Annotated in this window: 59 protein-coding genes; 50 read left to right on the plus strand and 9 right to left on the minus strand. The window is 29.3% G+C overall.

Annotated elements, in window-relative coordinates:
• Positions 1 to 181: 181 nt before the first annotated feature.
• Positions 182 to 781 (minus strand): MBL fold metallo-hydrolase, encoded by a 600-nt coding sequence (locus tag L1S49_RS17735; RefSeq protein WP_238906737.1) that lies wholly within the window; start codon positions 779 to 781, stop codon positions 182 to 184.
• Between the two features lie 182 nt (positions 782 to 963).
• Here L1S49_RS17735 and L1S49_RS17740 point away from each other — a divergent pair, with 182 nt between their 5' ends.
• The 7 genes from L1S49_RS17740 to L1S49_RS17770 all read left to right on the plus strand — a co-directional run bounded on the left by L1S49_RS17740 (position 964) and on the right by L1S49_RS17770 (position 8,795).
• The gene (locus tag L1S49_RS17740; RefSeq protein WP_238906738.1) at positions 964 to 1,893 is read left to right on the plus strand and encodes a GyrI-like domain-containing protein; all 930 of its coding nucleotides are present in this window, start codon (positions 964 to 966) and stop codon (positions 1,891 to 1,893) included.
• 30 nt (positions 1,894 to 1,923) lie between these two features.
• Entirely contained in the window at positions 1,924 to 4,212 is a 2,289-nt protein-coding gene (locus tag L1S49_RS17745; RefSeq protein WP_238906739.1) for an excinuclease ABC subunit UvrA, read from the plus strand.
• Positions 4,209 to 5,189 (plus strand): serine hydrolase, encoded by a 981-nt coding sequence (locus L1S49_RS17750; RefSeq protein ID WP_238906740.1) that lies wholly within the window; start codon positions 4,209 to 4,211, stop codon positions 5,187 to 5,189. The genes L1S49_RS17745 and L1S49_RS17750 overlap by 4 nt, the downstream gene beginning before the upstream one ends.
• A gap of 103 nt (positions 5,190 to 5,292) precedes the next feature.
• The gene (locus L1S49_RS17755) at positions 5,293 to 5,730 is read left to right on the plus strand and encodes a DUF5301 domain-containing protein (protein ID WP_238906741.1); all 438 of its coding nucleotides are present in this window, start codon (positions 5,293 to 5,295) and stop codon (positions 5,728 to 5,730) included.
• A gap of 10 nt (positions 5,731 to 5,740) precedes the next feature.
• On the plus strand, positions 5,741 to 6,598 hold the full coding sequence (locus tag L1S49_RS17760; RefSeq protein WP_238906742.1) for a DUF6544 family protein: 858 nt from the start codon (positions 5,741 to 5,743) through the stop codon (positions 6,596 to 6,598).
• Between the two features lie 45 nt (positions 6,599 to 6,643).
• Positions 6,644 to 7,549, plus strand: coding sequence for a hypothetical protein (locus L1S49_RS17765; RefSeq protein ID WP_238906743.1), 906 nt, complete (start codon positions 6,644 to 6,646; stop codon positions 7,547 to 7,549).
• A 202-nt stretch (positions 7,550 to 7,751) separates the two neighbouring features.
• The gene (locus L1S49_RS17770) at positions 7,752 to 8,795 is read left to right on the plus strand and encodes an HRDC domain-containing protein (RefSeq protein ID WP_238906744.1); all 1,044 of its coding nucleotides are present in this window, start codon (positions 7,752 to 7,754) and stop codon (positions 8,793 to 8,795) included.
• A 92-nt stretch (positions 8,796 to 8,887) separates the two neighbouring features.
• Here the strand turns inward: L1S49_RS17770 and L1S49_RS17775 are convergent, their stop codons facing one another.
• Positions 8,888 to 9,424, minus strand: coding sequence for a flavin reductase family protein (locus L1S49_RS17775; RefSeq protein WP_238906745.1), 537 nt, complete (start codon positions 9,422 to 9,424; stop codon positions 8,888 to 8,890).
• Between the two features lie 263 nt (positions 9,425 to 9,687).
• On the opposite strand from L1S49_RS17775, the gene L1S49_RS17780 reads away from it, so the two are divergent.
• From L1S49_RS17780 to L1S49_RS17870, 19 genes are all read left to right on the plus strand, one after another.
• A complete protein-coding gene (locus L1S49_RS17780) occupies positions 9,688 to 10,053 on the plus strand; it encodes a hypothetical protein (protein ID WP_238906746.1) in 366 nt (121 codons plus the stop codon).
• A 218-nt stretch (positions 10,054 to 10,271) separates the two neighbouring features.
• Positions 10,272 to 10,700: a MerR family transcriptional regulator gene (locus L1S49_RS17785; protein ID WP_238906747.1), complete on the plus strand. Its 429-nt coding sequence runs from the start codon at positions 10,272 to 10,274 to the stop codon at positions 10,698 to 10,700.
• Between the two features lie 286 nt (positions 10,701 to 10,986).
• Positions 10,987 to 11,919, plus strand: coding sequence for an oxidoreductase (locus L1S49_RS17790; protein ID WP_238906748.1), 933 nt, complete (start codon positions 10,987 to 10,989; stop codon positions 11,917 to 11,919).
• Between the two features lie 173 nt (positions 11,920 to 12,092).
• On the plus strand, positions 12,093 to 12,941 hold the full coding sequence (locus L1S49_RS17795; RefSeq protein WP_238906749.1) for a sialate O-acetylesterase: 849 nt from the start codon (positions 12,093 to 12,095) through the stop codon (positions 12,939 to 12,941).
• A gap of 32 nt (positions 12,942 to 12,973) precedes the next feature.
• On the plus strand, positions 12,974 to 13,486 hold the full coding sequence (locus L1S49_RS17800) for a helix-turn-helix transcriptional regulator (protein ID WP_238906750.1): 513 nt from the start codon (positions 12,974 to 12,976) through the stop codon (positions 13,484 to 13,486).
• Positions 13,487 to 13,793: 307 nt separating this feature from the next.
• Positions 13,794 to 14,210, plus strand: a complete 417-nt coding sequence (arr, locus tag L1S49_RS17805) for an NAD(+)--rifampin ADP-ribosyltransferase (protein ID WP_238906751.1) — start codon at positions 13,794 to 13,796, stop codon at positions 14,208 to 14,210.
• Between the two features lie 116 nt (positions 14,211 to 14,326).
• Positions 14,327 to 14,812: a hypothetical protein gene (locus L1S49_RS17810; RefSeq protein ID WP_238906752.1), complete on the plus strand. Its 486-nt coding sequence runs from the start codon at positions 14,327 to 14,329 to the stop codon at positions 14,810 to 14,812.
• A gap of 204 nt (positions 14,813 to 15,016) precedes the next feature.
• Positions 15,017 to 15,391, plus strand: coding sequence for a pyridoxamine 5'-phosphate oxidase family protein (locus tag L1S49_RS17815; protein ID WP_238906789.1), 375 nt, complete (start codon positions 15,017 to 15,019; stop codon positions 15,389 to 15,391).
• Positions 15,392 to 15,446: 55 nt separating this feature from the next.
• Positions 15,447 to 15,770, plus strand: a complete 324-nt coding sequence (locus tag L1S49_RS17820; RefSeq protein ID WP_238906753.1) for a MazG-like protein — start codon at positions 15,447 to 15,449, stop codon at positions 15,768 to 15,770.
• A 143-nt stretch (positions 15,771 to 15,913) separates the two neighbouring features.
• Positions 15,914 to 16,753, plus strand: coding sequence for a DUF4405 domain-containing protein (locus L1S49_RS17825; protein ID WP_238906754.1), 840 nt, complete (start codon positions 15,914 to 15,916; stop codon positions 16,751 to 16,753).
• A gap of 150 nt (positions 16,754 to 16,903) precedes the next feature.
• A complete protein-coding gene (locus tag L1S49_RS17830) occupies positions 16,904 to 17,470 on the plus strand; it encodes a DUF4256 domain-containing protein (protein ID WP_238906755.1) in 567 nt (188 codons plus the stop codon).
• Between the two features lie 153 nt (positions 17,471 to 17,623).
• Positions 17,624 to 19,105, plus strand: coding sequence for a YjjI family glycine radical enzyme (locus L1S49_RS17835; protein ID WP_073016397.1), 1,482 nt, complete (start codon positions 17,624 to 17,626; stop codon positions 19,103 to 19,105).
• On the plus strand, positions 19,102 to 19,938 hold the full coding sequence (locus tag L1S49_RS17840; RefSeq protein WP_238906790.1) for a YjjW family glycine radical enzyme activase: 837 nt from the start codon (positions 19,102 to 19,104) through the stop codon (positions 19,936 to 19,938). Before L1S49_RS17835 ends, L1S49_RS17840 begins: the two co-directional genes overlap by 4 nt.
• A 159-nt stretch (positions 19,939 to 20,097) precedes the next feature.
• Positions 20,098 to 20,724, plus strand: a complete 627-nt coding sequence (locus tag L1S49_RS17845; protein ID WP_238906756.1) for a TetR/AcrR family transcriptional regulator — start codon at positions 20,098 to 20,100, stop codon at positions 20,722 to 20,724.
• A gap of 51 nt (positions 20,725 to 20,775) precedes the next feature.
• The gene (locus L1S49_RS17850; protein ID WP_238906757.1) at positions 20,776 to 23,079 is read left to right on the plus strand and encodes an ABC transporter permease; all 2,304 of its coding nucleotides are present in this window, start codon (positions 20,776 to 20,778) and stop codon (positions 23,077 to 23,079) included.
• Positions 23,080 to 23,097: 18 nt separating this feature from the next.
• On the plus strand, positions 23,098 to 23,844 hold the full coding sequence (locus tag L1S49_RS17855) for an ABC transporter ATP-binding protein (RefSeq protein ID WP_238906758.1): 747 nt from the start codon (positions 23,098 to 23,100) through the stop codon (positions 23,842 to 23,844).
• A 134-nt stretch (positions 23,845 to 23,978) separates the two neighbouring features.
• Positions 23,979 to 24,902 (plus strand): YafY family protein, encoded by a 924-nt coding sequence (locus L1S49_RS17860; RefSeq protein WP_238906759.1) that lies wholly within the window; start codon positions 23,979 to 23,981, stop codon positions 24,900 to 24,902.
• A gap of 66 nt (positions 24,903 to 24,968) precedes the next feature.
• Complete coding sequence (locus L1S49_RS17865) at positions 24,969 to 25,796, plus strand: DUF2785 domain-containing protein (RefSeq protein ID WP_238906760.1); 828 nt, start codon at positions 24,969 to 24,971, stop codon at positions 25,794 to 25,796.
• Between the two features lie 19 nt (positions 25,797 to 25,815).
• Positions 25,816 to 26,376: a DJ-1/PfpI family protein gene (locus L1S49_RS17870; protein WP_238906761.1), complete on the plus strand. Its 561-nt coding sequence runs from the start codon at positions 25,816 to 25,818 to the stop codon at positions 26,374 to 26,376.
• A 178-nt stretch (positions 26,377 to 26,554) separates the two neighbouring features.
• Here L1S49_RS17870 and L1S49_RS17875 read toward each other — a convergent pair whose 3' ends face one another.
• On the minus strand, positions 26,555 to 27,499 hold the full coding sequence (locus tag L1S49_RS17875; protein ID WP_238906762.1) for an AEC family transporter: 945 nt from the start codon (positions 27,497 to 27,499) through the stop codon (positions 26,555 to 26,557).
• A gap of 140 nt (positions 27,500 to 27,639) precedes the next feature.
• Here L1S49_RS17875 and L1S49_RS17880 point away from each other — a divergent pair, with 140 nt between their 5' ends.
• Entirely contained in the window at positions 27,640 to 28,542 is a 903-nt protein-coding gene (locus tag L1S49_RS17880; RefSeq protein ID WP_238906763.1) for a LysR substrate-binding domain-containing protein, read from the plus strand.
• Between the two features lie 133 nt (positions 28,543 to 28,675).
• Here the strand turns inward: L1S49_RS17880 and L1S49_RS17885 are convergent, their stop codons facing one another.
• Positions 28,676 to 29,101, minus strand: coding sequence for a flavin reductase family protein (locus L1S49_RS17885; protein WP_238906764.1), 426 nt, complete (start codon positions 29,099 to 29,101; stop codon positions 28,676 to 28,678).
• Between the two features lie 173 nt (positions 29,102 to 29,274).
• Between L1S49_RS17885 and L1S49_RS17890 the strand changes: the two genes are divergently transcribed.
• The gene (locus tag L1S49_RS17890; protein ID WP_021801947.1) at positions 29,275 to 29,616 is read left to right on the plus strand and encodes a zinc ribbon domain-containing protein YjdM; all 342 of its coding nucleotides are present in this window, start codon (positions 29,275 to 29,277) and stop codon (positions 29,614 to 29,616) included.
• A 206-nt stretch (positions 29,617 to 29,822) separates the two neighbouring features.
• Positions 29,823 to 31,526, plus strand: coding sequence for a hydroxylamine reductase (hcp, locus tag L1S49_RS17895; protein WP_238906765.1), 1,704 nt, complete (start codon positions 29,823 to 29,825; stop codon positions 31,524 to 31,526).
• Between the two features lie 81 nt (positions 31,527 to 31,607).
• Here the strand turns inward: hcp and L1S49_RS17900 are convergent, their stop codons facing one another.
• Entirely contained in the window at positions 31,608 to 32,447 is an 840-nt protein-coding gene (locus L1S49_RS17900) for a class I SAM-dependent methyltransferase (RefSeq protein WP_238906766.1), read from the minus strand.
• A 479-nt stretch (positions 32,448 to 32,926) separates the two neighbouring features.
• Between L1S49_RS17900 and L1S49_RS17905 the strand changes: the two genes are divergently transcribed.
• The 3 genes from L1S49_RS17905 (at position 32,927) to L1S49_RS17915 (ending at position 36,581) form a co-directional block, all read left to right on the plus strand.
• The gene (locus L1S49_RS17905) at positions 32,927 to 33,835 is read left to right on the plus strand and encodes a GH25 family lysozyme (RefSeq protein WP_238906767.1); all 909 of its coding nucleotides are present in this window, start codon (positions 32,927 to 32,929) and stop codon (positions 33,833 to 33,835) included.
• A 486-nt stretch (positions 33,836 to 34,321) separates the two neighbouring features.
• The gene (locus L1S49_RS17910) at positions 34,322 to 36,256 is read left to right on the plus strand and encodes a Cache 3/Cache 2 fusion domain-containing protein (RefSeq protein WP_238906768.1); all 1,935 of its coding nucleotides are present in this window, start codon (positions 34,322 to 34,324) and stop codon (positions 36,254 to 36,256) included.
• Between the two features lie 97 nt (positions 36,257 to 36,353).
• The gene (locus tag L1S49_RS17915; protein WP_021801952.1) at positions 36,354 to 36,581 is read left to right on the plus strand and encodes a hypothetical protein; all 228 of its coding nucleotides are present in this window, start codon (positions 36,354 to 36,356) and stop codon (positions 36,579 to 36,581) included.
• A gap of 69 nt (positions 36,582 to 36,650) precedes the next feature.
• Here the strand turns inward: L1S49_RS17915 and L1S49_RS17920 are convergent, their stop codons facing one another.
• On the minus strand, positions 36,651 to 36,965 hold the full coding sequence (locus tag L1S49_RS17920) for a hypothetical protein (RefSeq protein WP_238906769.1): 315 nt from the start codon (positions 36,963 to 36,965) through the stop codon (positions 36,651 to 36,653).
• 139 nt (positions 36,966 to 37,104) lie between these two features.
• Here L1S49_RS17920 and L1S49_RS17925 point away from each other — a divergent pair, with 139 nt between their 5' ends.
• The 11 genes from L1S49_RS17925 to L1S49_RS17975 all read left to right on the plus strand — a co-directional run bounded on the left by L1S49_RS17925 (position 37,105) and on the right by L1S49_RS17975 (position 49,181).
• Positions 37,105 to 38,934, plus strand: coding sequence for a UbiD family decarboxylase (locus tag L1S49_RS17925; protein WP_238906770.1), 1,830 nt, complete (start codon positions 37,105 to 37,107; stop codon positions 38,932 to 38,934).
• A 114-nt stretch (positions 38,935 to 39,048) separates the two neighbouring features.
• The gene (locus L1S49_RS17930) at positions 39,049 to 39,930 is read left to right on the plus strand and encodes a cation diffusion facilitator family transporter (RefSeq protein ID WP_238906771.1); all 882 of its coding nucleotides are present in this window, start codon (positions 39,049 to 39,051) and stop codon (positions 39,928 to 39,930) included.
• 141 nt (positions 39,931 to 40,071) lie between these two features.
• Entirely contained in the window at positions 40,072 to 40,587 is a 516-nt protein-coding gene (locus L1S49_RS17935; protein WP_238906772.1) for an RNA polymerase sigma factor, read from the plus strand.
• Entirely contained in the window at positions 40,574 to 41,548 is a 975-nt protein-coding gene (locus tag L1S49_RS17940) for an anti sigma factor C-terminal domain-containing protein (protein WP_238906773.1), read from the plus strand. Before L1S49_RS17935 ends, L1S49_RS17940 begins: the two co-directional genes overlap by 14 nt.
• Positions 41,549 to 41,562: 14 nt before the next feature.
• Positions 41,563 to 42,348, plus strand: coding sequence for a hypothetical protein (locus tag L1S49_RS17945; protein ID WP_238906774.1), 786 nt, complete (start codon positions 41,563 to 41,565; stop codon positions 42,346 to 42,348).
• Positions 42,349 to 42,473: 125 nt separating this feature from the next.
• The gene (locus tag L1S49_RS17950) at positions 42,474 to 42,830 is read left to right on the plus strand and encodes an MmcQ/YjbR family DNA-binding protein (protein WP_238906775.1); all 357 of its coding nucleotides are present in this window, start codon (positions 42,474 to 42,476) and stop codon (positions 42,828 to 42,830) included.
• A gap of 19 nt (positions 42,831 to 42,849) precedes the next feature.
• Positions 42,850 to 43,776, plus strand: a complete 927-nt coding sequence (locus tag L1S49_RS17955) for a serine hydrolase (protein WP_238906776.1) — start codon at positions 42,850 to 42,852, stop codon at positions 43,774 to 43,776.
• A 355-nt stretch (positions 43,777 to 44,131) separates the two neighbouring features.
• Complete coding sequence (locus tag L1S49_RS17960) at positions 44,132 to 44,605, plus strand: GNAT family N-acetyltransferase (protein WP_238906777.1); 474 nt, start codon at positions 44,132 to 44,134, stop codon at positions 44,603 to 44,605.
• A gap of 26 nt (positions 44,606 to 44,631) precedes the next feature.
• Entirely contained in the window at positions 44,632 to 45,357 is a 726-nt protein-coding gene (locus L1S49_RS17965; protein ID WP_238906778.1) for an HAD-IA family hydrolase, read from the plus strand.
• Positions 45,358 to 45,464: 107 nt separating this feature from the next.
• Positions 45,465 to 46,937, plus strand: coding sequence for a YdiU family protein (locus tag L1S49_RS17970; RefSeq protein ID WP_238906779.1), 1,473 nt, complete (start codon positions 45,465 to 45,467; stop codon positions 46,935 to 46,937).
• A 234-nt stretch (positions 46,938 to 47,171) separates the two neighbouring features.
• Complete coding sequence (locus L1S49_RS17975; protein ID WP_238906780.1) at positions 47,172 to 49,181, plus strand: GGDEF domain-containing phosphodiesterase; 2,010 nt, start codon at positions 47,172 to 47,174, stop codon at positions 49,179 to 49,181.
• Positions 49,182 to 49,222: 41 nt separating this feature from the next.
• Here the strand turns inward: L1S49_RS17975 and greA are convergent, their stop codons facing one another.
• Positions 49,223 to 49,687 carry a transcription elongation factor GreA gene (greA, locus tag L1S49_RS17980; protein WP_073016361.1) on the minus strand — a complete coding sequence of 155 codons (465 nt, stop codon included), beginning with the start codon at positions 49,685 to 49,687 and terminating at the stop codon, positions 49,223 to 49,225.
• A gap of 325 nt (positions 49,688 to 50,012) precedes the next feature.
• Between greA and L1S49_RS17985 the strand changes: the two genes are divergently transcribed.
• The 4 genes from L1S49_RS17985 (at position 50,013) to L1S49_RS18000 (ending at position 52,818) form a co-directional block, all read left to right on the plus strand.
• Complete coding sequence (locus L1S49_RS17985) at positions 50,013 to 50,654, plus strand: ABC transporter permease (RefSeq protein WP_238906781.1); 642 nt, start codon at positions 50,013 to 50,015, stop codon at positions 50,652 to 50,654.
• Positions 50,654 to 51,553 (plus strand): glycine betaine ABC transporter substrate-binding protein, encoded by a 900-nt coding sequence (locus L1S49_RS17990; protein ID WP_238906782.1) that lies wholly within the window; start codon positions 50,654 to 50,656, stop codon positions 51,551 to 51,553. Before L1S49_RS17985 ends, L1S49_RS17990 begins: the two co-directional genes overlap by 1 nt.
• A 19-nt stretch (positions 51,554 to 51,572) precedes the next feature.
• Complete coding sequence (locus L1S49_RS17995; RefSeq protein ID WP_238906783.1) at positions 51,573 to 52,310, plus strand: ABC transporter ATP-binding protein; 738 nt, start codon at positions 51,573 to 51,575, stop codon at positions 52,308 to 52,310.
• Between the two features lie 142 nt (positions 52,311 to 52,452).
• Positions 52,453 to 52,818 carry a DUF1801 domain-containing protein gene (locus L1S49_RS18000; RefSeq protein WP_238906784.1) on the plus strand — a complete coding sequence of 122 codons (366 nt, stop codon included), beginning with the start codon at positions 52,453 to 52,455 and terminating at the stop codon, positions 52,816 to 52,818.
• A 52-nt stretch (positions 52,819 to 52,870) separates the two neighbouring features.
• On the opposite strand, the gene L1S49_RS23300 is transcribed toward L1S49_RS18000, so the two are convergent.
• Entirely contained in the window at positions 52,871 to 52,999 is a 129-nt protein-coding gene (locus L1S49_RS23300) for a hypothetical protein (protein ID WP_275299631.1), read from the minus strand.
• 193 nt (positions 53,000 to 53,192) lie between these two features.
• Here L1S49_RS23300 and L1S49_RS18005 point away from each other — a divergent pair, with 193 nt between their 5' ends.
• From L1S49_RS18005 to L1S49_RS18015, 3 genes are all read left to right on the plus strand, one after another.
• Entirely contained in the window at positions 53,193 to 54,476 is a 1,284-nt protein-coding gene (locus tag L1S49_RS18005) for an NlpC/P60 family protein (RefSeq protein ID WP_238906785.1), read from the plus strand.
• A gap of 151 nt (positions 54,477 to 54,627) precedes the next feature.
• Positions 54,628 to 55,116: a cupin domain-containing protein gene (locus L1S49_RS18010; RefSeq protein ID WP_238906786.1), complete on the plus strand. Its 489-nt coding sequence runs from the start codon at positions 54,628 to 54,630 to the stop codon at positions 55,114 to 55,116.
• Entirely contained in the window at positions 55,116 to 55,277 is a 162-nt protein-coding gene (locus L1S49_RS18015; RefSeq protein ID WP_238906787.1) for a hypothetical protein, read from the plus strand. The genes L1S49_RS18010 and L1S49_RS18015 overlap by 1 nt, the downstream gene beginning before the upstream one ends.
• Before the next feature lie 36 nt (positions 55,278 to 55,313).
• Here L1S49_RS18015 and L1S49_RS18020 read toward each other — a convergent pair whose 3' ends face one another.
• On the minus strand, positions 55,314 to 56,237 hold the full coding sequence (locus L1S49_RS18020) for an AEC family transporter (RefSeq protein WP_238906788.1): 924 nt from the start codon (positions 56,235 to 56,237) through the stop codon (positions 55,314 to 55,316).
• Between the last annotated feature and the right edge of the window lie 118 nt (positions 56,238 to 56,355).

Genomic DNA, 56,355 nt, shown 5'->3' on the forward strand with positions numbered 1-56,355 from the left:
CCAAATCTACCATTAGATAATGCAAAAAAGGATGTAGTAGATTTGTTTTCACACAAATCTTTCTACATCCCCTCTTATATTCTTAGGTTCTTAAGTTCTTATATTCCTATATTCTTAGAGTAATGTTCGGCTTCTACAGAATATCGCGATTTATGAATTTAATGAAGCCTCTATTAGGCTTCTACAGAATAGAGGTGTGTATTTCTTCTCCTGGTTCTATTAAAAGCTTACCTTCTGCTTTAAAGTTATTTGCTTTTTCTTTGTCATAAAGAGCCCCTGGTTTTAAGTGTACCGGAATAGAATGTCTTGCAGAAACAATCTTTGCACATTCAGCAGCTTCAACTTCATCCATGTTATAAACTCCATCGCAAGGAAAAAAAGCATAATCAATATTTAAGGATTTAAGATCATTCATCTCTACTATTTTTGAAGTATCTCCTGAAAAATAAATAAGAACTCCATCAGTTTTAACAAGATAACCAACACATTCTTCCTTAGAATGATTTTTGTTGTAGGCTGGCACAGCCTTGATGTCTATATCTTTTATCTTAAACTCTTTATATTCTCCATTTATAAGTGAATCTGAGTTCATGATTACTTGATATTCAGATTTTTTAGTGGGCTTATCTATTTGATTGTGATCTCCATGCTGATGGGTTACTAATATTATATCAGCAGGCTCTTCGTATCCTTCTCCAGCATAAGGATCAATATATACCACAGTATTTAGGGATGTTATAAGTCTAAAGCTACCATGTCCATTGTAATATAATTTTGCCATAGGTTTACCTCCTAATTATTTATATGTTTTTATTTTAATACTAATAATTTATAAATGTAAAGGGCTTATAGATATTGTAAGTGCCTCTGATATTGTTTGAGAGAAGTGTTGATTTTTATGATCATTCGGCAATAAAAAATTTTTCTGTTATACTTGGATTAATAGAAACAGGAGGTAATCATATGTCTGATCAGAGGTGTAAAGATGAATATATAAGAAGAATTCATAAAGTTCAAGATTATATTGAATTTAATTTAGGAAAGTCATTGTCTATTGAGGAGCTTTCAAATGTTGCTGGATTTTCTAAATATCATTTTAGTAGGATATTTCAAGGTGTTTTACATGAGCCACTTTCACATTACGTGAATAGACTTCGCATGGAGAGTTCACTTTTTTTACTTGCACACAGGAAAGATAAAAACATGACCGACATTGCATATGAACTTGGCTTTACTGATTCAGCTGTATTTTCAAGAGCTTTTAAAAATTATTATGGAGTAAGTCCAAGAGAATACCGCAAGGAATATAGCAAGAATTGCAAAGATTCTTTTTTATTGTCTGAGTACAATAAGAATACAGCAAAGAGTGAGTGGGCAGATAATCTATTGACTGTGCCTGTAGATGTTACAATAGTGGACTTAGAGGAAAAACAAGTAATTTATGTGAGGCATACAGGAACTTATGAGACATTAGAAAAAGAATATGCAGGGCTTATTAAAAGGCTACTTGTTCAAGCAAAGGAGCAAAATTGTGTTTTAGATGATAATAGTTTAGTACTTGCTATGTATCATGACAATCCTGAATTCGGAGACGAGAGTCAGTTTCGCACTAGTATATGCCTTACAGTTCCAGAAAGTATTAAGGTTAAGGAAGACGGTATCCTAGGGAAAATGAATTTAGAGGGTGGTCTATATGCAGTTGGGCATTTTGAAATGCAGCAGGAACAATACAGTGGTGCCTGGAATTACATGTATCAAGAATGGCTTTCAGGTAATGGTTATGTTCCAAGAAATTCTTATCCCTTTGAAGTCTATCTAAACAATCCCTATGACAATGAAAAACATATCCATAAAGTTGACATCTACGTCCCAATTGAGCCCATTCATTTCTAACATGCTTAAAATCAATTCTGAGGTGAGCATATGAAAGAAATCAAAATTAACGGTGCAAAAGTTCATAATCTAAAAAATTTCAATCTAAAAATTCCCAAGCAAAAGCTAATAATAATCACAGGCATTAGTGGTTCAGGTAAATCTAGTCTCGCATTTGATATCCTTTTTGAAGAAGGCAAAAATCAGTATTTAAACTCCATAGGCATTTTATCTGGACTTGATAATGACGACAAGTTTCAGAGCATAGAAGGTATTGGACCAACTGTTGCAGTACGTCAAAATAGTATCAGACAGAGCAATATCCGCTCTACAGTTGGTTCTAAAACTAGAATTTTGAATCAGCTAGCTTTAATTTATGCAAGTGATGGAAAAGCTTACGATAAAAATAATGAACATCTATCTCCAAGCTTATTTCTCTATACAACTGCTGATGGAATGTGTATTAGTTGCCAGGGAAGAGGTTTTTATTATGATATTAATCTAGAAGCTTTAATTCCTGATAAAAAAACATCACTTTTAAAGGTGTATGAAAACCTAAAGGTAACAAGTGGATTTTTACGAATTCTTAAGAATAAATACGGCATGTATTTTGAGACTCCTTTTTGGGAACTTCCTGAAGACATTCAAGGAGAAGTTATTTATGGAACTTATGAAAATGGTAAACAAAGTTATTGTTTAGAACGTATGCTAAGAAACTCATACGAAAAAGGGGAAGACGTGGAAGAGGTCTACAAAAGTTGTGTTTGCCAAGAATGCCTTGGAGAGAGAATTAGTAAAGAAGGCAGAAGATTTTTTATTCATGGAAAAACAATTGGGAAACTTGGACAGATGACCTTATCATCTCTTTTAAATTTCTTAAATGAAATACCTAAAGGAGAGCTATCTCAGTTTGGTAATAAGGTTTTAAAAGATGTTATCAAAAAGTTGGAGTATTTAATTAAGTTTCATTTAGGCCATCTAACGCTTTATAGAGATATCCCTTCATTAAGTGGTGGTGAATTACAGCGAATTTATCTTCACCTTCATCTCGAATCTAAGCTGGATTCACTTATCTATATATTTGATGAACCAATGGCAGGCTTACATCCATCAGAGAAAGAAAGTGTGATTGAAGCCCTAAAAAAGCTGAGAGACATTGGAAACACTGTAATAGTTGTTGAGCATGATAAAGATATTTTAAGTTATGGGGATCACATTATAGAGATTGGGCCTAAAGCAGGAATAGAAGGAGGAAGTGTGGTTTTTCAAGGGAATTATGAAGAGTACAAAACAGAAAACACCCTTCTAAGTCAATATTTCTTTAAGAAGCTCTTAATACCAAAACGAACAACAAGAAAAACTCTATTTCCTAAAGAAGATTCCATTATATTAGAACATGTTAATACCCACTATTTAAAAGACTTAACAGTAACCTTTCCACTTCATGTTATGGTTGGAATAGCAGGATTATCTGGAAGCGGTAAAAGTTCTTTAATAGAAGAAACCCTATTAAAACGTCTTATTAGTTTCAAAAAATATTCACATAAAAATAATATAAAAGGAGCAGAGAGAATTAGTGGATTTGTAAAGATATCTCAAGATCCCATAGGAAGAAATGCTAACTCAACACCTGCTTCTTATATTGGTATATGGGATAAAATACGAGAAATCTTCTCAAAACGCCCTGAGGCAAAAGTCGAAAACATGAGTTCTGGACATTTTTCTTTTAATTCTAAAGGTGCATGTGAAGATTGTGGAGGTAGCGGCTACGAAAAAATATTTCTAACCTCTGATTTTTCAGTAGATAAGATTTGTAAAACTTGTAAAGGCAAACGTTTTAATGAAGAAAGTCTTTCTATATACTATAAGGGTAAAAACATAGCAGAGGTTTTAGATATGAGTATTACAGACGCTATTTTCTTATTTGCTGAACATAAAAGTATCCTAAAGCCACTAAATATATTGAATCAGATTGGAATGGGCTATTTAACTCTTGGTCAACCTTCCTCTTCTTTAAGTGGTGGTGAGGCACAGAGAGTAAAACTTGCAAAAGAACTTGGACGTCAGTTAAAAGGTAATATTCTCTATGTGCTTGATGAACCAACCACTGGGCTTAGCTTATATGATACAGCTTTGTTATTAAAACTATTAGATAAGCTAGTTGCAGGCGGTAATTCAGTTATTGTAATTGAACACAATGTAGAAGTTTTGAAAAGCTGTGATTATATAATTGAACTTGGTCCAGAAGGAGGAGACAAGGGCGGAGAAATCATTGCAGAAGGTACCCCAAATAGTCTTATAGACAATCATAATTCCAAGACAGGGAGGTATCTTCTATGAATCAGAGAAAAAAGATAGAATTTGAAAGGATAATAAATAATAACTATAAGAATATTGCAGGCATTGTTGTACAAAAGAACGGTAAACTATTATATGAAAACTACTTTAATAAATATACTGCCTCTAATCCAGTGCATATAGCATCAGTTACAAAAAGCATTTTTTCTGCATTAATTGGTATTGCCTTAGAGAAGAAACATTTAAAAAGTTTAGATCAAAAGGTACTAGATTTTTTCCCTGAATATAAAATTCTAGAAGGAGAAAAATCTATACAGAATATCACAATTAGACATATGCTCACAATGACAGCTCCCTATAAATATAAAAAAGAGCCCTATGAGAAGTTTTTTGAAAGTAACAACTGGATAAAAGCTGCACTTGATTTATTAGGAGGTAAAGAACCCTCACAAGAATTTACCTATTCAGCTATAATAGGCACCCATATCCTATCAGGCATTTTGGTAAAAGCAACTGGACAATCAGTTTTTGATTTTGCAAAAGAAAATTTATTCACTCCACTAGAAATTAGTGTTAAACAAAATATTACATTAGCTACTAAAGAAGAGTATATTGCTTTTTTTCAAGATAAAAATATCAGTGGCTGGGCTACTGACCCACAAGGTATAAACACAGGAGCTTGGGGTCTTACACTAACCCCGACGGATATGGCCAAGATAGGTCAATTATATCTAGATAAAGGACTATGGAATGGTAGTGAAATTGTGCCTAAATGGTGGGTAGATGAAAGTACAATAGAACATAGTAGGTGGGATAAACTATCTTATGGATATCTTTGGTGGATTATAGATAATAATGAACATAGCTATGCAGCTATTGGGGATGGAGGTAACGTTATTTATATAAATGAAAAGGAAAAACTAGTTATTTCTATAGCATCTCTTCCTATGGAAAAAGCTAAAGATAGGATAAAGCTTATTAGAGAGTATATAGAACCCTTGTTTGAAAATGATGCATAAAAAAACTATATATAAATTAGACAAGATTACAAATTACAATTTATACTAAATATGATATAATTACCATAAAATAGTTGAGAAGCTTTAAGTAAAAGGAGGTATTATGAAAAATTTCAAAAGGCTAAAAATAATATCTATAAGTTCACTATTTATAATTATCCTCTATATAGTAATAAGTAGCTATGTAAACCAAGGACTTTTTAAGGACAAGGTGCTGGATAAATACTTAGATTCTGAGGTCACAAAAATAAAAATAAGCCGTTTATCTGACTTCTCGGAAGTAGTTATTAAAGATAAGGATAAAATATCCGATATATTAGATTCTCTTTCTAACTTAAAGGTCAAAAAGTATAAAGATAAGATGGAGAAAAGTGATGAAGTTTATGATTTAGCTATATATGAGGATAATGAAATAAAGATTGGATTAACTATATATGATAATGAGTATATAACTTTTATAGATTTATTTGGCGGTCGTTCTGGTACACTCAAAATAATTGATGGTAATAATGAGATAGATTTATCAGAATTTTATAAATGAGGTGAAATATATGCTTTGGATAATATTAGTTTTAATTGCAGCTGCAATCATAGTGGTGTATATGTCAATACCTGGAGGAAAACTCTGGAAACATTATCTTGAAGATGTAAATAAATCTTTGACTGAAGCATCTAAACAAAATAGCAGTGAAAGTATTTTTACAGAAAATTCTATAGCTAAACTTCCAGATCTTCTTCGTAAACACATTATTAACGGAGGGTATATTGAAAAGCCCTTTATGACTAATATGTTAATATATTTCCACAACACAAAGTTTCGTATGTCTGCTGGGAAAGAACCAATTAAGATTAAATTCATGCAGGTAAATTTTATAAATAGACCTGACCGACATGCTTTCTTGACAGGAAGAATAGCAGGAATTCCATTACAGGCTAAAGATAGTATATTAGATGGCTTTGGCTCTATGACTGGTGTACTTGCAAAACAGTTTCAGCTTTTCCAATCTACTGGAGCCGAGATGGATCAAGGTCAGTTGATTACAGCACTTGCAGATTCTGTATATATGCCATCTTTGTTTTTACAGAAATATGTGTCATGGACAGTGGTTGATGAGAATACCGTTGAAGGAGAGATTTCATGGAATGGGGTTTCAGCTAAAGGAAGATTTACTTTTAACAGTAAGGGAAATATTATACGTTTTGATACTAATGATCGATATATGGATGAAAACGGGAAAGGCAGCTCACTAGTTCCATGGTATGTAACCTACACAGATTACAAAAAACAGAATAGTTATTTCCAACCTGGAAAGGTTAGTGTAAATTGGGTGCTACCAGATGGTGATGACACGTATTTTGAGAGTGATGAGATTGAGGTTAGATATTCTGTAAATGAAGTTTATTGTTAATATTGAGACAAAAGATGATGATTACTAATTATAGGGAGGAATTATATGAGAGCTGCTAAATGGCTTACCATAATAACAATAGTTTTAACAATTATTTTTTTAGTTTTGTCGGTACTTTTTTATTTTTATAAAATTAATCTGGCTTATGACATCTCTCTTGCAATTTTTGGAGGATCTATACTAGGATTTATTATGTCACTAATTGAATACTATGCTGCTAAGCGTCAATTTATGGAGACATTCTATCAAGAGGCATTAAGAGCGATTTCTCGTTTAGGCAAAGCTAAGTTTTTCTTAATTAACGAACCTACAAATTTGGTGCTTAACTGTATATCCGAGGAATTTTCAAATAAATTCACTGTATCAGAATTAATTCCAATAAAATATGAAAGCAAAGAAAGGTTTATAGATTTTTATAAACAAGGTTTTCCAACTGAAATAACAGACAGTTTAAAGTTTATTGAATATGCTGAAGATTGGTATTCTAAAACTATGCAAGGCTATTACAGTGAATTAGAAAAATCAATGGATATCTATATTGAATTAGCAGGTATGCAACTTGGTGAATTGGATAATGCTTATGGGAATTTAGATTTCATTATTGCAAATAGGACTTTAAGGAAATTGGCGTATGAACAGATTTATAATCCAATTAAAGAGTTTAAGGAATCTGTAGTTCGAGAAGCCTATCATTTTCAACTTTATAAAGCGGGTGAGGGAAATATATCTGCTTGCACTAACTTTCTATTGAAACTAAATGAAAAATGGTTTTCAAAAAAAGAGGTGAATAGGGATGAAATTCATAGTGTTACAATATATCAAAAGTACTATGATATGTTAGAGGATTCAGTGGAGAAGTTTAGGTGCAAAATATATAATCAAAAATATAGAGAGGATGAACACAAACCTATAATTAGCAGGATATATCAAATAAAGCATGAAGATAAGTAATTTATACCTAGTCTCTATCTAAACTTCCAATCGTTAAAGTATCGTCTACTGGGCATGAAATTAAGAAAATCCTTGCTGGTAGTAAATATAATTACGGTAAATTCAATGTTGAGATTTCAAGCTTAACACTAAAAGAAAAATATGTAAAATATAAGCATAATATTGTATAATATGCTTATATTTTACGTGAGGTGGTAATGGGATGCGGTTATTTAACAGAATGAAAGAACCTGTTTTTCTTAAAGAGAGCAGTGATGCCCAAGTACAATTAGAAAAGCTACAGGCATTGGAACCTTTACTTAATGCAGAAGGGCAAAGTGTAATAAGACAAGATATAAAGTACCTTGAGTATGGAATTGCAGGAGAAAAAAATATTGAATTTGAATTAAAAAATAGTCATATGCCCATGTATATTTTACATGACATTTATCTTGAGGATGGAGAATTGAGTGCTCAGATAGATTATCTTGTATTTACAAAGAAGATTTGCTTTGTCATAGAATGTAAGAATCTTTATGGAAATATTGAAATTAATAGTTCTGGTGACTTTATTCGTACTATCGAGTTTGGTTCTAAAAAGAAAAAAGAGGGGATTTATTCGCCTATAACACAAAATCAAAGACATCTAGAATTAATGAAAAAAATTAAAACAGACAATAATAGCAATATATTAACTAAATATATGTTAGGAAGATATTTTGGAGATTTTAATAAGTCAGTAGTAGTTTTAGCCAATCCTAAGACTGTACTTAATGCAAGATATGCAAAGAAAGATGTAAAAGAGAAAGTTATCCGTGCAGATCAATTGGTTAACTATATAAAAGAAATGTATGAAAACTCTAAAGAAGTGGCTGATTCTGATGAGAGAATGTTAACTTGGGCTCAATCCTACTTAAAATTACATAAGGATATGGAAAAAGATTATACTAGAAAATATGAACAATATAGATCTACACCAAAGAAGTTAGAAGAAATATCATCTCCAATAGTGGAGAAAAGCACCCTCCAAGTAAATCAAGTTCAAATAGAAGAAACAGATATTTTCAAGGAATTAAAAGCTTATCGATTAGATAAGAGTCGTGAAGAAAAAGTTAAACCTTATTTTATTTATAATAATAATCAACTAAATGATTTAATTTCCAAGATGCCTAGAAACGAAAAAGAGCTACTTGCAATAGCAGGGTTTGGAGAAGTAAAGGTTAATAAATATGGCAATGATATATTGAGGATTATAAAGAAATATTAGCAAGCCAATGAATATATGAGTGATTAGTAATTAACCATAATGAAAACTGGATATGGAATTTAGCTTAGAAGAGGAACTTAATTCCTCTTTTTCTATTTAATAATATATGCATTAACAATTTCACCATAATAAGCAGTATGATAATCCTTGTTAGCACTATGGAAAGTACTATCCACATCTTGCGGGTAAAACTTTAAGTTATTTTCTTCAGTTATTTCTTTTGGGTCTTGTTCTTGTTTATAGATCACTTTACATTCCAATGTCAAAGGAAATTCTTTTATGGCAGGAACAGAAATCAATTCAGAATCTTCTAGACTCAAACCTAATTCCTTTACTTTATCTATAACATGACCAGACTTTGTTCCACATACTGCAATAATTTTTTTATCAAATTCTCCAATAGGAATATTAATTGTAAATTCAGGATTTTTATCTAATTGGTGTTTTGTAAATCTATTTTCTCTAACAAAAACTGTGAAGATTGGTTTTGCCCATTCTATACCAAGTGTTCCCCAGGATATTACCATAGAATTTACTTTTTCATCTGTTTTTGTAGTTAATAGCACGCCTTTTTTTGTAGCTTGTAAAATTTCTTTTGCATAATCCAATACTTCTATTTTTTCTTTCATAAAAACAGCCTCCTTTTATTTTTATTATCTTAATTATATAACAAAAAACGTAAAAAAGAGAGTACGAACAATTAAGTTAGATACTAACTAAAAGGTGAGCGTGAGATGTGGAGAATAATAAGTTAGCAAATAACAAACCATTTAATTACATACGACATCTATTAGAATAAAAATATAAATGAACACTCCACCATCGTACCAAGGTTTTAGTTATATGCTATAATCAGAATGCTAAAAAAGACAAGAATTTGAGGTGAAAATTTATGAAAAAATATACAGGTGAAGAATTAAAAGAAGCTATGCAGGTTATATCTTCAACCATCAGTAATTGTGAAAAAATGCATCCAAAATTTGCAGAGGGTACCTCTCAACACACCCTCCTTAAAAACAGAATAAAATCATTATATATATCAAAATCATTAATAATGGAAGAAAATATTATAGACAAATATACAAAAAAAGAGTTTATAGAAGCTTTACCGCCAATATCTTCAATTATAAGCAAATGTGAAAAGGCACAGTTAAAATTCACAGAAGACAGTTCTCATTACAAGCGCCTTAAGAAGATAATTCAAGCAATGCACATTTCTAAATCGTTAATTGAAGATAAAATTGGTGAAATGGATTAAAACCTAGTTGATTTTTAATATTAAGTAAGGATATAATGGCAAATGAAGTATTACCAGAATGTATCGTAACCTAGCTGTAAATGATAAGATTAAATTCTATACTGCAAAAATTTTAATTTCTGAATATAAAAAACTACAAAAGATGAATATTCAAGACTTGGAGTAGATTTTCAAAAAGATTAATAGTAAAGAATCCAAAATATAAGGAGATTTTATCTATGTATACCATTAATGAAGTTGCAAAAATTTGTGATATTTCTGTTCACACAATACGATTTTATGATAAAGAGGGACTTCTTCCTTTTGTTACACGAAATAGCACTGGAAACCGTCAATTTAATGAAGTTGATCTTGATTTAATAAAACTAATCTGTTGCCTTAAAAATACAGGAATGCAAGTTAAGGAGATCAAAGAATATATAGAATTATGTATGCAAGGAGAAGAAACAGCTCCAGCACGAAAGCAGATAATGATTAATCACCGTAAAGAAATACTTAGACAGATAGATGATATGAAAAAAAATTTGAATATTGTTGATTTAAAAATAGCTTTTTACGATTCTTATATCGCCAATCCAGAGAATGGTTATGATGCACTAAAATTTATGAATGAAAACAAGAAGACGTACGTTAGTACACATGAATAAAATAGATAAATCACTTAGATATAACTCTAAGTTATTTATCTATTTTTAGCCATTTAATATAAGTATGTTAGTTTAAAAATTTATGTATTTAAATCATATCTTTCATAGACACATTATTATGATAACTGGGTTTATAAGGTGTTTTATAATTTAAAATTCTATGGAATAAAATTAAATAAAAGATATACTTGACTTCGATAAATATCTAAGTGATACCATTTATTTAAAGGAAAACTAAGAAATATCTATATGATTATAAATTATGAACTTATAAGGAGTTGTTTCTATGGGAGAAAATATGAAAAGAAATTGGACATCAGCTGATATCACATCACAAAAAGGTCGTTCAGTTGTTGTAACAGGAACAGGTGGAATTGGATATGAAACAGCATTAGAACTAACTAAAGCAGGAGCAGAAGTGATAATGGCTGGTAGAAATAAAGATAAAGGCGAAGAATCAATCAGAAAGATAAAAAAAATAGCTCCATCAGGAAATATTCGCTTTGAGAAACTTGATCTTGCTGACCTTTCATCTATAAAATCATTTGGAAAAAAGATGAGACAAGAACGTAAAAGTTTAGATGTTTTAATAAACAATGCAGCAGTAATGACTCCACCTAAGAGATTGATTACTAAAGATAACTTTGAACTTCAGATGGGTACAAATTATCTTTCACATTTTGCATTAACGGCAGAATTACTTCCTCTTTTAAAGAATGGAAAAGATCCGAGAGTAATTACTTTAAGTAGTCTTGCTAACCGTTCAGGTAAGATAAATTTTAATGATCTTCAAGCTGAACAAAAGTACGTGCCTATGGATGTCTATGCTCAATCAAAGCTTGCATGTCTTATGTTTGCATTTGAACTACAACGTAGAAGTGATGCAGCAGGATGGGGAATTCGCAGCATGTCAGTTCATCCAGGCATTTCGAGAACTGAATTAATCCCAAATGGATCTGGAAAGAATAGTCCTGCTGGAATAGTACGTCGTTTATTTGGACCTATTTTATTTCAACCCGCAGCTCATGGTGCTTGGCCATCACTTTATGCAACAACTGCTAATGAAGCAAAAGGCGGTGCTTACTATGGTCCATCTAAGTTAAATGAGATGAGAGGGTATCCTACTTTATCAAAAGTTCCCGAACAGGCAAATGATACATTAGTAGCTTCAAAGCTTTGGGAAGTATCCGAAAAGTTGACCAATGTTAAATTCATTTAACTAAAATAAATATATTTCAGAATTTTTTTAAACACCATTACTTAATTCAAAGTAGTGGTGTTTTTTAATTGGTAAAAAGATATAATTGACATGTAGTCTAATTAGACTATAATATGTAAGTGTGGTTAGTCTAATTAGACTAATTTATTTAAAGAAAAGAAAGGATGAAAAAAATGATTAAATCATTTTTAATGATAGGACAATCGAATATGGCTGGAAGAGGGTTTATTCATGAAGTAACCCCAATTTATAATGAAAGAATACAAATGCTTCGTAATGGTAGATGGCAGATGATGGCTGAACCAATAAATTTTGATAGACCTGTTTCAGGAATATCTCTAGCAGCTTCATTTGCAGATGCATGGAGTCGTCAAAGTCAAGAAGATATTATTGGGTTAATTCCATGCGCTGAAGGTGGAAGCACATTAAATGAATGGGGTGTAGATGAAGCACTTTTTAAACATGCAATAGCTGAAGCTAAATTTGCTATGCAAAATAGTGAGCTAACAGGAATTCTATGGCATCAAGGAGAGAGCGATAGTCTAGGTGGTAACTACAAAGTTTATTATGAAAAATTGCTTGTAATTGTTAATGCCATTAGAAAAGAGTTAAATGCTCCAGATATCCCTCTTATTATTGGTGGATTAGGGGACTTTTTAGGAAAAGTAGGATTTGGAAAAGGGTGTACTGAATATAACTTAATTAATGAAGAGTTGAAAAAATTTGCTTTTGAACAAGATAATTGCTATTTTGTCACAGCATCAGGTTTAACATCAAATCCGGATGGTATTCATATAGATGCAATTTCTCAAAGAAAATTTGGTTTACGATATTTTGAAGCCTTTAATAATAAGCAACATGTATTAGAGCCATTAAGTAATGAAAATGAACTAATTGATCTTAGTTACACTAGAGAACATACAAAAACAGAAAAGATATATAAACAAAGTATGGATTTAGCACTTGGAAAAATATCATATGAGGAATTTGAATCTCAAATAATGCAAATTACTAATAGTTAAATATTGTTTGCGAACATAAAGGAGGTATTCTATTGATACCATTACTTATATTAGGATTATTAAAGCAAAACCCAGGCTCTTATGGATATGAATTATTGGCCTTAATGGAAGAGAGACACTATAAGTACATAGTAAATTTCACTAAAGGATCATTTTATTATAATCTTCAACAGTTGGAAGAAAAAAAATATATTAAACAAGTTGACCAATCAGACAACACTAGAGAAACTAATAATTATATCATCACGGAGCTTGGTGAAAAAGAATTTGAAAATTTGATGCTTAAATATGGATCAAAGACTGATTATATAAATCTCACTTTCTATGCAGCAATGCTATTTGCTAATGAGTACAATAGTGAGGATCTAAAAAAATTAATAAAAACACAAATAGACCAAACCAAAAAGAAAGTTGCTGCATTAGAACAATCTCTTAAAAATGATGAAATAAGAAATACTTATTTTGGTAAAATGTTAGAGAATTCTTTGTCTCATCATTTAGTAAATGTGAAATGGTTTGAAGGCTTGTTAAAGGACATTAATTAAAATATAGAAGAACTTAGCTTTAGATAATATCGTAGATTTTAAGGTAGGAAGATAAGAGGAGTACTGTTTTTAAATAGTCCCATTCTTTAGTGAAAAGTAGTGCAAATTTTCTTGCCCATCTTAATTATACCATATAAAAAAATTAAATTATAGGCTTATAATTTAGGTATAGTGGGTGTATCATATGAACACATAGAGAATTACTTCATTTGTTTAAATACAAAAAATGGGGAAGGATATTCACTACATTCAAGTTAATTTATTTGTCTGTAGTTATTAGAATCTTATATAAAAGGAGTGTGTCAGTATGGATGACAAAAAAGATATTTTAGATAACGGTCCTTTTTTTCATGGTACTAAAGCAGAACTAAAAATTGGAGATTTATTAGAACCACAGCACTTATCAAATTACCAGAATAAAAAATCTAACTATATTTACTTTACTGGAACATTAAATGCTGCTAAATGGGGAGCTGAATTAGCAACTTCTAAATTAAAAGAAAGAATTTATATTGTAGAACCATTAGGTGAATTTGAAAATGACCCAAATTTAACTGATAAAAGATTTCCAGGAAATCCAACACGTTCTTACAGATCTAAATCTCCGTTGAAAATAGTTGCTGAGTTAGGTTCATGGGAGAGACATTCTGATGAAGAAATAAATCATATGCTTTCATCATTAAAGAAATTAAGCGATGAAGGAAAAAACGTTATATACGATTAATTCTAACTTTTAGGTTACTCGGATAAGAAACTTGTTTATAATATAAATGACTCATTGAGTAGTTATTATACGTGATTCCTTAATATTATGAGTATAATTCAGAAAGGATATTTATCATGGATGTTATTAAAATAAACTTAGAAGAATTAAAAAAGCAAAATTCCATCTACTTAGATAATATAATGGATGGTTTTAATAAATATCCTAATACCACTATTGAAGGTACTGAAGAAGTGGTAAATGATACCATCAGAAAGCTAGTACAAGCAAATGGTCTTGAAAATTCTTATGGTGATTTTTATTATGGAAGAATAGATGAAGAAGCTAAGATTAGAGTAAAAGCTTCGTTAAGTGAAGATGAAATTGTATTAATAGATTCACTAAATTTAACTAAAGATGATCTTTTTATTCGCCTTACTCCAAGATTACTTGAAATATTGCTAAAACTCACAGCTAAAGAAATACTTTTTAGCACTTTCTATTTTACTAAATACCCTTGTCTAGTCTGGGGTAACTATGGAATGAAATATCCAGTGTTTTTTAAAGATGAGACTGTAATGAAAATTGTTGAAAAAGATATATTTAATAAAAATAAGTATTGAAATAATGAATTAAGGATAGAAGATTGAAAATTTCAGCTTCTATCCTTTTTTCGTTTAAAAAGACATATTCCTTCAAAAAAATGACTTAAATTTATTGTGTATCTAATAATGAAGTCTTTAATATGACAGGATGTTGTCATATTGATAGTGATATTATATGAATATGTCACAGGAAAGGGGCGAGATAGTATGCACACTAACAAAATGTTGTCTGAAAAATTTTATGAGGTTTTGAAAGATGAAGGAATCGTTACTATTGTAACATGGGGAAAGGGTGAACCTCATATTGTGAATGAGTGGAACTCTTATCTAGTGGTAGTAGAAGATGAAAGAATTCTTATTCCAGCTGGTTTAATGCATAAGACTGAAGAAAATATAAATATTAATAATAAAATAAAAATGGCTTTAGGCAGTAAAAATGTTGTAGGATTTGATAATTATCAAGGTACTGGTTTTGTAGTAGAAGGTACTGCAAGATTTTTTGACTCAGGATTTGAATATGAAATGATGAAAGATAAGTTTTCATTTTTAACAAGGGTTTTAGAAATTACAGTCACTTCGGCTAAACAAATGTTATAAAGATATCATTACTATAAAAACAAATTAAGTAAGCATTCAGGAGGATACAAATAAAATGCACAATAATGAGTTAAACTTAAATGAAATAATAAAACGGTCCATAAAGATAAGGGATAACTACCATGAGTTAGAGAAACAATATCACGGAAGTAAGTGGAGCGTAGAAGAAGATGCATTAGCCTTTTTAACTGATGCAGGTCTTGTTGGCAGATTAACTATGGCTAATGAAAAAAGATGGCCTGTATCTGGAGATGAAGTTGAAGAATTAAATCATAAACTAAGTGAATGTATATGGTGGATTATTGTACTTGCAGATCGTATGAATATAGATATAAGCAAGTCTCTATATGAGTTTTTGACTAGTTTTGAGATTAACTAAATTTAACATCACTACTTAATAAAAGTAGTGGTATTTTTATTTTTGTCTAAACTTTTTTCACATAAGAATCACATATTATTTTGAACTTTTAAAGAAATTTATAATTTACTATATAATTAATAAAGATTTTTAGGAGGAATAAAATGAAAAAAATAAATTATTTTAAGCTCTTTTTAGATGTAATTATGGCAATAATATTCACATTACTATTTAATGCACATATATTTGGCGGATTAACTTTCCATGAAGTTGCTGGTTTAGTCATGGGGATTGCAATATTAGTACATATTGGTTTAAATTGGAGATGGGTAAAAAATGTAACCTTATCAATTTTCAATAAAAAAATAACTTTAAAAACTAGAATTGGATATGTTATTAACCTCCTTTTATTATTAGATATGGCTATAATCATTATTAGCGGTATTTTTATATCTAAAGTTACCTTTAGTGGATTAAATATTCATAACAGCTTTTTCAATAAGTCAACACATGCTTCAGCATCATTTATAGCTTTAGCGCTTATAGGTATCCATGTTGGACTTCATTGGCAGTGGATAATGAATGTATTTAAGAAGCTAGTTAACATAAATAAAACTATTAAACCACTTAATTATATATTAAAAGCCATGGCTGTTTTAGTACTAGCTTTGGGATTATATAATATGACATCAGTTAATTATTTTTCAAAAACAATACGCATATTTAATATTAATTATTCAGTTGATAAGCAAGAAAATAGAAACATAAAATCAAATGAACACTTCCAAGTTGGAGAAGGGGATGGAGATACTTTTAATAATTCAAATAAAGATCGTAATAAAGTTGAAAGAACCGCTAATGAGAATATGCCTAATAAAATAGGAATAGGAAGCTCCAATATCTTAGATACATTATCAAAATACTTATCTATCATGGGTGTATTTACTGTGATTACCTACTTAGTTGAAAAGCTATTTTATAGAAAAAATATCTCTATGAATTAGCTTTAATAATTAATTTAGTAAAAATGCAGGTTATATTATATAATATATATAACTACTTAAGTAAAAGAAGCTACTAAAAATAGCTTCTTTATAGTAACTTTTTCAAAATAGATTTTAACTCAAAATAATATTATTTTAGGAGGTCATGTTATGCAAAATGAAATGAGAAAACTATCAGTGGAAGAGCATGAAAGTTTATTACATACATTGAAGGTGCGTTTTGAGAAAAATATGCACAGACATAAAAGTATAGAATGGGAAAATGTAAAAGTGAAGCTAGACTCTAACCCTAAAAAACTTTGGTCTCTTAATCAAATGGATTTAACAGATGGAGAACCGGATGTTGTTGGCTATGATGAAATTACAAATGAATATGTATTCTATGACTGTTCTAAGGAAACTCCTAAAGGAAGAAGAAGCGTTTGTTATGATAATGAAGCCTTGGAGTCAAGAAAGCAACATAAACCTCAAAATAGTGCCATTGGGATGGCAAATTATATTGGTATAGAAATATTATCAGAAGAAGAATATCGTTACCTTCAAACACTTGGAGAATTTGACACAAAGACTTCAAGTTGGCTAAAAACACCTGCTGAAATCAGAAAACTAGGTGGTGCCATATTTGGAGATTTTAGATATAACAATGTTTTCGTATACCACAATGGAGCAGATTCCTATTATGGTGTAAGAGGATTCCGTGGTTCACTTAGAATTTAAGTTTCTTATTTCCAATTTATAATTAAATATCACTGTTATTTGATTAACTCTTTTTATTATAAATATGTGTTATAATATTAATAGTAATGTTAGGTTTTAATATTATTTAAAACCTAACAAAAGTTAATTATTTATTGTACAAAGGAGATTATTATGAATGATATCGAAAGAATTGTAAAAGATAGTACTTTAACATATGAGCAAAAAGTTCTTGAACTTGCTAAATATGCTGAAAACAGTGTGAATGTTTTAAATATTTCTGAAGAAACTCAAAAACTTAGAGATGCAGGAATAATTTGCGATTTATTTGAAGGTAATGTACCTTATAGACCAAGATATATACTTCCTAATTACGAAAAGTTCATGAAAGAAGGTTCTAAGTTTTTAAACCTTACTCCTCCAACTAACATTTGGGAAGCTACAAGTAATTTATTAATCATGTATAAACATGTACCATCAATTACTTCTATGCCAGTATATATCGGCAGTATAGATCAACTATTAGAACCATTTATTACTGATGAAAAAGAAGCTAAACTTGCAATTAGATTGTTTTTAACTCAAATAGATAGAACAATTACAGATTCATTTTGTCATGGAAACTTAGGTCCTAAAGCCACTAAAGCTGGTAAACTAATTCTTGAAGTTGAAAGAGAACTACAAGATGCAATTCCAAATTTAACTTTAAAATATAATTCTGAAACTTCTGATGAGTTTGCAATGGATGCTATAAAAACAGCTTTATTAACAGCTAAACCAAGTTTTGCAAACGATGATATGTTTAAGTCTGAGCTTGGCGAATATGGTATAGCTAGTTGCTATAATGGATTGCATATTGGGGGAGGAGCTCATACTTTAGTTAGAATGAGATTATCTAATCTTGCAGAGACAGCAACAGACATTGAAGATTTCATAAATGATAAGTTACCAAATGCTATGAAACATATGGCAGATTTTATAAATGAAAGAATAAGATATGTAGTTGAGGAAAGCACCTTCTTTGAAACTAATTTCCTAGCTAAAGAAGGTTTTATAAGTAAAGATAGATTTACATCAATGTTTGGAGTAGTTGGACTTGCTGAGTGCGTAAATATATTACTGAAAGCTGAAAAGCTTGAAGATAAGTTTGGACACTCAAAGCTTGCTGATGACTTAGGTGTAAGAATAATGGACACAATGGATGAATTTATTAAAAACTATGAAAGTGAACATTGTGTAGTAACTGGACAAAGATTACTTCTTCACGCTCAAGTTGGTATTGGAGATGACATAAATACGAGTCCTGGTACAAGAGTTCCAATTGGAGAAGAACCTGAATTATGGAAGCATTTAAAACAAATATCTAGATTCCACAAGTATTTTCCATCAGGAACAGGAGATATTTTTCCGTTTGAAAAAAATTCAATAAATAATCCTGAGTTTATATTAAATATTATTCAAGGTGCATTTAAAGAAGGCGTAAGATATTTTTCACTTTATTCCTCAGATTCTGATGTTATAAGAATTACTGGTTACCTAGTTAAGAGGAGTGAAATTGAAAAGTTAAATAGAGGAGAAGCAACTCTTCAAGATACTGTTGTTCTTGGACAAGGACAGGTAAGAAATGGAAGAGTTTATGATAGAAAGGTGAGATAATGAAGGGAATTGTAAATAAGATAATTCCATTTAGTTCAGTTGATGGACCTGGAAATAGAACCTCAATATTTCTCCAAGGTTGTAATTTTAACTGTATTTATTGTCACAATCCTGAAACCATCAATTTGTGTTCTAATTGTGGGTTATGTTTGTTATCATGCCCTTCAAAAGCATTAACTAAACATAATGGAAGAGTACTGTGGAATAAAGCTAACTGCTGTAATTGTGATAGTTGTATAAAGACTTGTAATAGTTGCAGTAGTGCAAAAGTACAGTCTATGTCAGCAGATGAAGTAATGGAGGAGATAATGAACTATAAACCCTTCATAAGCGGAATTACTGTTTCTGGCGGGGAATGTACTCTACAAGAGGAATTTTTAGTAGACTTGTTTAAAAGAGCTAAGAAAGAAAATCTGACTTGCTTCATTGATAGCAATGGTTCAAAAGATTTTAGAAAAATGAATGAATTAACTAAGTTATGTGATAAAGTGATGTTAGATGTTAAGGTTTGGGATAAAGATACCCATAATAAATATATTCAATTTGATAATACAAATGTTTTAAACAATTTGGAGTATTTAATTTCTATTGATAAACTTTATGAAGTTAGAACTGTAGTAGTTCCTGATATTTTTAATAATGAAGAAACTGTTGAGATGGTATCTAAAATAATAGGCAAAAGTAACTTAAACATAAGATACAAACTTATTATATTTAGAGCACTTGGGGTTAGAGAAGAGATTAAAAATATGAAAAGTCCAACTCTTGATACTATGGAGCAGTTAAAGTTAATTGCTCATAAAAATGGAGTTAAGGACGTTGTTATTGTTTAGTGAATAAATAAAAAAGTTTTAAATGCCGCTACTTAAATTAAAAGTAGCGGCATTTTTATTTTTATATTCAATAAATAAAATATATTGACAGTAACTAAATGATATACTATTCTATAACTAGACCGACGGTCGGTCTAGTTATAGAATGAGGTGAAATTTATGAGAATTACTAAGGAACATGATGAAAGAAGAAATGAAATACTTGATATTGCTGAAAAGTTGTTTCACATAAAGGGTTATGATAAATGTACCATAAATGACATTCTAAAAGAGGTTGGAATTGCAAAAGGAACTTTTTATCATTACTTCAAATCCAAAGAAGAAGTTCTTGATGCTATTGTTTCTAGATATAAAGATGTTGTAATAACTAAAGTTAATGAAGTAGCTAATAATGATGTTATAACTTTAGAAGAGAAACTAATGGGAGCTTTTATGTCTATGCGAATAATAGATCAGCTAGATAGTGGAATGATAAATGAAATGCATAAAACTGAAAATGCCTTATTACATCAGAAGATTTTAAATCAAATTGTTATAGATGTAGCTCCAATCTTAGTAAAAATTATTAAAGAAGGTGTCGATAGAAAAGTTTGGAGGTGTAAATTCCCTTTAGAATATATGCAAATTTTTCTAGCCTCCTCCATTACATTAACTGATGAAGGTATTTTTGAATTTGATGGAGAATCTCAAAACAAAATAATGGAAGCACTAATTTCAGTTCTTGAAAAAATGCTTGATGTTTCTGAAAATTCGTTTATAAAACTATTTAAAGAAAGGGGTTTTTAGATGAGATAGTCAATAATAAAAAATGATTTTATAAAAAATAAAGCTATTAACATGGCATTACTTTTCTTCATAATATTTTCATCAATGCTTGCAGTTATGTCAGTTTTAATGGCAGTACAAACATTCACTTCAATTTCTGACCTATATAAGGTTGCCGCACCTCCCCATTTTCTTCAAATGCATAAAGGAGATATTGATGAAGCAAAAATAAATAAGTTTATGTCCGAAAATAAACTAGTTACTTATAGCCAGATAGTTAATATGCTTACTGTTTATGGGGAAAATATAAATATAGTAGGAAATGATTATAATTATAATCTCTCTGATTGTAGACTTGATATAAGTCTTATAAAACAGAATAGTAATAGAGATCTCCTTCTCGATACTAATCATAAAAAAGTAGTTCTTAAAGATGGGGAAGTAGGAGTTCCTATGCTTTTAAAGGAACAGTATCATATGGAAATTGGTGATCATCTTATTTTAAATATCAACAATACTAAAAAAGAGTTCGTAATTAAGGAATTTATATTAGATTCTATGATGAACTCATCTATGGCTTCTTCTACTAGAATTCTAATAAGCGATACAGATTTTGATGCTCTTTCTAATGGATTTTTAAAGAATGAATATCTTATTGAGGCCTATTTTGATAATTCAAATGATGGAGAAACCTTCAAAACACTTTATCAAGATGCAGAACTTCCACAAAATGGCCAATTAGTAACCTATTCAATAATATTTCTTATGAGTGCCTTAACTGATATTGTCACAGTGTTTATACTTTTTGTTGTAAGTATTCTTTTAATTTTAGTTGCTTTTATCTGTATAAGATTTACTATCATGACTGCTCTAGAAGAAGAAATAAATGAGATTGGAACGATGAAAGCTATAGGGCTAAATTTTAGAGACATAAGAGGAATTTATTTCAATAAATATAAAGTTCTTTCTCTCTTAGGCGTAGTTTTAGGATATGTCATTGCTTTAACAAGTAGTAGCTTATTTACAGGACATATTAGTTCAACTTTTGGGAATATGAAACTTCACCCTTTATCACTTATTTTAGGACTTGTTGCTAATTTTATAGTTTTCATTCTGATTAATCACTATTGCAAAAAAACCTTAAAGAAAATAAAAAACATAACTGTAATTGATGCACTTGTAAATAGAAATGTATTTGATAAAAAGAAAAAATCTACAAAAGATGGATTATATAAGTCAAAAAAACTTTCTGTTAATTGGTTAATGGGAATAAGAGAAGTTCTTTATGGCTTTAAAAGTTGGTTAATTGTTCTTTCAGTTGTATCTATATCAATAGTCATGATTATGGTTCCAGTGAACCTTTTAAAAACTTTTGAATCGCCAGAGTTTATAACATATATGGGAAGTTCACAAGAAGATATTCTTATTGAAATAGAAAATGGAGATAAACTTGAAGCAAAGTATTCTGATGTAAAAAAAGTTCTCACTAACGATCCTTCTATTAATAATTACTATGAATATAAAACCATAAGAGTCAAAGTTTTAAATGCAGATAATGTGTATACAAACATGGATATAGATAGTGGTGACAATGCAGGAAATGGCCTTAAGTATCTAACTGGGAACGCTCCTTCTGAGGAAAATGAAGTCGCTATTTCCTACATTAACTCAAATGAAATAAAAAAGGTTGTTGGTGACACCATAACTATTTTATATGATGGAAAAGAGCACACTTTCAATATTTCAGGAGTTTATCAAGATGTTACAAGTGGTGGAAATACATCAAAGTCTAAATATAAATTCCCTACTCTTCCTTCAACTAAATACTCCTTTTCAGTTAATCTTAAAGATAAAACTGATGTTAAAAATAAATCTAGTAAGTGGGGAGAAGTTCTAGGTGAAGGCGTAAATGTTGACTCAATGGATGAATTTATTAATCAAACCCTTGGTGGAGTTTCAAAACAGCTTAAGACTATTGTTATAGTTATAATAATTATAGGAACTTCTTTAGTAATGCTTATAACAATACTGTTTTTAAAACTTCGTCTTGCAAAAGATTCTTCAGAAATATCAATTTTGAAAGCCATTGGATTTTCTGAAGGAGATATAAAAAAGCAATACATGATTAAAGTTGGTGGAGTTTCTATACTTGGGATTATATTAGGGATACTTTTAACTAATTTAATTGGTGAAAGTTTAGTGAATGCTGCTTTATCAATATCAGGTATAGGAATTAAAAATATTAATCTTATAACAAATAGTTTAATTGAGTATATAGTTTTTCCTATAGTACTCATAATCCTTATACTTATAGTAATATCACTAGTAATGGGAAAAACAAAAAAATTCGAAATCACATCTATAGTAAAAGAATAGAGTAGTTGGAGGTATAAGTTGAGAACAATTTTGGATGTAGAAAATTTAAGTAAGAGTTTTGATAATATACAGATTTTAAATAAGATAAGTTTTAAAGTGGAAGAAGGAGCATTTATAGCAATTATGGGGCAGTCAGGCTCTGGTAAATCAACACTTCTTTATAACATAAGTGGTATGGATCGTCCAACATCAGGTAAAGTACTTCTTAATGATAGAGATATTTCAGAACTTCCTGAAGAAAAAATCAGTGAAGTAAGATTAAAAGAAATGGGATTTATTTTTCAGCATTCTCATCTTTTAAAAAATCTATCCATTAGGGATAATATAATTCTTCCTGGATTTAAATCCGGACTTTTATCAAGAGATGAAATCAATAGTCGCGGGGAACTATTAATGAAAAAAACAGGGATATTAAATATTGCTGCTCACGATATAAAAAAAGTATCTGGAGGTCAACTTCAACGTGCAGCAATATGCCGGGCTCTTATTAATAATCCTTGTATTTTATTTGGAGATGAACCTACTGGAGCTTTAAATAGCAGCACTTCTAAAGAAGTAATGAATATAATAAACAGCTTTAATGAAGAAGGTACTACAGTAATCCTAGTTACTCATGATGCTAAAGTTGCCTCAAGAGCAAGCAGAGTTATTTATCTACTAGATGGAAACATTAATGATGAACTTATGCTTACTAAATATAAAGATAGTGAAGCGTCAGCTCGTGAAAAAAAATTATCTGCATGGTTAGAAAAACATGGCTTCTAGATAAAGCATTCCTTTTCGTAAAAAATCCCCGAACCCGCATGAACACTATATATAGTTATATAGCTATCTATATAACTATATATATTCCTCAAACAATGGTAAATTTATATAATAGGAGTTAATTTATTTATATTATGAGATCAGATAGAATGTTATCAATTATAATAATACTTTCTCAAAAAGGGTTAGTAACTGGAAAACAGTTAGCAGAGCATTTTGAAGTTTCCTTAAGAACTATATATAGAGATTTAGAGAAGATAGGCGAGGCTGGAGTTCCTATAGCATCTACTGGGGGCACTGGAGGCGGTTACTATCTTATGAAAAACTATAATTTAAATGATATATTCTTTAATAAAAAAGAAATTGAACCACTTATTGCAGTTATGGATAATTTAAAAACACTATTTGGAAATAATAAAGAATTTAATGATATAACGCTTAAATTTGAAACCCTAAAAAATTCACAAGAGTACAGCTATGACAAACTTAGTATAGATATGTCTCATTTTAGTATGGAACAAGAATTGAAAGAATATTTATTTTTGATAAATAAAGGGATTAAAGATTCTAAACTATTAGAATTTCTGTACATCAATAGGAATATGGAATACGAAGAACGAATAGTTGAACCACTTCAAATAGAGTTTTCTGACGGCCACTGGTATATTATTGCCTATTGTAGAATAAGAAAAGACTACAGAAAGTTTAAGCTTGTTAGAATACGTAATTTAAGATTAGGTGAAAATTTCGTAAAAGACTTAATATCTATTGAGAAAATTAAAAGTAAACTTAGTGAAGGTTATGAAAAAAATAGTATTAGTGTTACTTTAAAATTTTTATCAGATATTGGAGAGCAATTAGGTGAGTACTTTTCAAAAGACAAAATCGAAGTTGTAGAAAATAAATTTTATGTAGTAAAAGATAATTTCCCAAAAGACGATGGATTAAAAAAGTTTATTTTAGGATTTGGAGATAAATGCGAAGTTATAGCTCCAATAGAATTAAGAGAAGAAATGAAAATATATATAAAAAATATATATACGAAATATAATGACTGACATACAGGTGTCAGTCATTATTATTTATAATAGCAGATAAGTGCTGGGAAATTGGAGGAGATATTTATGCCCTATACAGAAAATAAACTATTAGAAAAGTTACGTAATATAGAACGTAACAATTACATATTAGAAGATAATAAAAACTATTTTATATATTCCTTAGAAATGATGGATAATATAGGCTCCACCAACTCAATTCTTAGGGATGATTTAATTTACGGAACCTTATTTCACTGGATTTCTAATGGAATTTTTGATTTTAAGGAACTTAAATATTTATTAGATATTAGTTTGGATGATGATCACCTATTCTATAAATTAGGTGAAATTAATGAAGATAGTATCTTTAAAAGATCATTTTCAGTACTAGTAGTGGCACTTATTCTACATGAACATAGAAAATCACCTTTTCTAACAAATGAAAATCTATATTATACCAAAATACGACTTATAAAGTATATGATCAAAGAAAGTGATTTAAGAGGCTATATTGAAATAAAAGGCTGGGCTCACTCAGTTGCTCATTGCGCTGATGCTTTAGACGAGCTTTCAAAATGTAGTATTTTTAATAAAAATGATTTGATTGAAATACTACATTCTATTAAGGCTAAAGTCTATATAACTAACTATGTTTATATAGATGAAGAGAGTGAAAGAATGGTATCTGTAGTTGAAAGTATATTTAAAAGTAAAAAACTTGATTCTTCTGAAATCCTAGACTGGCTACAAACTTTTACGATTCATTGTAGGGATATAACTTATATAGAAAAATTTCACATGAAAGTAAATATAAAATCTTTTTTACGGAGTTTATACTTTAGAATATTAGAAGAAGAAAGTTTATATTTTGTTGCTAATGAAATAATTGCTACACTAAAAACCTATAATTAAAAGGAGTTAAGATTATAAAATGAATGTATGTATTTTTTATTATGATGGTTTTTGTGAATTTGAAGTTGTACACGTAGCTGCTGAGTTTTCCTCTCAAAACTTAGTTACAGTTGCTATAGAGAATAAAGTATATATCAGTGAAGAAAAACAAAGATTTCTACCTGATAAAATGATTAATGAACTTAATCCTAATGATATAGACTTATTTATAATACCTGGAGGTAATCCCTCATATCTTTATGATAATTCTCAACTTAAGGATTTTATTAAATCTTTAGATGAAAATAATAAGATTATTGCAGGTATTTGTGGTGGAACGGAATTAATGGCAGCCTATGGTTTATTAGACTATAAAAAATGTACTGGAGATAGTGATGGATTAAAAATTGATGCTGACTATATACAGTTTTTTAAAAACTCAATAATACTTAATGAAGATATCGTTGTAGATGGGAACATAATCACTTCAACAGGACAGGCGTTTATAGAATTTGCTTTTAAACTAGCTGATATTATGAATATTTATAAAAATGAAGATGAAATCCAAAAATCATATAACTGGTATAAAAATATTAAATAGCATTTAATACCTGCAAAACAAATTGTTTAAAACATTTACAATAAATAAATTTCCTAAATTGGGAAATCAATAGAATCAGAGAAAAAAGGTTAGTATAATTTAATCATAGATATAAAATGATTATATCCTGTAAGACTGAACAAGTAGATACTTGTCTTTCTTACAGGTAATTTTATTTTTAAAGGGTGCTTAGTATTAATATATAAATTGGGATAAAAAGCAGGGTAGCTATGGTAGTAATAGTAGTAACTATTACAGCAAACTTATGATCTGCACCACTAGATTCAGCAAGAACAGAAGTAATTGACATTGCTGGCATAGCTGACTGAATTATAAAAACTTTTTTCATTAGTTCTGGTATAGATAAATAAGAGCATAAGAAGAAAACTAATAGTGGAGAAAATATAAACCTACCAATTAATAGAATTGTCATAGACTTATCCCACTTTATTTCTTTAAAATCAATGTTGAATATAATAATGCCTATATATAACATTGATAAAGGAGTGGTCATGCTCCCCATGTATTTAAAAGTATCCATAAGAAATATAGGTAAGTTTATTTCCATAAAGATAAGAACTACAGCTATAATAAAACCGCATAATGGCGGTGAAAAAAGGTTTTTGAGATTTTTAATTGCAAATATTCTACCTTTTGTCTTCATCCCGTCATTCGCTATACCATAAGCACCAATAGTCCAAAACAAGGTAATATTAGCTATAAAATAGATAAAGACAAAAGGAATACTACTATCACCAAATAATGCTGTATTAACGGGTAATCCTACAAAAAGAGTATTTGATATAGATAAGGTTGATGCAAAAATCCCCCTTCGATTTGAAGGTAACTTAATAATTCTTGCAATTAAAACTCCTAACATATAACAAACAATCATGGATGTAAATGGTATAAATATACTAGATGCTATTTTAATAAGTTTTTCTTTAGTGTATGCACCCAATAAATTGGAAATCATAAAGCAAGGCACTGAGATATTTATTACCATCTTAGAAAAAAGTTTTGAAGTCTCCTTATCAAACCATTTCTTATAGCTAAAAAAATATCCTACTGATAACATTGATATAATACTTAATACGCTTTGTAATGATTTAAAAACAACCAAATTACTCATCCTTTCAAACTACTATCTTTAGTAATATTACTCACAAGTAAAATCATATCAGAAAATAATTTATACAAAAAATAGTTAATTACTATGACACATATAAGAAATATATATAAATATCAGTTTATGGAGGATTTATGGATATAAAACAACTAACTTATTTTCTTGAAATTATAAAACAAGGGAATATTACAAAAGCAGCTGAAAAATTACACATAGCTCAACCGTATTTAAGTTTACAACTAAAACTTCTTGAAGAAGAGCTAAATGTTAAATTAATAGAGAGAACAACTAGAAAGTTTCAAGTAACTGAAGCTGGTAACCTCTTAAGAGAGAGAAGTGAACAAGTTATTGAATTTATTGAAAACACTATAAGTGAATTAAAGGATATAAATGAAGGCTTTAAAGGTGTCATTTCAATTGGAACTATAGCCGCAGAAGCTGATTCATTTGTGCTAAATAAAGTTAATGAGTTTCATAAGAAATATCCAGATGTAAATTTCATTATTAGGCAGAACACCACCAAAGAGATATTAGATTTATTAAATAATGGAATAATAGAAATTGGGGTAATAAGAACGCCACTGAAATCTAGCGAATTTGAGGTAGTATATTTATCTAGCGATCCCATGGTAGCTGTTTATTATGGTGATAAGTATTGGAGTGAAGATACAGATTTTATAGATATTATTGACCTTAAGAATAAACCTTTGTTAATAAATTTTAGATATGAAAAAGATATTTTAGAATCTTGTAAAAGTGCTGGTTTTAAGCCTAGAATAATATGTAAAATTAATGATGCTAGATCTATACTTTTATGGGTTAAAACAGGTATGGGGGTGGCTATTATTCCGGAGGGATGGTTGGGTTCTATTCCTAATTTAAATTTAAGTTACAAAAAAATTAATGATGAATCTTTACTAACAAGAACTGCAATAGTATGGAAAAAAAATCGCTATTTATCATTAGTTATTAAGACTTTCCTAGAAACTTTTATATATAGAGATGATAATTCCTGTAATGTAAAATTTGATTTATAGAATAACATTTGAGAATCTACTAACTAAAATCCCTACTAAGATACAGGTTACTCCTGTATCTTAGTAGGGATTTTGAAGTTTTACTATGAAAGTTTCTTTTATGAATTCATATATTTGGGCGCTCAAGGTACTTCTAAAGTGTGTACTTTTTTACTTCATTACTTTCAACGGATTTTACAACTCCATAAACTAAATAATCTTCCTCAATACCTTCTAGATGTAATACATCCGTTACTTCTATAATCATCTCATTACTAGCCCCATCTATTAAAATAGCAGAATCATTAATGGTATATTTTATATTAGTAAACTTATCGTTATTATCAGAATGACTAAATCCTAATGCATCAACCACATTTTGTTGATGTTCATTTAATGAATTAACGCCTATAATATCACCTTTAGCAATATTTTTACCTGTTATACTTTGAGCTCCAAGCATTAATAGAATTTTATCATAGTCAGCTTGCATTGCCCAAGCGCATATCATACCGTATTTCTTTTCATTTTTTATGAAGCAAACGGCATTAGCTCCATAGTTAAATGCACTAAGTTTCATTTCAAAATCTCCTTATAATGTTTTATTTAAATTTATACTTTAATTATATCAAGTAATATGGAAAAATAAACAATATATTCACTTGTTATCTTTGATTAAGTTTGTAAAAGTACCACAATTATGATACTATAACTTATTGAAAAATAAACTTTACTAATGGAGGAAATATATTTATGACAAGTTTACCAAATTGTCCAAAGTGTAATTCAGAATATACTTACGAGGACGGAGATGTTTTTATTTGTCCAGAATGTGCAAATGAATGGACTTTAGATTCCACAAGTAATGAAAATGTAGATGCTATAATTGTAAAAGATTCAAATGGAAATATTTTAAATGATGGTGATTCTGTTACTATAATTAAGGATCTTAAAGTAAAAGGAAGTTCAACGCCATTAAAGCAAGGAACAAAAGTTAAAGGAATACGTTTGGTTGAAGGCGACCATAACATAGATTGTAAAATTAATGGCTTTGGAGCTATGAAATTAAAATCTGAATTTGTTAAAAAAATATAGATAAAAAATAAGAGTTAGGAATGTAAATTTTCCTAACTCTTATTTTATGTAAATTGATATTGATAAACTTATTTATAAAAAAAAATTTGATTGTAACTTATGTTACAGCATTAAATATGAGTAATATAGTAAACTTTAATTCGTTGAAGTCAAGGAATCATAAATAAAAATAATAAATATTAAATAGACCAATAGGAGGACATAATATGTCAATGTTTTGTTATCAATGTCAAGAAACAGCAGGATGTACTGGCTGTACTAAGGTAGGGGTTTGTGGTAAAGACGAACACGTAGCAAAGGCTCAAGATTTATTAATATATGTAACTAAAGGACTAGCTATAGTTAGCCATGAAGGAAGAAAAGTTGGAGTTATAGATAGCGTTGTTGATAAATATATTACTGAAAACTTATTTACAACAATTACAAATGCTAATTTTGATAGAGATTCTATATTAGATAGAGTAAAAGAAACGCTAAGATTAAGAGAAATTTTAAAACTTAAAGTTGTAAACTCAGGCGGACAAGTTGGAGAGGTAAGAGTAACTGGTGGATTCTTCAAGAAGATATTTGGAATGCAAACTACAGAAGTAATTATGCCAGATGCAGCTTCTTGGACTGCTGATAATACAATAGCATTTGATGCAAAGGCTGAAACTGTTGGAGTTCTTTCAACTGAAAATGAGGATATAAGAAGTTTAAGAGAACTTATAACTTATGGATTAAAAGGATTATCGGCTTACATGAAGCATGCTATGAACTTAAAATATAATAACGAAGAAGTTCATGCATTTATGGCTAAAGCACTAGCTTCTACAATAGACGATAGCTTAACTGTAGATGATTTAGTTGGACTTGCATTAGAAGCAGGTAAATTCGGAGTAGATGGTATGGCACTACTTGATCAAGCTAATACTGAAACTTATGGACACCCTGAAATAACAACTGTTGATATAGGCGTTAGAGCAAATCCTGGAATATTAATATCTGGACATGATTTAAGAGATTTAGAAATGCTACTTGAGCAAACAGAAGAAACAGGAGTAGATGTATATACTCATGGAGAAATGCTTGCTGGACAATACTATCCAAAATTCAAAAAATATAGTCACTTCGCAGGCAATTATGGTAATGCTTGGTGGAAACAAAAAGAAGAGTTTGAGAAGTTTAATGGAGTAATTCTAATGACAACTAACTGTATAGTTATACCTAAAGCTTCTTATAAAGATAGATTATTTACAACTGGTGCTACTGGAATGCCAGGATGTGCACATATAGAAGCTAAATCTGATGGAACTAAAGATTTTTCTAAAGTTATTGAAATGGCTAAAAAATGTAAAGCTCCAACGGAAATAGAAAAGGGACAAATAGTTGGCGGATTTGCTCACAATCAAGTTTTAGCACTTGCAGACAAGGTTGTAGATGCTGTTAAAACTGGAGCTATAAAAAGATTCTTTGTTATGGCTGGTTGTGATGGAAGAGCTAAATCTAGAAACTACTATACAGAATTTGCTGAAAAATTACCTAAAGATACAGTTATTTTAACTGCTGGTTGTGCAAAATATAAGTACAACAAATTAAACCTAGGGGATATTGGCGGAATTCCAAGAGTGTTAGACGCTGGACAATGTAATGATTCATATTCTTTAGTTGTAATTGCTCTAAAACTTCAAGAAGTTTTTGGATTAAAAAGTGTAAATGAATTACCTATATCTTATAACATAGCTTGGTATGAACAAAAAGCTGTAATAGTATTATTATCATTACTACACTTAGGTGTTAAAAATATTCATTTAGGGCCAACACTTCCTGCATTCCTTTCACCAAATGTTGCAAAAGTATTAGTAGAAAACTTTGGTATCGGTGGAATAACTAATGTTGAAGATGACATGAAAATGTTCATGGAATCATAATAATCAAAAAATAAAGAAAGCTGGACGATTGTCCAGCTTTCTTTATTTTTAATTACAGTGTATATCTTTTAAAACACAAATTTATTTTGATTTCTCTACTACATAGATAATATTCATTCCACAATCAAGAGTTCCTGGGAGTTTTGTAAATTCAATTTCTTGTTTTATAATAAGTTCCCAAAGCTCCTGATCTTTTCTTACATTTTCTAAAGCGTCACTTCCTGATTGAGAAAACAAACCTGCTGAACTTTTTTCTATTATCTTAACAGGAAATTTGGAAAGAAGAGCATCAATTTCGGAGCTTCTCATCATATGGACATAGTGCTTACTTTGGATTGGATAGTGTTCTTCATCTTGAATTCCTGTATCAAACAACCACTTAGTCGCTTTAATTCCAAACAAGTTTTTCTCATAATGAATTCCATCTAAGTACATTAATGATGCACCTATAAAGCTCATAGCTCCAATAATCAGTTTTCCTCCTGGTCTTAGCACTCTAAGCATCTCTTCTATTCCATTTAGTTCTTTTTCAAATAGATAGTTAATAACACCACCTATGCAAACTACACAATCAAATGATTCATCTCCAAGATTTTGCATATCAACTACATCTAGTACTAGAAAGTCTTTAATACGACTATATACTGATAGTTCTTTCATCTTTTCTTTATTAAACTCAATTTGATGAGATGATATGTCTGCAACTGTAAGTTCTTTGCACATATTTACAATATCCTTCGTATATCTACCGGAACCTGCTCCAATTTCAAATACACAATCAGATGATTTTATATATCTCTCAAGAATATCTAAGTGAACATGATATAATAGTTCACCCTGAGCATCTCTTTCAAGTCTAGTCCACTCTTTATCACCATAACTATCATAATGATTTTTCGGTATTTCGGGGTTGTAACTCATGAAAACATCTCCTTTTAAAATTTAATAATAAAATATCTATAATGCCACATATGTCACTTTCACTCATACAACCACCTCCTAAATACTTAAATTTCTTTATATTTCAGTGTAGGATAATTATAACATATATTACATGTATTATCATTGAATTCTTTAGTTTCGATGCACGTAATAATTACTTTAGTGAGCTAATTATTGATTAGATTATGTATATCATATATATTTAAATTGAAATTTCTCATTACAAACACCAAAATTCCTTCTTGAAGGCAGAAGATATATCTTCTGCCTTTTTTTAGCCTTTTCAGCAGAATAGACTAAAGTCATTTTATCAATTACAAAGTTTTTATAGAATTATATATGTTAAATATTTCCAGGGAAATTAGTGTTTTTAATTACTATCATTATGGAACAATTTAAAACTTAAAACATATAGTTTAATGTTGAATAATAAAAAATGATAAAAGGAGGAGTGTATAATGTTAAAAGGAATAGATATATCAAACTACCAAGTGAATGTAGATTTTAATGCACTAAAAAATGCAGTACAAGTTGTAATAATAAAGGCTACAGAAGGAGTTTCATTTATAGATCCCAAGCTAGAATCACATTATCAAGGAGCAAAAAATGCTGGTTTCCCAGTAGGATTTTATCACTTTATGAGTGAAAAAACCTCACCTTCTGAACAAGCTGTAGAATTTTATAATGCTATAAAAAATAAAAGTTATGAAATAATTCCAGTTTTGGATATAGAAAATAATTCTCAGAATAGAAATGCATCACAAATAACTGATAGGTGTTTAGAATTTTTAGCTAAGTTCAAAGAGTTGTCAGGTTTGGATTGTATAATATATACTGGTGGGTATTTTGGACGAGATAATTTAGATAGCAGAATCAAAAGATATAAAGCATGGATAGCTCATTATGGAGTTAGTGCTCCAATGGCAACTGGCTTCTATAATGTAGTAGGTCATCAATATACCTCAAACGGAAGAGTATCAGGTATCAATGGGAATGTTGATTTAAACAATTTTACAGAAGGAATATTTATAAACAATCAGCAAACTCCAGTAGAACCACCAAGACAAGAATCAAATAGTGGGAATAATATTATTCGAGAACTACAAAAAGAATTTAATATACAGTTTAATTCTGGATTAGTAGTAGATGGAATAGCTGGCCCTAAGACTTTAGCTGCTGCTCCACTAATCAAACAAGGAGCTCAAGGTAATATAACTAAGTGGATTCAAGAAAAAGTTGGTACAACTCCTGATGGTATCTTTGGGGTAAATACTAAACAAGCAGTTATAAACTTTCAGAAAGCACAGGGATTATCAGCTGATGGAATAGTTGGACAGAATACTTGGAGAAAACTTTTAGGACTCTAAAAAAGTCGCCAAGGCGATTATGAGCCGTATAATTTCCTAAAAAATAAAAAAGCTCCTACATCTTAAATGATGCAGGAGCAATATTTTTTTAGATTTAACAAAAGCCTTCAAGGAGGTGAAAACTTTGGAAAATAATCTAATCCTCAATTAATATATCATATGCTTAATTAAAATTACTTGTTACAAGTTTCGATATTATTTTTAAATTAAAAACATCCTATCCATTAACTAGCACAATAGATAGGATGTTGACGGGCAAGAGAATCATTAAAATTATCAAAGCTAACTTATAATGGTCTAATATAATATATGACAAATCTATTAATAATGAGACACTTTTCGATTAAAATTTATATTATTTACTAATTGTTAAAAAAAAGACAATGATTTCGTGCCATTTTCATGGTATAATTAACAAAATATCCTAATTTGTAGAATTAAATAAAGTAGCCTATTTATATAATGATGGTAGGGGAAGGGTTTTATATGAAAATTATGTATAAACTTATAATTAGTTATTTGGGATTAATTATTTTTGTAGTAAGTATATTAGGTTTTTTTACAGTTCAAAAATCTAAATCAGCAGTTTTAAAAGAGATTAATGAGAAAAGTAAACGATTAACACAATCTATTGATACTACTCTTAGTGTCAGAAATGACTTACTTATCGAAAAATCTTATGGAGATTTGAACTTCGCAAGTTCAATATTAAATAACTTTAACAACTTCAATGTAGATTATAATAACTACGTAAAAGTTGGTGAATTTACCCTTCCAATTTTATATGCTGGTAATCAGAACCTAACATTAGATAATACACTAGTCAATAAGTTGAAGCAGTCTACTGGAGCTGTTGCAACAATATTTTTATTAAATAATGATAAACTAATAAGAGTATCTAGTACTATAGCAACTGATGATAGGAGCGTTTTAGGTACATATATTTCAAGTGATACAGATGCTTATAAAAAAATACTTAACAATGAAGAATTCATAGGAAGTATTTTAATCCAAGGCTCTGGATATGTTACTAGAATGAAGCCTTTACTTGACAGTCATAAAAATATTATAGGAGCAATCGGTATAGGGAATAAGGTTATTAATAATTATTTAAGTGAAACATTAAGTAACATTAAGATAGGAGAAACAGGATATGCTTACATATTAGATTCAAATGGTAATGTAATAATTCATCCATCTGATAAAGGAAAAAATGTTAGTAATTATGATTTTTTTCAAAAGATTTATTCCTCTAAAGAAGGAACAATAGAGTATACATACAATGATGTTAGAAAAGTAGCCTATTATACATATTTTGAGCCATGGGATTGGTATATAGTTACTACAGCTAATTACGATGAGTTAAACTATTCTTCTAAAGAAATTTTAAATACTACAATTATTATTGGATGTATCGTAATAGTTTTTGCTGGGATAATAGCAGTTTTTGTAGCTAATACTTTAGTTAGACCTATTAGTAAATTAAAATCATGTATGGAAATTGCAGGTTCAGGTGATCTATCTATACGCTGTGATATAGATAGTAAAGACGAGATAGGAGTATTATCAAACAGCTTCAACTACATGATATCAGAGAATAAAAGATTATTAGAGGAAACATTAAAATATGATAAGTTAAAAACTGAGTTTATAGCAAATATGTCCCATGAATTAAGAACCCCATTAAATATTATTTTTTCTACGACACAGCTATTTTCTTTACTTATAAAAAAAGGCGAAAGTTTAAATACCGAAAAGTTAAGTAGCTATACAAGTGGTGTTAAACAGAATTGTTATAGGCTATTGAGGCTCGTAAATAATTTAATTGACATGACTAAAATAGATTCTGGATTTGTTAAAATTGATTTAGAGAATGGAAATATAGTAGAGGTAGTGGAGGAGATAACTCAATCAACAGCTGAATATGTACACACTATGGAAAGAACTATCATATTTGACACTGATGTAGAAGAAAAAATAATGGCCTTTGATGCTGAAAAATTAGAAAGAATCTTTTTAAATCTAATATCTAATGCAACTAAATTTACTAAACCAGGTGATACAATAGAGGTTAATTTATTTGATAAAGATGATTATGTAGTAATATCAGTAAAAGATACAGGAAAAGGAATCTCAGAAGAAAATTTAGCTCAACTTTTCCAAAGATTTAAACAAGTAGATCCTCTTTTAAATAGAAGTCACGAGGGCAGTGGTATAGGTTTATCTATAGTTAAGGCATTAGTTGAAATGCATGAGGGAACTATTGAAGTAAAAAGCATAAAAGATAAAGGCACAGAATTTATAATTACTCTTCCAGCTAAAATCATACAAAATGGTGTAGACGCAACTCAAAAAAGTAATTTTAAGAGTCAATATAATGTAGAAAAAATAAAAATTGAATTCTCAGATATTTATAGATAATTAAGTTTCTAAAGAACACTTCTTGGTATTAAAACATATAAAAATTATATAGACCTACCTAAAAAGTATGGTTCAAAACTGCCAAGGAGGCTATTTAATGAACGGCATGGAGCTAATTATGAAACTTCAGAAAAAGATGCAAGATCCTGCATTTGCAGAAAAATTCAGCAGATTGGCTAATGAAATAAGCGGCATACCTGGTTTACAGCAAGAAGTAATGAGAATTTCTCAAATTAGTAACGAAAGAGATAGAGAAAAAGCCTTAGACAGATTACCTAGCAAAGTAAAAAAATCAGTTACAGAAATGATGAAGTTATTAGCCTAACCTTTAATTAAGGATATCCCAAAGCATTTTTAATTGCTTTGGGATATCCTATTTATAGGCATAAAAATGTTAAGAAATTTTCACTTCACCTTTTCCAACAATTACAATTCTATAGCTAGATTTAATAGGTATTAAATTGAAAGAGTCAGACTTTTTAGCTAATTGAAATGCTTGAACTGCAATCTGTTTTTCATTAAAAATTAATACATAAATATTTTCATCAGATATATTTTCCATTACATAGTTGTTTTCAGGTTTTGGATTTAAATCTGATAATTTATACAGCCCTTCTTTAAATGTATCTTTTACGGCTAAAGCGCTTAATGAATTTATATTAATACATAAAATTAGTACAAAGAAAAATATCCAAATAGATTTCTTCATAATATCACCTCTTTTGAATCTAGTGTTAGTATATGTAAAAAAAATATACTTAAAACTTAACTACATTGCATGGATATTATTTTCACTGTATTATTAATGTATATTTAATTTTAGTTAAAAGAAATAAGGAGAGTAAATGATGTATCGTAATTTAGAAGAATGTATTCTTGACTTAGAGAAAAGTGGTCAGTTAGTAAGAGTACATGAAGAAGTTGACCCTTACCTTGAAATGGCAGCTGTACACTTAAAGGTTAACTCAGCTAATGGACCCGCGTTGCTATTTGAAAACGTAAAAGGTTCAAAATATAAAGCTGTGTCAAATTTATTTGGCAATTTAGATAGAAGTAAATTAATCTTTAAAAATACATTAGAATCTACTAAAAGCGTAATTGCCTTACGTAATAATCCTATGAGCATATTAAAAAATCCATTCAAACATATTAGTAGTGGAATTGCAGCTACTAAAGCTCTTCCACTAAAAAGTTTAAGTTCTAAGATGTCTGAGTTTCAGGAGATTCAAATTTCTGATCTTCCACTTATTCATCATTGGCCTAAAGATGGAGGGGCATTTATTACTTTACCTCAAGTTTATTCCGAGGATCCAGAAAAACCGGGTATTATGAATAGTAATCTTGGTATGTACAGAATCCAACTTACTGGCAACGATTATATTTTAAATGAAGATGTTGGTATACATTATCAAATACATAGAGGAATAGGAGTTCATCAACAAAAAGCAAAAAAAATGGGAATTCCTTTAAAGGTAAGTATTTTTGTGGGCGGACCACCTGCACATACTTTAGCTGCAATTATGCCTCTACCTGAAGGACTAAGCGAAATGACTGTTGCTGGTATGCTATCAGGACATAATTTTCGTTATTGTTATAATGACGGTTACTGTATTAATCTTGATGCTGATTTTGTAATTACAGGGGAAATTTATCCTGATGAAACAAAGCCTGAAGGCCCTTTTGGAGATCATATAGGATATTATAGCCTTACTCATGAATTTCCAGTTATGAAAGTTCATAAAGTTTTTGGTAAACCTAATGGAATATGGCCTTTTACTGTTGTTGGACGTCCACCTCAAGAAGATACAGCCTTTGGTGAGCTTATACATGAAATTACTGGAGAAGCTATAAAACAAGAAATCCCTGGAATAAAAGAAGTTCATGCAATTGATGAAGCAGGAGTTCATCCACTTTTATTTGCTATAGGAAGTGAACGTTATACTCCTTATGCAAAAGTCAAACAGCCAGCTGAAATACTTACTTTAGCTAATAGGATTTTAGGAACTGGTCAATTAAGTTTAGCTAAATATCTATTTATTACTGCTGAAGATGATATACCTTTAGACACGCATAAAAAAGTTGAGTTTTTAACATATATGCTAGAAAGATTAGATTTACACCGTGACATTCATTTTCAAACTAATACTACCATAGATACATTAGATTATTCTGGAACTGGTTTAAATACAGGAAGTAAGGTTGTAATTGCAGCTTATGGCGATAAAAAAAGAGAATTATGCTCTAATGTTCCCTATCAAGTAAATGATTTAGGTGATTTTAAAAACCCACGTTTAGTGATGCCTGGAATAATAGCAATAGAGGGGCCTAAATTTTCTGATTATCAGAAGGAAAAGGATGTATTAAATGAATTTGCTAATAGCATTTTGTTAAAAGGTAATATGGATTCATGTCCCATTATTATTCTTTGTGATGATAGTACCTTTATAAGCGATTCTTTATCAAACTTTTTCTGGGCAACTTTTACTAGAAGTAACCCTTCACATGATATTTATGGAGTAAATAGCTTTTATGAAAATAAACATTGGGGATGCGATAATATGATTATAGATATCAGAAAAAAACCTCATCATGCACCTACATTAATTCCAGATTCAATAGTTGAAAAAAATATTGAACGCTTGTTTAAAGAAGGTGGAAGTTTATACAATATAGTGTAATATATAAGGACTTTTATTATCAATTGACATCTAAACCCAGTTAAAAACTTGTAGAAATTGCTGAAATTAAACATATAATGAAGCATAAACAGTTATCAATTGGGAGTGAAATAGATGGAAGATTATAAACTAGGTACAAAAGTTTCAGTAATTACTATGATAATAAATATAGTTTTATCAATCTTAAAGTTAATTGCAGGTATTATCGGAAGAAGTTCTGCAATGATTGCAGATTCAGCTCATTCGGCCTCAGATGTTTTTACCACTGTAATTGTTATAGTTGGACTTAAAATATCATCTAAAAAAGCTGATAGAGAGCACCCCTATGGTCATGAACGATTAGAATCAATCAGTGCAAAACTTATAAGCGAAGCACTTATTTTAGTAGGATTAGCTATAGGATACAAAAGTGCCTTAAATCTTTATAATGGTAATTTAGTAGTTCCAGGAAGAGTCGCTTTATTTGCTGCATTATTATCTATAGTTGTTAAAGAGGGGATGTACTGGTATACCATAATAACAGCTAGAAAAATAAGGAGTATATCAATGGAAGGAGATGCTTGGCATCATAGATCTGATGCTTTTTCATCTATCGGAACCTTTATAGGTATTTTAGGTGCCAGATTTGGATATACCTTTTTAGATCCTTTAGCTGGAATAATAGTGAGTCTATTGATTATTAAAGTTGGAATTGATCTATATAAACGAGCAGTCAAAGAACTTATAGATTCTGCAGCTGACGATGAAATAATAAATAAGATAAAAAATAACGTCCTTTCTATTAGTAGAGTAAAAGAAATTAAAAACCTGAAAACTAGAATATTTGGCAATAAAATCTATGTTGATATAGAGGTATATGTAAATGAAGAACTTTCTGTCAGAGAAGGCCATGATATAGCTGAATTGGTTGAAAACTCAATAGAAAACGAAATTGACATGGTAAAACATTGCATGGTTCATATTGAGCCCTTCTTTGAAGAAAGAAAACTTATTTAAATATTATAAAAGTAAATAGTACCTGTAATCTACCAAGTTATATAAATTTGGTAGATTTTTTCTTGGAACTTGTATACATATTAATAATTTGAACGTCATAATAATGAAGAGCTTTAAACGCAGGCATGAAAGGGGGATATGATGAGCTATGAATTAATAGATGAGATATTTAAAGATAAAATGAATCTTATACACAGATATTTAATTAAGCTTGGATGTAGCAAAGAAAATGCAGATGATATAGTTCAAGATACCTTCTATAAAGCATTAAGGTACATCGACGGAATACAGTCTGATAAGCTTTCAGCATGGCTCTTTAAGGTAGCTATTAATAAGTATTATGACTTATGCAGAAAAAATAAACGTCATATTCATGTAAGTATTGATGAAGAAATTTTAAAAGATGGTTTAGGTACTAATAATATTATAGAAGATTTTATTTTGGATATAGAGAGAAAAAAAGATATCCTTAATGTTTTAAATTCTTTAAGTGAAGTACATAAAAATCTATTGCTTCTTAAATATCATATAGATTTATCTTATAAAGAAATAGCAGAACTTTTAGACATAAAAGAAAATACAGTGAAAACATATCTATTTAGAGCTAGAGAAAATTTCAAGAAAGTTTGGAGGGAAGAAAGTTATGAAAAGCGATGATGAAAAGCTACGAGAACTGTTTGAAACGGAAAAGAAACCTAAACTTAAAAACCCAATTAAAAGAGCTAAACTTTTATCTTCATTAAAAACTACTATAATAAGCTTTATGATCTTTATTATTTTAGGATTTGGTGCTTTAATCTTAAATGCTCATCTTCTAAATGATATTGCAAATAAGAAAGAGAAAGATTTATGGTATTTTTATAATATTGCTAAACCAAATGCTTATTTAAGCAATACACAAACTGACGATAGATTAATGACTGGAGATATAGAATATGTTCGCTATAGATTTTTAGGTACTAAATTAATAACTGATGGAAACTATAAAGAAGATTATAGCTACATGCCTCTAATTAATGGTATATATGGAAGTATAGGTGATAACTTATATAGTAATGTTGCTAATTCAGAACAAGAACTTGAAGAGATGATTAATTACAATAAGGTTGGAAAACGTATAATGAAATTTTATCATCCATCAATACAATATGACAATTATATAAATGATTTAGAAGTCCTTGATAACATAGGTAGCGATAAGGTCATGGAGTTATCACTTTCTTTTGATAGTAAATATAGTTTAGATGAAGTTAAAAATATGCTACCTAAGGAAATTAATTTAAACTGGTACTGGGTTGATACATTAACTGATAAACCTTCAGAGACTAGACCGAAACCTATATTTGAAGAATCAGAAGTTTATGGAATAAAAGCCCTAGATGGTCAGGGTAGATCTTTAGATGATCCAGAAGAACGCTTTATTAATTCATTGGAAGTTCTTAGTGATAGCTATATCAATTTATTTAATAGATTAAGTAATGGTAAGGATACAATTACTAAAGATGATTTAAAGATTGTTGGAGTAGTTGTAAGTGGAGATGTAGAAAGTTTAAAAAACTTAAAAGGTAAAAGTTATATTAAAGCAGCCACCTTAGGCGCTATAGCTGATAAATATTGATTGGAGGATTACTTATGAGAACTTATTTTAAACTTGAACTTAAGAAAAATCTATTTTCATTAAAAACTATTATTATAAGCTTAATACTATTAACTTCATTAATAGAACCTCTAATAAATAAAATTTCATTCTCCTATCCTGGCTTAGACGGTGTGGATTATTACATAAAAATTTCACACTTTTCTTATATAGTGTTTATAGGTCCTTCCATAATAGGTTTAATATATTCAACATCAATAATTACTGATAAAAAATCAGGATTTTGGGAGAAAGTTTTAGATATTATTGATATAAAAACCTATTATAAAACTAAGGTAATGGTAAATCTATTTTTAACATCTTCAATTTTTATTGTCTGTCATGGAGTTATTATTGTTTACTTAATATTTAGATTTGGAGTTAATAATGTTCCATCAAATGAAATTAATGTTGTAGCACTTAAAAATATTTATGAAATGTCTAAAATTCTTTATATCTTTCTATTGTTAGTTATTATAGCAATTTCTTCGTCTGCATTTTCAATTTTTGTTATGGGACTTGCTACAGCCACAAATAGAAAAATGGTAGCTTATGTATTCCCCCCATTCTACATGATAACTACAGGAATATTATTTGAGCTTGCCTCAATAAATGATTTTATAGACTTTAATGTAACTAAGTTATTTGGCTTAATAATTTATAATAGCATAAATGTATTAAATGTACTTTTATATGCCTTAATATTAATTATACTTGGATTAATAATACTATATAAATTTAGTTACAAGAAAAACTTAATGATACTAAACAAAACTTCATAATATTATATCTCACGATATAGCATAGTTATTTATAGAATACTATGCTATTTTTAATTCCAAAAGATTTTATAGTCATTGGTAAATATAGTATAATAAATTTATTGATATAAAGGAGATGATTATAATTGAATTATGAGTGGGTTGATGAATATTTGTTAGCCAAAAAAGGTGTTGAAAAAGACTTTAAAGAGGAATGGAAATGGCATAGATATATGATAGCAGGAAAGTTGTTTGGGGCTATTCTTAATTACAAAGATGGGAGACCAATGATTACATTAAAATGTGAACCATCCTTTGGAGCTATGCTTAGAGAAAATTATGATGATATAATTGAAGGCTATTACATGAATAAAGTACATTGGAATTCTGTATTTTTAGATGGGAATGTTCCTGAAGATGTTATAAAGCAAATGATTGACATGTCTTATAAACTTATCTTTGATTCACTTACTAAAAAAGTACAAAAAAGTATATTAAGCTAAATTTTAATAGAGGTTTATTATGAATAATGATTTATTAAAGAATTTAATAGTAAATGTAAAAGTTAAAAATCTTGGAGTGAAAAATGTTGTAGTTAGGCAAGGTGGAAAAGTAATTGCAAAACATGATTTTGAAGAAGAAAAAGAGACTCTTTTGTGGTCAGTAAGCAAAACCTTTACTTCCATGGCAGTAGGTATTGCAATTGAAGAGGGTTATCTTCAATTAACTGATAATGCTATAGACTTTTTCCCTGGTATCACGCCTAAAAACCCTAATGAAAATCTAAAAGACATGAAAGTACATGATTTATTATGTATGGGAACTGGTCATGATAGGTGTCCAGTTATAAATGCTGATTGGAGTGAAGGAAAGGTTTGGGATATCACCAAATTATTTTTTGATGAGCCAGTAATATTTAAACCTGGATCACATTTTACCTATAACAACGGTGCTACATACATACTTTCAAGAATAATAGGACTTACTACAGGAATTAGTTTAGACGATTATCTTGATAAAAAAATATTTCAATATTTAAATATACCAAAACCTAGATGGGATAGATGCCCTTTAGGAATCCCTCAAGGATTTTCTGGATTACATTTAACAGCAGAGCAGCTATCTAGATTTGGTCAACTAATTCTTAATAAAGGTATTTGGAATGATAATGAACTTATTCCTAGAAATTATATAGAAAAAGCAACAACTGTCCAGATAGAAACACATGATTTTAATCCACACTTTGCAACTAAGGATCATCATCAAGGATACGGTTATCAGTTATGGATGAATTCATATAAAGGTTCATATAGAATGGACGGCTCTTATGGTCAATATGTTGTAATATTACCTGATAAAGATGCAGTAGTAACCTATATTTCAAATGAACCTACAAACATGACAGGTGTACTTGAACTTACCTGGGATACTTTAATTGAAAAACTATAATCTTTGCAAAAGCTAGAGGGCATTTGATGAAGCTGCACTTATATCTTGTAGAGACTTCTTCTCAAGTCTCACTAGAATCCTTTTGGGAACGCTTCTACAGGACTAAGGTTAAAAGGAATTTAATGAAGCTGAGGAACGCTTCTACAGGACTAAGGTGTATATTCTTAGCTTCTTAAATTCTTTTATGCTTAACTTCTTTTATTCTTAATTTCTTAGCTTCTTTTGTTCCTAACTTCTTAACTTCCTATATTCTTATATTCTTATATTCTTATATTCTTAAATTCTTGGTGCTGTGATTAAAGTTAACTTTATTAGGCTTGAGAATAAAACTAAATAGATATTATGGGGGTAAATAATGATTGAATTAAAAAAGATTACTTTTGATAATTTTGATGAATGTATTAAATTAGAAACTAAGGAAGATCAAAAAAACTTTGTTGCTAGCAATTTAATAAGTCTTGCACAAGCTTATGTTGCTTTAAGTAATGGAGATGGAATTCCTATGCCTTATGCTATTTATAAAGATGATGTTATGATTGGTTTTATAATGTTGTCTTATACTGAAGCTAACGAAATCCGCAATGAAAATGCTTATTGGGTATGGAGATTTATGATTGATAAAGTTCATCAAGGTAAAGGTTATGGAAAAGCTTCTATGAATAAAGCTATTGAGTTAGTTAAAACCTTCCCTTATGGACATGCTTCTGAAATTTTTCTTTCTTATGAACCTGAAAATATTAAGGCTAAAAAGCTTTATTTATCAATGGGTTTTATAGAAACTGGAGATATAGAAGAAGGAGAATTAGTAGCAAAACTAATAATTGACTAAATAAAATAAATTAGTTTGGGGGAAATATGGGTAATATTAAAGGACTATTAATAGATTCTGGTAGGGTATTAAATTTTGCTGCAACTGGAGATTGGAGTTATTCTCCAAATTTCTTTAAAATAGTTAATAAAGATAAATTTAATAACATATCTAAGGATAAAAGAGATGAAGCTTTTCGTAAAGCTTGGTCATATATAAATAATATATCGTTAATACAAACAGTTGAGGAAGAATGGAAGCATTTCCTAGAATTTTTTATAATTATAAAAAATGAATTACCAGAACTTAAAATTGACGATGAAATGTTAAAACTTTTAACAGATGATTTTGTTTTAAATTATGATAAATATATATTCTTTAAAGATATATTTGAAGTTCTGCCAAGATTAAATCAGAATTACAAATTATGCTTAGTATCAGATGCTTGGCCTTCTTTAAGGAATGTTTATAAAAAAGCTGGCTTTTATGATTATTTTGACGCAATTATTATTTCTTCAGAAATTGGTGTGACAAAACCAAATGAGAAAATGTATAAAGCCGCAATTAAATCATTAAATCTAACCTCAAGTGAAGTCCTTTTTATAGATGATAACCCCAAAAACTGCGATGGTGCTTTAAACCTTGGAATAAAATCAATAGTTTTAAATAGAAATACACTCTCTAGATCTTATATAAAATATATAAAGAAATCTAATTTGCATGTAGTTAAAGACATGTATAAATTAGAGAAATTACTTTTAAAAGAATTTTAAAATATAAAATAGCACATATATAAATACTAAAGTTTCACTATGTATAATAAATGCACCTAAGAGGACACTAAAAACATGCCTAAATAACAAATAGAGGAGGATATATTATGAAAAAAGCTGATACCTTAATAAAATTTGGTTTAAATTTTGATAATAGTTATATTCGGTTACCAAATTCTTTTTTTAAAGAAGTAAAACCAACTTTAGTTCATAACCCTAACTCTGTAGTCATAAATTCAAAATTAGCATCCTCTTTAGGTCTTAACTCTGAAGTATTGGAAACTAAAGAATTTTTAGAAGTTTTAGGAGGAAATATTATTCCAGAAGGAGCTCACCCTATTGCACAGGCTTATGCTGGGCATCAGTTTGGACATTTTACAATGCTTGGAGATGGAAGAGCTATACTACTTGGTGAACATATAACCCCATTAGGTGATAGAGTAGATATTCAACTTAAAGGTTCTGGAAAAACACCCTATTCTCGTGGAGGAGATGGAAGAGCAGCTCTTGGTCCAATGCTTCGTGAATACATAATAAGTGAAGCTATGCAAGCTCTTGGAATTCCTACAACTAGAAGCCTTGCTGTTGTTACAACTGGTGAATCAGTAATGAGAGAAAATAAACTTCCTGGTGCAATTCTTACAAGGATAGCTGCAAGTCATATAAGAGTAGGAACGTTTCAGTACGTTTCAAAATGGGGAAGAGAAGAAGATATTAAAATCTTAGCTGATTATACAACAAGTAGACACTATAACTACTTAAAAGACAGTCCTAACCCATATTTAGATTTGCTTAAAGAAGTCATTAATAGACAAGCAGACTTAATTTCAAAGTGGCAACTAGTAGGTTTTATACATGGTGTTATGAATACTGATAACATGGCTATAAGTGGTGAAACAATTGACTATGGACCATGTGCATTTATGGATACTTATAATCTAAAAACTGTATTTAGCTCAATAGACACTTATGGAAGATACTCTTATGAAAATCAACCTTATATTGGTGGTTGGAATCTTGCTAGATTTGCGGAAACCCTATTGCCTTTAATAGATGATGATCAAGAGAAAGCTTTTAACTTAGCACAAGAAGAGATTTCAAACTACTCTAAGTTGTATCATAAAAATTGGCTTAATGGTATGAGGTCTAAACTTGGAATCTTTAATGAGGAAGCTTTAGACGAAGATTTAATTAATCAACTTTTAAATATGATGCAAGAGCATAGTGTTGATTATACCAATACTTTTGTTGATCTAACTTTTAATAGGTTAGATGAGAGCTCTTTATTTAAATCGGATAATTTTTTGAAATGGCATAAGCTATGGAAAGAAAGACTTCAAAGACAAAATGAAGGATTAGATTTGTCAACTGAATTAATGAAAAATACTAATCCTGCCATAATACCAAGAAATCATAGGGTTGAAGAAGCTTTAGAAGCAGCAAATAATGGAGAATATAGTGTTATGGATAAACTCATAGATGTTCTTTCAAATCCCTTTGATCATTCAAAGGAACAACTTGAATATTCAACTCCACCAAAACCTTCAAATAAGCCTTATAGAACCTTTTGTGGTACATAATTATAAACTTCTAAAGAATACAGTATATTACTTTTTAGTGATATTTCTGTATTTTTTTATAGTAATATTAATTTGATTTTTAAATTATTATCAACTAAAATAAAGATTTTTTATTAAAAATAAGGAAATATTTTTACAAATTTTATTATTATAGTATAATATTAATTAAAGTTGTTTAAAAGTAAGAAAACATCCAAGTCTTGGGTTTCTTAAGTTTCTTTTTGAGGTGAAGACATGAAAAACGCAAATATTCCTAAAACTATTCCCGATATAATTGACGTGATAAACAAATCTAATGATGTAGAGACTATTATTACTATGGAAAACTACATGGCTTGTTATTACGCAGGTCCAATACTTTTTGCTAGCACAATTATAAACTATTACATTAATTATATACTCATGAGTTATAATTTAAATAAGGTTATTATGGAAAGTATTTTTCTTTTATTTCTTTCTTTTTGCTTTGTAATAACTCCTTACTTAAAATTTAAAACTAAATTTATTACTCATTGGGTATCAATACTATTTTCTATTGTTCTTGTTTATGTAACATTAAGGTTTTATTCTGTTGTGGGTTCTTTTATATTAATGATTGCTTTTTTAGAAATTATTATAGCTTCAGCTAGAATCACTAAGGTTATGCTAAACTATATAACTATAACTACTTTTTTAGTAGGAGGATATATTTTCTTTTTATCATCAAAAAATGCTCACGAATTAACGCCAATATATTATGTTCTTTTGGTTATATTATTTATTTTAATGTTTTTAATAGTGCCTGCCATGTACATGGTTAGTAAATCCCATTATCAAAGGATTACTAGACTATATCTAACAGAAGTCCATCAAAGAGAAGAGTTAGAGAAAATGTATAATGAAACAAGAAGCCAATATAATTTACTTACTCAAAAAAATAACCAATTAAAGATTAATGAAGAAAGGTTATATAGGCTAGCACACTTTGATGAATTAACATATCTTCCTAATAGAAAGAGTATTTTAGACAAATTAAACTATCTTATAAAAGTTTCTAAAGGAATGAATCTATCATTTTACATAGTATTTATAGATATTGACTCATTTAAAAAAATAAATGACTCTATGGGACATCATATAGGCGATTTATTTATAAGTGATGCTGCTAAACGGCTTAAAGCATCTATACATAAAAGTGATTTTATAGGAAGAATTGGGGGAGACGAGTTCGCATTAATAATTCAAAGAAGAGTAAGTGATAAAGAAGTATTTAAATACATAGATAAAATAAGAAAGCATTTTTTACAACCATTTATAATTGAAGGCAATGAGATAACTTCAAGTGCTAGTTTTGGAATAGCTTCATTCCCCTATGATGGAGTTGGACAAGTTGAATTAATGAAAAATGCAGATACCGCAATGTACAAAGCAAAAGAACTTGGTAAAAATAATGTGCAATTTTTTGAAAAATCTATGAAAGAAGAACTACTAGAAAAATTAAATCTTGAAAATGAATTAAAATCTGCACTTTATAATAATGAGTTTTTTTTAGTATTTCAACCTATATATAACCTTAGAACTGGTACAATAAGAGGTTTTGAAACTCTACTACGTTGGAACTCCAAGGTATTAGGTATGGTAGCTCCTGATAAATTTATCCCTGTTGCAGAGGAGCTAGGTATTATTATTCCATTAGGGGAGTGGATTATAAGGACAGCCTGTAAAACATTCAAAAAGCTTCAGGACAAATACAAATTAGAGGAGACTGTACTTGCCATAAATTTATCTGTCAAACAGCTTGAATCACCTAATATTGTTGAATCCATTAAATACATATTAAAAGAAACAAATTTTGACCCAAACTTATTAGAAATAGAAATCACAGAGAGTACCTTTATGAATTCAATTCATAAAACAAAGTCAACTTTAGAAAAATTACAAGATATGCACATTAGCATTTCCTTAGATGACTTCGGAACTGGTTATTCGTCATTAAGCTATTTAAGACAACTACCAATAGATATATTAAAAATTGATAGAACTTTTATAAATGATATTTTGAAGAGTGACAGAAATGTTGAAATTATCGGAAGTATAATAGATTTATCTCATAATTTAGATATAGCTGTTATTGCTGAAGGAATAGAGGAGGAAATTCAACTTCGCCACTTGAGGAAACTAAAATGTGATTATGTCCAAGGTTATCTAATGAGCAAACCTTTAAATTTAGAAGATTTGGAACAGTTTATATGCCAAGAAATATAAAGAAAAACCTAGAAGGGATATCCTTTTAGGTTTTTTATACTTTATAATATTTCTATTATTTCAACCTTATATGTTTCACTTGGAGCATTAACTTCAACTATATCTCCTGCTCTTTTACCAGATAAAGACTTTCCTAAATCTGACTCGATACTTATTTTCATATTTTCAGGATCTATATCCATAGTAGTTACCAAAGTTACTATATCCTCAAAATCATCTTCTATAAATTTAATTTTCGCCTTACTATTTATACCCATAACTGACTTATCTATTTCAGAGTCATCTATTAAGGTTGCAGTTGAAATCATGGTCATTAGATATTGTATTCTATTATCATTTTCTCTATAATTTCTACAAGCCTCTTTGTATTCAGCATTTTCTGATCTATCCCCATGAGCTGCTGCTACTAATTTTTCTTTTGCTATCTCAGCTCTTTTTACAGTCATTCTATAATCTAATTCTTCTTGTAATTTTTTGATATTTTCTTCAGTTAACTTATTATTCATATAAAAACTTATCTCCCATTTAATATACTTTATTAATATTATAAAGTCATAGAGAAGAAAATAGAAGTTTCTTTTTAAAATTCTTATTAAGCATAAAATAATTTCTAATTATTTTTATAAGTTCTTCATCCTCCTTAACTTACATAAAATTAAACAAGTTAGTAAATAATCCAAGCTAAAAGAACTTGTGTTTGTATTTTTCTCTTAAGTTGACATACAGTGGTCATATTAGATTATTTATACTTAATATTATTAAAGGTAATACAAAAAGAGAGGAGAACATTTTAATAGCAAATTAATTTAATTTTAAAATATGGGAGGATAAATGATTAGAAATATATTTGAACTTTATTCTGAAAGAAAAGATTTTTTTCTTAAGCTTACTGTAGAACATCTAAAGATATCTGCAATTTCTATAATAATAGCTCTAATAATAGGATTAGTATTAGGCATTATTATTAGTGAATATAAGAAAACCTCGCCACTTATTTTAGGTATAACAAATTTTGTATATACAATTCCCTCTATATCCTTACTTGGTTTTCTTATTCCTTTGTCTGGTATCGGAAATACTACTGCAATAATAGCACTTACTATTTATGCATTACTTCCTATGATCAGAAATACTTATACGGGTATAGATAATATTGATCATTCTATTATTGAAGCATCAAAAGGAATGGGTAGCACCCCTTTTCAGATTTTATATAAAATAAAGCTTCCGCTTGCTTTACCTGTTATCTTAGCTGGGCTTAGAAACATGGTTGTTATGACCATAGCACTTGCTGGTATTGCTTCATTTATAGGTGCTGGCGGGCTTGGGGTTGCTATATATAGGGGGATAACAACTAATAACTCAGCTATGACTGTAGCCGGAAGTTTATTGATTGCTTTTCTTGCCTTAATTATGGATTTTATTATTGGAGTTATTGAAAAATATATGAAGAAGAAATGGAGATTAGTATAATGAAAATTTTTAAATTGATAAAAATATTTACAACATCACTTTTAGCCTTAACATTAACTACAGGTTGTTCAAAAAAAACTGACACTATTAAGATTGCAACAAAACCTATGACTGAACAGTTTATATTAGGTGAGATGTTATCTTTACTTATAAAAGAAAATACAAACTTAAATGTTGAAATAACAAAAGGAATAGGCGGAGGAACTAGCAATATTCACCCTGCTATTTTAAAAGGTGATTTTGATTTATATCCAGAATATACTGGAACTGGCTGGAGCTTTGTATTAAAAGAAAGTGAAATACCAGATAATGATACGCTCTACAAAAACCTTCAAGATAAATATATAGCAAATTACAAGCTTAAATGGGTAGGATTGTATGGATTCAATAATACCTATGGACTAGCTATAAGAAAAGATATCGCAGAGAAAAATAATATAAAAACTTATTCTGATTTAGCAAAGTATTCTGGCGATCTTAACTTTGGTGCTGAATATGATTTCTATGAAAGAGAAGATGGATATAATTTGCTTTGCTCAACCTATGGTCTTAAATTTAAAAAGGCATCTGACCTTGATATCGGCCTAAAATATCAAGCTATAAATTCAAAAGAAATTGATGTTATGAATGTATTTACTACAGATGGACAACTTACATCCTCAGATGTTACTGTACTTCAAGATGATAAAAACTTTTTCCAAAGCTATTATTGTGGCACGGTAGTGCGTGAAGATATTTTGTCAAAACATCCTGAATTAGAAAATATCTTAATGAAAATGCAAGATATTATAACAGATAGCGAAATGGCAAAATTAAATTATGAAGTTGAAAGTAATGGACGAGATGAAGCAGAAGTAGCTAAAGAATTTTTACAAAATAAAGGTTTATTAAAAGAATAATTCTAGAGAGGAAAATAATATGAGTAGAGAAGTCATAATAAGTTTTAAAGATGTTTCCAAAAGTTATGATAAAAATTTAATTCTCCATAACTTTAATCTACAAGTTAAAAAAGGTGATTTTTTAACCATAATTGGAACTTCTGGTAGTGGAAAAACCACAGCTTTAAAGCTAATTAATGGTTTGCTTAAAGCTGATACAGGTGATGTGTGTATTGAAGGCAAAAATATAACTTCTGTTGATATAATCAGTCTTAGAAGAAATATAGGTTATGTAATACAGGGGGTTGGATTATTCCCTCACATGAGCGTTAGAAAAAATATAGCTTACGTCTCAAATCTTTCTAGAAAAAAAGATAAATCAAAGATTGATACTACTGTAAATAAATTAATTAAAATTGTGGGAATGGACAAGGAAATGTTAGACAGATACCCAAGTGAACTTTCTGGTGGACAGAAGCAAAGGATAGGTATTGCAAGGGCCCTTGCAGCTTCTCCTAAAATTCTTCTTATGGATGAACCTTTTGGAGCTGTGGATGAGATAACAAGAAAATCTCTTCAAGAAGAAATATTAAGAATTCATAAGGATCTTGGTGTAACTATAATTTTTATTACCCATGATATTAAGGAAGCACTAAAATTAGGAAGTAAAGTCTTAATTATGGATAAAGGTGAAATAATTCAGTTGGGAACACCTAACGAAATTAAAAGCAATCCTAAAAATAGCTTCGTTAAGGAGTTAATAAGTTCAGAACTTTAAATCCATATAGAATAAATTGTACTGCAAATTAAGTCTATACTTATTGCAGTACTTATTTTTTCTTAAATAGTAAATATTATATAACAACCTTTAGGAATGTTATATAATATTAAATAAGAATAAAACAGAAGGAGTTTTAATTATGAATGAAAAAGTTATATTCAAAAACATTGATGAGTATATTTTAACCTTTCCAAGCAACGTTCAGGAAATACTTCAAAGCCTAAGAAAGGTTATCAGAGAGTCAGCTCCAGAAGCTAAAGAAAAGATAAGTTATCAAATGCCAACATTTGATTTATACGGTAATCTAGTTCACTTCGCAGCATATAAGAAGCATATAGGCTTTTATCCAGCCCCTAGTGGAATCGATGCTTTTAAATCAGAATTGTCAAAATACAAAGGAGCTAAAGGATCAGTGCAATTTCCTATAGATGAACCATTACCTTATGAATTGATAAAAAATATAGTTAAATTCAGAGTTCAAGAGAATACTGAAAAATTTAATTAGGATCTTTACATAATCTATCTTCTAATAAAATGCTCCTCAATAGGAGCTTTTTTCATCCATTAAACAATAACTTTACAAAAAAATCTAAAAACATAATAACAACAATAAATCCGCTGATAATTCCACCAAATATTATTACACAAAATGCTGTAAATAAACTATAAAGAGTATTATTTTTCATAAAATCACCTCGTTAAAATTATTAACCTCATTTTATTAAGCTATACAGATTAGTAAAATTAAAGAAAATTTAACTGTGTGGTTTAAATTACATTTGTTATAATGGGTAATAGATGATAGTATATAATTAACATAAGTATTAGTGGGGGAGGGATAGGTATAACTCTTATTATATAGAGATACCGTACATATTTATGAAGAAAAAATTGATGATAGGTTTACTTGTAGCTTCAATGTTATTCGGAACAGGTGTACAAGCACTAGCTGACCCTTTAACAACAGCTCAACAACAAGATTTAGATGATAGAAAAAATCAGATATCAGCAGCAGAACAAAAATATGCTGAATTACAAAATAAAGCAGATGAATTAAATATAGAAATACAAAAGTTAGTTCTAGCCATTCAAGAAAATGAAAGTAATATTTCTTCTGTTAATAAAGATATTGAAGCACTTAATGTTCAAATAGAAGATAATAAAAAAGAATTTGAGAAAAAGGAAGAACTATTTAAAACTAGAATTAAGTTTTTATACGAAAACGGTGGACAAGCAAATTACATAACTGTTTTATTTAGTGCAAACAGCATAGGCGATTTTATTTCAAAAGCCCAAGCAATTGGTAAGATACTAAGTTTGGATAAACAAATCTTAGAGGAGCTTGATGAAAAGAAGAAGGAATATGATGTTAGTGTTGCTCGATTAGACACTAAAAAGACTGAACTGGAAAATTTAAATTCAGTTAATAAATCTAAATTAAGTGATTTAAATCAAAAAAAAGATGAACAACTAGTTTACATTCAAAAAGCTAAAGAAGAGTATGCAAAACTTTCTAGTGATTTAATAACTACAGAAAGAAATTTATATAAACCTTTTGAGAATATAATAAATAACACAAGTAGTTCAATTAACGATTTAAATAATTCAATTTCAGCTTTGAACTCTTTAAAGTCAACTGTAACTAATTCAGATGTTAAAGATGAAATAAACAACTTACTCGCAAAGGCAAATACTTCAATTAATAAGAAAAAAGCTGAAATTGAGGCAAACAAGCAAACTAATACACAAACGTCGCCTACTAATAATCAAACTCAAAAACCTTCAAACAACACTAATACAAATCCTTCAAGTAATGCACCTGTGTCTGCATCTGCTTCAAAGATTTTAGAAATAGCTTACAGTAAATTAGGTGCTGACTATGTCTGGGGTGCTACTGGGCCTGATGTATTTGATTGTTCCGGGTTTACACAATATGTTTATAGGCAAGCAGGTATATACATATCAAGAACTACATATACCCAGATAAACGATGGAGTAGCAGTAAGTTATTCTAATTTACAACCTGGGGACTTAGTACTTACTAGTGCAGGACATATAGGCATATATGTTGGAAATGGGCAAATGATACATGCACCTCAGACCGGGGATGTAGTAAAAGTATCAAAAATTTGGTCATTTTATGCTGCAAGAAGAATATTATAAATCTTTATTATAAAAAAATAAAGTATGTAGATTTGCTTTACATAAAGAAGTCTACATACTTTTTTTGTATTAAATTCACTATAATGTATAAAAATATATAATATGTTATACTAATATATAAATATAATATTTTTATTAAATGAGGGTAACTATGGCGCATATCTTTAATGATGGAAATATAAATTACAAAGTAAGACAATCTCCTATACCAGAATTTTCTTGGCATACTAGTGAAAAACTAGCGGAACTTGTTGGCTCAAAACATTTAAAATTTGATGTTAGGTCATTAGATCCAGATAAGTATTCTTATCCCTACCATTTTCATAGAAATGCAGAAGAAATATTTGTGATTTTAGAAGGAAGCGGAACCTTAAGGACTCCAGAAGGGTTTAAGGAGATAAAAGCTGGAGATATCATTTTTTTTGAAATGGGACCATCAGGTGCTCATCAACTCTATAATCATACAAATGAACCTTTGAAATTTTTAGATATACGAACAAATGTAGGCTTTGATGTATGCGAATATCCTGATTCAGGGAAGATAAATATCTGTGATAAAGAAGTATATGAATTAGGAGAACAGGCAAATTACTACAAAGGTGAAGATAAAGTTAGAGAAAAGTGGAAAGGAGGTACATAATGAATAAAAGCAAAGATTCAAATTTTGATATTATGTGTGCATTATTATTGCTTTGCTCTGGACTATTTTTTGAAGATGCATTCCCAATATTAATTATTGGTATAGCTTTTAGTATTTATGGTCTATTTAGGGCATTAAAAAAAGAGAAGCTTAAGTTATAAAGAAGAGGATATCACAATTTTGCGATATCCTCTTCTTTATAAAAATAATGCTACAATTACTGGAATTGTGAAAACAGAAAGCAAAGTAGTGATAAACACTGACTTAGCTGCAAGTTTTAAGTCTCCATCGTATTGAGTAGCAAACAAAACTGCACTATTAGCAACAGGCATGGCCAAGTTAATTAAAGCAACCCCTAAAATTAAAGGGTTAGTTATAAAATAACTTAGAATAGGATATGCTGCTAATGGTATCAATATTTGCTTTATTATAGTATAAGGATATATCCTAAACTCAGTAAATACTTCTTTAATATCAATATTAGCTAAAGTGGAGCCAATAAGCATCATAGCAATTGGAGTAGTTATGCTACCAACCATATCAAAACTGGATACAAAAATTGTAGGTATAGGTATTCTTAAAAAGTAAATAATAATTGCGATTATGGATGATATTATTCCTGGTGTTAAAAGGTTCTTAACATTTGGCTTAACTTCTTTTTCAGTCCCATAATTAATCAAAAATACACCTAAGGTAAATACTAAAAAATTAAATATCATATTAAATATCGAAGTGTAAAAAACAGCCTGATTACCAAATATAGATTTCATAACTGGAAATCCCATAAATCCTATGTTGGAAAATATAGTCATAAACATATAAAGACCCTTTTGATGCTTTGGAATTCTCATTATCTTGACTAAAATATAACTTAAAAATGGTAATATAGCAAAAATAGTTACCGCTACTAAAAAAACAACTAAAACTTCACTACTATCATCGCTAGGCTCTAAAGATCCTACAGAAGCTATTATTAAAGCTGGTGTTGTAACGTTGAGTAAGAGCTTATTTAGTTTTTGGTTTAGCTCAGCATCAAAAAGCTTTATTTTATTTAGAAAATATCCCAAACCAAGAATTAAAAATAACTGAATCATTTGATTAATAACAACATTTATATCCATCTTGTCCCCCTTAGAAAAGAGTAATAACTTTGTTATTACTCTTTGCAGAGTGTCGACAAAGTCGACACTTTTTTCTTTTTAATATAAAATATTATTGGGTGATAAATTATGTTAACAA

The organism is Clostridium sp. YIM B02506 (assembly GCF_022324845.1).
In the GTDB taxonomy this organism is placed as follows: domain Bacteria; phylum Bacillota; class Clostridia; order Clostridiales; family Clostridiaceae; genus Clostridium_T; species Clostridium_T intestinale.

What these genes read in the sequence shown, in the direction of transcription:
- L1S49_RS17735 (WP_238906737.1), bottom strand. Translation starts at nt 781, where the DNA reads ATGGCAAAATTATATTACAATGGACATGGTAGCTTTAGACTTATAACA.
- L1S49_RS17740 (WP_238906738.1), top strand. Translation starts at nt 964, where the DNA reads ATGTCTGATCAGAGGTGTAAAGATGAATATATAAGAAGAATTCATAAA.
- L1S49_RS17745 (WP_238906739.1), top strand. Translation starts at nt 1,924, where the DNA reads ATGAAAGAAATCAAAATTAACGGTGCAAAAGTTCATAATCTAAAAAAT.
- L1S49_RS17750 (WP_238906740.1), top strand. Translation starts at nt 4,209, where the DNA reads ATGAATCAGAGAAAAAAGATAGAATTTGAAAGGATAATAAATAATAAC.
- L1S49_RS17755 (WP_238906741.1), top strand. Translation starts at nt 5,293, where the DNA reads ATGAAAAATTTCAAAAGGCTAAAAATAATATCTATAAGTTCACTATTT.
- L1S49_RS17760 (WP_238906742.1), top strand. Translation starts at nt 5,741, where the DNA reads ATGCTTTGGATAATATTAGTTTTAATTGCAGCTGCAATCATAGTGGTG.
- L1S49_RS17765 (WP_238906743.1), top strand. Translation starts at nt 6,644, where the DNA reads ATGAGAGCTGCTAAATGGCTTACCATAATAACAATAGTTTTAACAATT.
- L1S49_RS17770 (WP_238906744.1), top strand. Translation starts at nt 7,752, where the DNA reads ATGCGGTTATTTAACAGAATGAAAGAACCTGTTTTTCTTAAAGAGAGC.
- L1S49_RS17775 (WP_238906745.1), bottom strand. Translation starts at nt 9,424, where the DNA reads ATGAAAGAAAAAATAGAAGTATTGGATTATGCAAAAGAAATTTTACAA.
- L1S49_RS17780 (WP_238906746.1), top strand. Translation starts at nt 9,688, where the DNA reads ATGAAAAAATATACAGGTGAAGAATTAAAAGAAGCTATGCAGGTTATA.
- L1S49_RS17785 (WP_238906747.1), top strand. Translation starts at nt 10,272, where the DNA reads ATGTATACCATTAATGAAGTTGCAAAAATTTGTGATATTTCTGTTCAC.
- L1S49_RS17790 (WP_238906748.1), top strand. Translation starts at nt 10,987, where the DNA reads ATGGGAGAAAATATGAAAAGAAATTGGACATCAGCTGATATCACATCA.
- L1S49_RS17795 (WP_238906749.1), top strand. Translation starts at nt 12,093, where the DNA reads ATGATTAAATCATTTTTAATGATAGGACAATCGAATATGGCTGGAAGA.
- arr (WP_238906751.1), top strand. Translation starts at nt 13,794, where the DNA reads ATGGATGACAAAAAAGATATTTTAGATAACGGTCCTTTTTTTCATGGT.
- L1S49_RS17810 (WP_238906752.1), top strand. Translation starts at nt 14,327, where the DNA reads ATGGATGTTATTAAAATAAACTTAGAAGAATTAAAAAAGCAAAATTCC.
- L1S49_RS17815 (WP_238906789.1), top strand. Translation starts at nt 15,017, where the DNA reads ATGTTGTCTGAAAAATTTTATGAGGTTTTGAAAGATGAAGGAATCGTT.
- L1S49_RS17820 (WP_238906753.1), top strand. Translation starts at nt 15,447, where the DNA reads ATGCACAATAATGAGTTAAACTTAAATGAAATAATAAAACGGTCCATA.
- L1S49_RS17825 (WP_238906754.1), top strand. Translation starts at nt 15,914, where the DNA reads ATGAAAAAAATAAATTATTTTAAGCTCTTTTTAGATGTAATTATGGCA.
- L1S49_RS17830 (WP_238906755.1), top strand. Translation starts at nt 16,904, where the DNA reads ATGCAAAATGAAATGAGAAAACTATCAGTGGAAGAGCATGAAAGTTTA.
- L1S49_RS17835 (WP_073016397.1), top strand. Translation starts at nt 17,624, where the DNA reads ATGAATGATATCGAAAGAATTGTAAAAGATAGTACTTTAACATATGAG.
- L1S49_RS17845 (WP_238906756.1), top strand. Translation starts at nt 20,098, where the DNA reads ATGAGAATTACTAAGGAACATGATGAAAGAAGAAATGAAATACTTGAT.
- L1S49_RS17850 (WP_238906757.1), top strand. Translation starts at nt 20,776, where the DNA reads ATGGCATTACTTTTCTTCATAATATTTTCATCAATGCTTGCAGTTATG.
- L1S49_RS17860 (WP_238906759.1), top strand. Translation starts at nt 23,979, where the DNA reads ATGAGATCAGATAGAATGTTATCAATTATAATAATACTTTCTCAAAAA.
- L1S49_RS17865 (WP_238906760.1), top strand. Translation starts at nt 24,969, where the DNA reads ATGCCCTATACAGAAAATAAACTATTAGAAAAGTTACGTAATATAGAA.
- L1S49_RS17870 (WP_238906761.1), top strand. Translation starts at nt 25,816, where the DNA reads ATGAATGTATGTATTTTTTATTATGATGGTTTTTGTGAATTTGAAGTT.
- L1S49_RS17880 (WP_238906763.1), top strand. Translation starts at nt 27,640, where the DNA reads ATGGATATAAAACAACTAACTTATTTTCTTGAAATTATAAAACAAGGG.
- L1S49_RS17885 (WP_238906764.1), bottom strand. Translation starts at nt 29,101, where the DNA reads ATGAAACTTAGTGCATTTAACTATGGAGCTAATGCCGTTTGCTTCATA.
- L1S49_RS17890 (WP_021801947.1), top strand. Translation starts at nt 29,275, where the DNA reads ATGACAAGTTTACCAAATTGTCCAAAGTGTAATTCAGAATATACTTAC.
- hcp (WP_238906765.1), top strand. Translation starts at nt 29,823, where the DNA reads ATGTCAATGTTTTGTTATCAATGTCAAGAAACAGCAGGATGTACTGGC.
- L1S49_RS17900 (WP_238906766.1), bottom strand. Translation starts at nt 32,447, where the DNA reads ATGAGTTACAACCCCGAAATACCGAAAAATCATTATGATAGTTATGGT.
- L1S49_RS17905 (WP_238906767.1), top strand. Translation starts at nt 32,927, where the DNA reads ATGTTAAAAGGAATAGATATATCAAACTACCAAGTGAATGTAGATTTT.
- L1S49_RS17910 (WP_238906768.1), top strand. Translation starts at nt 34,322, where the DNA reads ATGAAAATTATGTATAAACTTATAATTAGTTATTTGGGATTAATTATT.
- L1S49_RS17915 (WP_021801952.1), top strand. Translation starts at nt 36,354, where the DNA reads ATGAACGGCATGGAGCTAATTATGAAACTTCAGAAAAAGATGCAAGAT.
- L1S49_RS17920 (WP_238906769.1), bottom strand. Translation starts at nt 36,965, where the DNA reads ATGAAGAAATCTATTTGGATATTTTTCTTTGTACTAATTTTATGTATT.
- L1S49_RS17925 (WP_238906770.1), top strand. Translation starts at nt 37,105, where the DNA reads ATGTATCGTAATTTAGAAGAATGTATTCTTGACTTAGAGAAAAGTGGT.
- L1S49_RS17930 (WP_238906771.1), top strand. Translation starts at nt 39,049, where the DNA reads ATGGAAGATTATAAACTAGGTACAAAAGTTTCAGTAATTACTATGATA.
- L1S49_RS17935 (WP_238906772.1), top strand. Translation starts at nt 40,072, where the DNA reads ATGAGCTATGAATTAATAGATGAGATATTTAAAGATAAAATGAATCTT.
- L1S49_RS17940 (WP_238906773.1), top strand. Translation starts at nt 40,574, where the DNA reads ATGAAAAGCGATGATGAAAAGCTACGAGAACTGTTTGAAACGGAAAAG.
- L1S49_RS17945 (WP_238906774.1), top strand. Translation starts at nt 41,563, where the DNA reads ATGAGAACTTATTTTAAACTTGAACTTAAGAAAAATCTATTTTCATTA.
- L1S49_RS17955 (WP_238906776.1), top strand. Translation starts at nt 42,850, where the DNA reads ATGAATAATGATTTATTAAAGAATTTAATAGTAAATGTAAAAGTTAAA.
- L1S49_RS17960 (WP_238906777.1), top strand. Translation starts at nt 44,132, where the DNA reads ATGATTGAATTAAAAAAGATTACTTTTGATAATTTTGATGAATGTATT.
- L1S49_RS17965 (WP_238906778.1), top strand. Translation starts at nt 44,632, where the DNA reads ATGGGTAATATTAAAGGACTATTAATAGATTCTGGTAGGGTATTAAAT.
- L1S49_RS17970 (WP_238906779.1), top strand. Translation starts at nt 45,465, where the DNA reads ATGAAAAAAGCTGATACCTTAATAAAATTTGGTTTAAATTTTGATAAT.
- L1S49_RS17975 (WP_238906780.1), top strand. Translation starts at nt 47,172, where the DNA reads ATGAAAAACGCAAATATTCCTAAAACTATTCCCGATATAATTGACGTG.
- greA (WP_073016361.1), bottom strand. Translation starts at nt 49,687, where the DNA reads ATGAATAATAAGTTAACTGAAGAAAATATCAAAAAATTACAAGAAGAA.
- L1S49_RS17985 (WP_238906781.1), top strand. Translation starts at nt 50,013, where the DNA reads ATGATTAGAAATATATTTGAACTTTATTCTGAAAGAAAAGATTTTTTT.
- L1S49_RS17990 (WP_238906782.1), top strand. Translation starts at nt 50,654, where the DNA reads ATGAAAATTTTTAAATTGATAAAAATATTTACAACATCACTTTTAGCC.
- L1S49_RS17995 (WP_238906783.1), top strand. Translation starts at nt 51,573, where the DNA reads ATGAGTAGAGAAGTCATAATAAGTTTTAAAGATGTTTCCAAAAGTTAT.
- L1S49_RS18000 (WP_238906784.1), top strand. Translation starts at nt 52,453, where the DNA reads ATGAATGAAAAAGTTATATTCAAAAACATTGATGAGTATATTTTAACC.
- L1S49_RS23300 (WP_275299631.1), bottom strand. Translation starts at nt 52,999, where the DNA reads ATGAAAAATAATACTCTTTATAGTTTATTTACAGCATTTTGTGTAATA.
- L1S49_RS18005 (WP_238906785.1), top strand. Translation starts at nt 53,193, where the DNA reads ATGAAGAAAAAATTGATGATAGGTTTACTTGTAGCTTCAATGTTATTC.
- L1S49_RS18010 (WP_238906786.1), top strand. Translation starts at nt 54,628, where the DNA reads ATGGCGCATATCTTTAATGATGGAAATATAAATTACAAAGTAAGACAA.
- L1S49_RS18015 (WP_238906787.1), top strand. Translation starts at nt 55,116, where the DNA reads ATGAATAAAAGCAAAGATTCAAATTTTGATATTATGTGTGCATTATTA.
- L1S49_RS18020 (WP_238906788.1), bottom strand. Translation starts at nt 56,237, where the DNA reads ATGGATATAAATGTTGTTATTAATCAAATGATTCAGTTATTTTTAATT.